Origin of the sequence: Pseudomonas sp. GW456-12-10-14-LB2 (assembly GCF_002884345.1) — a bacterium.
GTDB classification, from domain to species: domain Bacteria; phylum Pseudomonadota; class Gammaproteobacteria; order Pseudomonadales; family Pseudomonadaceae; genus Aquipseudomonas; species Aquipseudomonas paraglycinae.
Map to the genome: position 1 here is coordinate 57,672 of NZ_POHV01000013.1, position 57,671 is coordinate 115,342.

52 protein-coding genes (2 of these 52 cut by a window edge) are annotated in these 57,671 nt (G+C 61.2%); 51 read left to right on the forward strand and 1 reads right to left on the reverse strand.

Annotated elements, in window-relative coordinates; translation table 11 throughout:
- The 49 genes from C1X29_RS11130 to flhB all read left to right on the forward strand — a co-directional run.
- Positions 1–546, forward strand: the 3' portion of a protein-coding gene (locus C1X29_RS11130; RefSeq protein ID WP_039765528.1) for a flagellar basal body P-ring protein FlgI. Its footprint begins 543 nt before the window's first position; the window shows 546 of its 1,089 coding nt (coding positions 544–1,089); its start codon lies beyond the left edge, outside the window; it ends in the stop codon at positions 544–546.
- An 11-nt stretch (positions 547–557) separates the two neighbouring features.
- Complete coding sequence (gene flgJ / locus C1X29_RS11135; RefSeq protein WP_102686027.1) at positions 558–1,850, forward strand: flagellar assembly peptidoglycan hydrolase FlgJ; 1,293 nt, start codon at positions 558–560, stop codon at positions 1,848–1,850.
- Positions 1,851–1,871: 21 nt separating this feature from the next.
- Complete coding sequence (gene flgK / locus C1X29_RS11140) at positions 1,872–3,917, forward strand: flagellar hook-associated protein FlgK (RefSeq protein WP_102717453.1); 2,046 nt, start codon at positions 1,872–1,874, stop codon at positions 3,915–3,917.
- A gap of 13 nt (positions 3,918–3,930) precedes the next feature.
- Positions 3,931–5,502, forward strand: a complete 1,572-nt coding sequence (locus tag C1X29_RS11145; protein ID WP_102717454.1) for a flagellar hook-associated protein 3 — start codon at positions 3,931–3,933, stop codon at positions 5,500–5,502.
- A gap of 117 nt (positions 5,503–5,619) precedes the next feature.
- Positions 5,620–9,213, forward strand: a complete 3,594-nt coding sequence (locus C1X29_RS11150) for a glycosyltransferase (protein ID WP_102717455.1) — start codon at positions 5,620–5,622, stop codon at positions 9,211–9,213.
- Positions 9,214–9,431: 218 nt separating this feature from the next.
- Complete coding sequence (locus C1X29_RS11155) at positions 9,432–11,189, forward strand: calcium-binding protein (protein WP_102717456.1); 1,758 nt, start codon at positions 9,432–9,434, stop codon at positions 11,187–11,189.
- 244 nt (positions 11,190–11,433) lie between these two features.
- Entirely contained in the window at positions 11,434–12,207 is a 774-nt protein-coding gene (rfbF, locus tag C1X29_RS11160; protein ID WP_085605742.1) for a glucose-1-phosphate cytidylyltransferase, read from the forward strand.
- Positions 12,189–13,271, forward strand: coding sequence for a CDP-glucose 4,6-dehydratase (rfbG, locus tag C1X29_RS11165; RefSeq protein ID WP_102717457.1), 1,083 nt, complete (start codon positions 12,189–12,191; stop codon positions 13,269–13,271). The genes rfbF and rfbG overlap by 19 nt, the downstream gene beginning before the upstream one ends.
- Positions 13,268–13,828 carry a dTDP-4-dehydrorhamnose 3,5-epimerase gene (gene rfbC / locus C1X29_RS11170; RefSeq protein WP_007958330.1) on the forward strand — a complete coding sequence of 187 codons (561 nt, stop codon included), beginning with the start codon at positions 13,268–13,270 and terminating at the stop codon, positions 13,826–13,828. The genes rfbG and rfbC overlap by 4 nt, the downstream gene beginning before the upstream one ends.
- Positions 13,825–15,051 carry a class I SAM-dependent methyltransferase gene (locus C1X29_RS11175; protein ID WP_102717458.1) on the forward strand — a complete coding sequence of 409 codons (1,227 nt, stop codon included), beginning with the start codon at positions 13,825–13,827 and terminating at the stop codon, positions 15,049–15,051. Before rfbC ends, C1X29_RS11175 begins: the two co-directional genes overlap by 4 nt.
- Positions 15,048–15,899 (forward strand): NAD(P)-dependent oxidoreductase, encoded by an 852-nt coding sequence (locus C1X29_RS11180; RefSeq protein ID WP_102717459.1) that lies wholly within the window; start codon positions 15,048–15,050, stop codon positions 15,897–15,899. Before C1X29_RS11175 ends, C1X29_RS11180 begins: the two co-directional genes overlap by 4 nt.
- Entirely contained in the window at positions 15,896–16,969 is a 1,074-nt protein-coding gene (locus C1X29_RS11185) for a class I SAM-dependent methyltransferase (RefSeq protein WP_102717460.1), read from the forward strand. The genes C1X29_RS11180 and C1X29_RS11185 overlap by 4 nt, the downstream gene beginning before the upstream one ends.
- 17 nt (positions 16,970–16,986) lie before the next feature.
- Positions 16,987–17,724 carry a cephalosporin hydroxylase family protein gene (locus C1X29_RS11190; protein WP_065260791.1) on the forward strand — a complete coding sequence of 246 codons (738 nt, stop codon included), beginning with the start codon at positions 16,987–16,989 and terminating at the stop codon, positions 17,722–17,724.
- A 55-nt stretch (positions 17,725–17,779) separates the two neighbouring features.
- Complete coding sequence (locus tag C1X29_RS11195; RefSeq protein ID WP_102717461.1) at positions 17,780–20,695, forward strand: TIGR00180 family glycosyltransferase; 2,916 nt, start codon at positions 17,780–17,782, stop codon at positions 20,693–20,695.
- Between the two features lie 30 nt (positions 20,696–20,725).
- Positions 20,726–21,727: a UDP-N-acetylglucosamine 4,6-dehydratase (inverting) gene (gene pseB / locus C1X29_RS11200; protein ID WP_007958320.1), complete on the forward strand. Its 1,002-nt coding sequence runs from the start codon at positions 20,726–20,728 to the stop codon at positions 21,725–21,727.
- On the forward strand, positions 21,724–22,881 hold the full coding sequence (gene pseC, locus C1X29_RS11205) for a UDP-4-amino-4,6-dideoxy-N-acetyl-beta-L-altrosamine transaminase (RefSeq protein WP_102717462.1): 1,158 nt from the start codon (positions 21,724–21,726) through the stop codon (positions 22,879–22,881). The genes pseB and pseC overlap by 4 nt, the downstream gene beginning before the upstream one ends.
- A gap of 30 nt (positions 22,882–22,911) precedes the next feature.
- Complete coding sequence (locus tag C1X29_RS11210; protein WP_102717463.1) at positions 22,912–23,532, forward strand: pseudaminic acid biosynthesis-associated methylase; 621 nt, start codon at positions 22,912–22,914, stop codon at positions 23,530–23,532.
- Positions 23,529–24,224 (forward strand): pseudaminic acid cytidylyltransferase, encoded by a 696-nt coding sequence (gene pseF / locus C1X29_RS11215; RefSeq protein ID WP_102717464.1) that lies wholly within the window; start codon positions 23,529–23,531, stop codon positions 24,222–24,224. The genes C1X29_RS11210 and pseF overlap by 4 nt, the downstream gene beginning before the upstream one ends.
- Entirely contained in the window at positions 24,221–25,723 is a 1,503-nt protein-coding gene (gene pseG / locus C1X29_RS11220; RefSeq protein WP_102717465.1) for a UDP-2,4-diacetamido-2,4,6-trideoxy-beta-L-altropyranose hydrolase, read from the forward strand. Before pseF ends, pseG begins: the two co-directional genes overlap by 4 nt.
- Positions 25,720–26,772 carry a pseudaminic acid synthase gene (pseI, locus tag C1X29_RS11225; RefSeq protein ID WP_102717466.1) on the forward strand — a complete coding sequence of 351 codons (1,053 nt, stop codon included), beginning with the start codon at positions 25,720–25,722 and terminating at the stop codon, positions 26,770–26,772. Before pseG ends, pseI begins: the two co-directional genes overlap by 4 nt.
- A 226-nt stretch (positions 26,773–26,998) precedes the next feature.
- Positions 26,999–27,925 (forward strand): ketoacyl-ACP synthase III, encoded by a 927-nt coding sequence (locus C1X29_RS11230; RefSeq protein WP_085611535.1) that lies wholly within the window; start codon positions 26,999–27,001, stop codon positions 27,923–27,925.
- An 86-nt stretch (positions 27,926–28,011) separates the two neighbouring features.
- Complete coding sequence (locus tag C1X29_RS11235) at positions 28,012–29,304, forward strand: motility associated factor glycosyltransferase family protein (protein WP_102717467.1); 1,293 nt, start codon at positions 28,012–28,014, stop codon at positions 29,302–29,304.
- Positions 29,301–29,567 carry a hypothetical protein gene (locus C1X29_RS11240; protein WP_085747116.1) on the forward strand — a complete coding sequence of 89 codons (267 nt, stop codon included), beginning with the start codon at positions 29,301–29,303 and terminating at the stop codon, positions 29,565–29,567. Before C1X29_RS11235 ends, C1X29_RS11240 begins: the two co-directional genes overlap by 4 nt.
- A 243-nt stretch (positions 29,568–29,810) precedes the next feature.
- Entirely contained in the window at positions 29,811–30,662 is an 852-nt protein-coding gene (locus C1X29_RS11245) for a flagellin domain-containing protein (RefSeq protein WP_007920059.1), read from the forward strand.
- Positions 30,663–30,733: 71 nt separating this feature from the next.
- Positions 30,734–31,090, forward strand: a complete 357-nt coding sequence (locus tag C1X29_RS11250; RefSeq protein WP_085605774.1) for a flagellar protein FlaG — start codon at positions 30,734–30,736, stop codon at positions 31,088–31,090.
- Between the two features lie 80 nt (positions 31,091–31,170).
- On the forward strand, positions 31,171–32,613 hold the full coding sequence (gene fliD, locus C1X29_RS11255) for a flagellar filament capping protein FliD (RefSeq protein WP_102686042.1): 1,443 nt from the start codon (positions 31,171–31,173) through the stop codon (positions 32,611–32,613).
- A gap of 129 nt (positions 32,614–32,742) precedes the next feature.
- Complete coding sequence (fliS, locus tag C1X29_RS11260) at positions 32,743–33,141, forward strand: flagellar export chaperone FliS (RefSeq protein WP_007958302.1); 399 nt, start codon at positions 32,743–32,745, stop codon at positions 33,139–33,141.
- Between the two features lie 10 nt (positions 33,142–33,151).
- Positions 33,152–33,448 (forward strand): hypothetical protein, encoded by a 297-nt coding sequence (locus tag C1X29_RS11265; protein WP_007958300.1) that lies wholly within the window; start codon positions 33,152–33,154, stop codon positions 33,446–33,448.
- Positions 33,449–33,620: 172 nt separating this feature from the next.
- The gene (locus tag C1X29_RS11270) at positions 33,621–35,096 is read left to right on the forward strand and encodes a sigma-54 dependent transcriptional regulator (RefSeq protein ID WP_003222863.1); all 1,476 of its coding nucleotides are present in this window, start codon (positions 33,621–33,623) and stop codon (positions 35,094–35,096) included.
- Between the two features lie 128 nt (positions 35,097–35,224).
- Complete coding sequence (locus tag C1X29_RS11275; protein WP_173892720.1) at positions 35,225–36,418, forward strand: PAS domain-containing sensor histidine kinase; 1,194 nt, start codon at positions 35,225–35,227, stop codon at positions 36,416–36,418.
- A gap of 5 nt (positions 36,419–36,423) precedes the next feature.
- Positions 36,424–37,815, forward strand: a complete 1,392-nt coding sequence (locus C1X29_RS11280; protein WP_102717486.1) for a sigma-54 dependent transcriptional regulator — start codon at positions 36,424–36,426, stop codon at positions 37,813–37,815.
- Positions 37,816–37,943: 128 nt separating this feature from the next.
- Entirely contained in the window at positions 37,944–38,273 is a 330-nt protein-coding gene (gene fliE / locus C1X29_RS11285; RefSeq protein ID WP_007958292.1) for a flagellar hook-basal body complex protein FliE, read from the forward strand.
- A gap of 15 nt (positions 38,274–38,288) precedes the next feature.
- The gene (gene fliF, locus C1X29_RS11290) at positions 38,289–40,076 is read left to right on the forward strand and encodes a flagellar basal-body MS-ring/collar protein FliF (protein ID WP_007958290.1); all 1,788 of its coding nucleotides are present in this window, start codon (positions 38,289–38,291) and stop codon (positions 40,074–40,076) included.
- Positions 40,069–41,088, forward strand: coding sequence for a flagellar motor switch protein FliG (gene fliG / locus C1X29_RS11295; RefSeq protein ID WP_007958288.1), 1,020 nt, complete (start codon positions 40,069–40,071; stop codon positions 41,086–41,088). Before fliF ends, fliG begins: the two co-directional genes overlap by 8 nt.
- Positions 41,089–41,092: 4 nt before the next feature.
- The gene (fliH, locus tag C1X29_RS11300; protein ID WP_102717468.1) at positions 41,093–41,899 is read left to right on the forward strand and encodes a flagellar assembly protein FliH; all 807 of its coding nucleotides are present in this window, start codon (positions 41,093–41,095) and stop codon (positions 41,897–41,899) included.
- Complete coding sequence (gene fliI, locus C1X29_RS11305) at positions 41,889–43,247, forward strand: flagellar protein export ATPase FliI (protein WP_085605786.1); 1,359 nt, start codon at positions 41,889–41,891, stop codon at positions 43,245–43,247. Before fliH ends, fliI begins: the two co-directional genes overlap by 11 nt.
- Before the next feature lie 6 nt (positions 43,248–43,253).
- Positions 43,254–43,703, forward strand: coding sequence for a flagellar export protein FliJ (fliJ, locus tag C1X29_RS11310; RefSeq protein WP_007951935.1), 450 nt, complete (start codon positions 43,254–43,256; stop codon positions 43,701–43,703).
- 102 nt (positions 43,704–43,805) lie between these two features.
- On the forward strand, positions 43,806–44,105 hold the full coding sequence (locus C1X29_RS11315; RefSeq protein WP_011333053.1) for an STAS domain-containing protein: 300 nt from the start codon (positions 43,806–43,808) through the stop codon (positions 44,103–44,105).
- A gap of 5 nt (positions 44,106–44,110) precedes the next feature.
- The gene (locus tag C1X29_RS11320; protein WP_102717469.1) at positions 44,111–45,814 is read left to right on the forward strand and encodes a fused response regulator/phosphatase; all 1,704 of its coding nucleotides are present in this window, start codon (positions 44,111–44,113) and stop codon (positions 45,812–45,814) included.
- 30 nt (positions 45,815–45,844) lie between these two features.
- Positions 45,845–46,192, forward strand: coding sequence for an Hpt domain-containing protein (locus C1X29_RS11325; protein ID WP_085747108.1), 348 nt, complete (start codon positions 45,845–45,847; stop codon positions 46,190–46,192).
- A gap of 105 nt (positions 46,193–46,297) precedes the next feature.
- Positions 46,298–47,659, forward strand: coding sequence for a flagellar hook-length control protein FliK (locus C1X29_RS11330; protein WP_102717470.1), 1,362 nt, complete (start codon positions 46,298–46,300; stop codon positions 47,657–47,659).
- Between the two features lie 296 nt (positions 47,660–47,955).
- Positions 47,956–48,459, forward strand: a complete 504-nt coding sequence (gene fliL, locus C1X29_RS11335) for a flagellar basal body-associated protein FliL (protein ID WP_007951946.1) — start codon at positions 47,956–47,958, stop codon at positions 48,457–48,459.
- A 9-nt stretch (positions 48,460–48,468) separates the two neighbouring features.
- A complete protein-coding gene (fliM, locus tag C1X29_RS11340; RefSeq protein ID WP_003222890.1) occupies positions 48,469–49,437 on the forward strand; it encodes a flagellar motor switch protein FliM in 969 nt (322 codons plus the stop codon).
- Positions 49,438–49,491: 54 nt separating this feature from the next.
- Complete coding sequence (gene fliN, locus C1X29_RS11345) at positions 49,492–49,953, forward strand: flagellar motor switch protein FliN (protein ID WP_162831786.1); 462 nt, start codon at positions 49,492–49,494, stop codon at positions 49,951–49,953.
- Positions 49,954–50,412 carry a flagellar biosynthetic protein FliO gene (gene fliO / locus C1X29_RS11350; RefSeq protein ID WP_085747106.1) on the forward strand — a complete coding sequence of 153 codons (459 nt, stop codon included), beginning with the start codon at positions 49,954–49,956 and terminating at the stop codon, positions 50,410–50,412.
- On the forward strand, positions 50,412–51,170 hold the full coding sequence (fliP, locus tag C1X29_RS11355; protein ID WP_007951950.1) for a flagellar type III secretion system pore protein FliP: 759 nt from the start codon (positions 50,412–50,414) through the stop codon (positions 51,168–51,170). Before fliO ends, fliP begins: the two co-directional genes overlap by 1 nt.
- Positions 51,167–51,436, forward strand: a complete 270-nt coding sequence (gene fliQ / locus C1X29_RS11360) for a flagellar biosynthesis protein FliQ (RefSeq protein ID WP_007951951.1) — start codon at positions 51,167–51,169, stop codon at positions 51,434–51,436. The genes fliP and fliQ overlap by 4 nt, the downstream gene beginning before the upstream one ends.
- 3 nt (positions 51,437–51,439) lie before the next feature.
- Positions 51,440–52,225 (forward strand): flagellar biosynthetic protein FliR, encoded by a 786-nt coding sequence (gene fliR / locus C1X29_RS11365; RefSeq protein WP_102717471.1) that lies wholly within the window; start codon positions 51,440–51,442, stop codon positions 52,223–52,225.
- A 3-nt stretch (positions 52,226–52,228) separates the two neighbouring features.
- Positions 52,229–53,368, forward strand: coding sequence for a flagellar biosynthesis protein FlhB (gene flhB / locus C1X29_RS11370; RefSeq protein ID WP_102717472.1), 1,140 nt, complete (start codon positions 52,229–52,231; stop codon positions 53,366–53,368).
- Positions 53,369–53,482: 114 nt separating this feature from the next.
- Here flhB and C1X29_RS11375 read toward each other — a convergent pair whose 3' ends face one another.
- Positions 53,483–53,857: a hypothetical protein gene (locus C1X29_RS11375; RefSeq protein WP_102717473.1), complete on the reverse strand. Its 375-nt coding sequence runs from the start codon at positions 53,855–53,857 to the stop codon at positions 53,483–53,485.
- Between the two features lie 595 nt (positions 53,858–54,452).
- Here C1X29_RS11375 and flhA point away from each other — a divergent pair.
- Both flhA and flhF read left to right on the forward strand, forming a co-directional pair.
- Positions 54,453–56,582, forward strand: coding sequence for a flagellar biosynthesis protein FlhA (gene flhA / locus C1X29_RS11380; protein WP_102717474.1), 2,130 nt, complete (start codon positions 54,453–54,455; stop codon positions 56,580–56,582).
- 11 nt (positions 56,583–56,593) lie between these two features.
- A protein-coding gene (gene flhF / locus C1X29_RS11385; RefSeq protein WP_085747102.1) for a flagellar biosynthesis protein FlhF crosses the window boundary here: on the forward strand, positions 56,594–57,671 show its 5' portion. The gene runs 263 nt beyond the window's last position; only the first 1,078 of its 1,341 coding nucleotides appear in the window; it begins with the start codon at positions 56,594–56,596; its stop codon lies off the right edge, out of view.

Genomic DNA, 57,671 nt, shown 5'->3' on the forward strand with positions numbered 1-57,671 from the left:
AGCCTGACGCTGAACCTCAACCGTTCCGACTTCACCACCGCCAAGCGCATCGTCGACAAGATCAACGACATGCTCGGCCCTGGCGTGGCCCAGGCCATCGACGGCGGTTCGATCCGTGTGACCGCACCGCTCGATCCGAGCCAGCGCGTCGACTACCTGTCGATCCTGGAAAACCTCGAAGTCGATCCGGGTCAGGCGGTGGCGAAGGTCATCATCAACTCGCGTACCGGCACCATCGTCATTGGCCAGAACGTGAAGGTGTCGCCGGCCGCCGTGACTCACGGCAGCCTGACTGTGACCATCACCGAAGACCCGATCGTCAGCCAGCCGGGCCCGCTGTCCAACGGCCAGACCGCCGTGGTACCGCGCTCGCGGGTGAATGCCGAACAGGAAGCCAAGCCGATGTTCAAGTTCGGCCCGGGCACCACTCTCGACGAGATCGTCCGGGCGGTGAACCAGGTCGGCGCAGCGCCGGGTGACCTGATGGCCATCCTCGAAGCACTGAAGCAGGCCGGCGCGTTGCAAGCCGACCTGATCGTGATCTGAGGACGGCGACCATGGATATGCGCAAAAGCGGTCTGGTCAGCAGCAGCGATTCGGGTTCGTACTCCGACCTCAATCGTCTGAACCAGCTGAAGGTCGGCGACAAGAACAGCGACGGCAACATGCGCAAGGTTGCGCAGGAGTTCGAATCGCTGTTCCTCGGTGAAATGCTCAAGTCGATGCGTTCGGCCACCGAAGCGCTGGGCCAGGACAACCCGCTCAACACGCCGGCCGCCAAGCAGTATCAGGAAATGTACGACCAGCAACTGGCGGTTTCCATGTCCCGCGAGGGCGGTGGTATCGGTCTGGCCGACGTGCTGATCAAGCAGATGTCGAAGAACAAACCGATGGCGCCGGGCGAGGCTGCGGCCGCATCCGCCGCCAAGCAGGAAGAAGCCAAAGCCAAGGCCGCTGCCGTAGCCACGCCGATTGCCGCCGGCACCGTGGCCACCAATGGCCCGTTGTCGCGACTCAACGGCGAGCGTCCACTGTGGGCGTCGCGTTCGGTGCATGCGCCGAACACCGAACTGACCCATCGCAATGACATGGAAATGATCAACCAGCGTCGTCTGGCGTTGCCGCCGAAACTGGCGGATCGCTTGCTCGCAGGTCTGGTGCCGTCGGCCACGCCGGCAGCGGCCACTCAACTGCCGCAACGCGCCACGACCGCCGCTGTCACCGGTTCCGGCCCGCTGTACAACGGCGACTGGCTGGACCGTGCCGAGGCAGACAAGGCTTCCGGCGGGCAGATGCAGATTTACGGCCGAGCCATGGCGCAGATCCCGCTGGCACCCGCCAAGCGCGCGTTCAGCAATGCCGACCAGTTCGTCAACACCATGCTGCCGATGGCCGAGGAAGCCGCCGCCCGCATTGGCGTCGATCCGCGTTATCTGGTGGCTCAGGCTGCACTGGAAACCGGCTGGGGCAAATCGGTCATGCGCGCCCAGGACGGCAGCAGCAGTCACAACCTGTTCGGTATCAAGGCGAGCAGCAACTGGAAGGGCGATTCGGCCCGGGCGATCACTAGCGAGTTCCGCAACGGGCAGATGGTCAAGGAGACGGCCGAGTTCCGTTCCTATGCCTCGTACAAGGACAGCTTCCACGATCTGGTGACTTTGCTGCAGAGCAATAATCGCTATCAAGATGTGCTGAAGTCGGCCGATAACCCAGAACAGTTTGTACGCGAATTGCAGAAGGCCGGTTACGCGACCGACCCGAACTACGCGACGAAGATTTCGCAGATTGCCAGGCAGATGACGGTCAATCAGAACTACGCTGCGGCCGGCGTTCCAACAACGCCCTTATAAACACAAGGTAAGGTTTGAATCATGAGTTTGCTCAATATCGGGATGTCGGGGTTGAACGCGAGTTCTTCCTCTCTGGCTGTGACAGGTAACAACATTGCCAACGTCGACACCGCCGGTTATTCACGCCAGCAAACTGTGCAGGGCACCAAGTCCTCGATTCAGTACGGTAACGTGTTCATCGGTACCGGTACGACCCTCGCCGACGTGCGTCGGGTGTACAACTCCTACCTCGAATCGCAGCTGCACACCGCCACCTCGCTGAGCAGCGAAGCGGCCGCCTATGGCGCGCAGGCGACAGCGCTGGACGGTTCGCTGTCCGACACCAACACCGGCCTGACCGGCGTGTTGCAGAAGTTCTTCACCTCGATGCAAGGCGTATCGACCTCTGCCACCGACGACACTTCCCGTCAGTCGGTGCTGACCGGCGCGCAAGCCCTGACCAGCCGCTTCAACGCACTGGCCAAGCAGCTCAACGACCAGAACACCACGCTCAACGGCAACCTTGGCGACATGGCGGCCCAGGTCAACAAACTGGCCACCTCGATTGCCAATCTCAACCAGAAAATCGGCGAGATTTCCACCAGCGGCGGCCAGCCGAACGATCTGCTCGACACCCGTAACGAAGCCGTACGCCAGCTCTCCCAGCTGGTCGGCGCGCAGGTCGTCGAGCGCGGCACCAGCTTCGACGTCTACGTCGGCAGCGGGCAGCCGCTGGTTGTCGGTAACACCACCAATACCCTGAGCACCGTGCCGAGCAAGGATGACCCGTCGCGCATGGGCATCCAGATGGATCGCGGTTCGAGCACCATCGACATCACTTCGGTGATCAGTGGCGGCGAAATCGGCGGTCTGCTGAACTATCGCAAGGAAGTGCTCGACCCGTCGCTCAATGAGCTGGGTCGTGTGGCGCTGGTGATCGCCGATCAGGTCAACCGCCAGCAAGCCCAGGGTATCGACAAGAACGGTGACTTCGGCGCCGCGATTTTCAACAACATCAACAGTGCCGCGCTGATCAGTCAGCGCAGCATTGCCCAGGCGGGCAACAGTGCAGGTTCGGGCAACCTTGACGTGACCATCAAGGACACCGGCAAGCTGACCACCAACGATTACCAGGTCACCTTCACCAGCGCGACCAACTACACGGTCAAGCGCTCGGACGGCACCGACATGGGTTCGTTCAGCACCACGACCACGCCGCCTCCGGTGATCGACGGTTTCACCCTGGCCCTTAATGGCGGTGCTCTGAGCGCCGGTGACACCTTCAAGGTGACTCCGACCCGTGGCGCGGCCTCGAGCATCCAGACCGTGCTCACCGACCCGAAGAAAATTGCGGCGGCGGCACCGTTGACCGGCGTGGCCAGCACCAATAATTCCGGCACCTACACCCAGCCGACGCTGACCGACACCATCGATATCTACAACCCGACCTCCCAGGCCGAGTTGCAGAACGCGCTCAAGTATTCGACCCCGGTCAAACTGGTGTTCGGTGCGGTCGCCAGCGGCAGCCAGTCGTACAACATGGTCGATGCCAAGGGCAACACCATCGGCACCGGGACCATCGTGCCGGGGCAGGCTAACACCCTGAACCTGAAGATCGGCATGGTCGACTCCACCGGCGCACCGGTGATGGATACCAGCGTCACGCCGAACGTGCAGAAAACCTTCACCGTGCAGACCACCGTGGGCGCGACGCCGAAAGCCGGCGAAACCTTCACCATGAGCCTCACCGGCGCGGCGTCTTCGGACAACCGCAACGCCCAGGCACTGGTTGGTCTGCAGACCAAGCAGACCGTGGACACCGGCTCGGGCAGCAAGGGCATCAGCCTGACCGACGCCTACAACAAGCTGGTGACCAACGTCGGTACCAAGGCCGCTCAAGGCAAGTCCGACATCGAGGCCACCACCGCCATTCTGGATCAGGCGCAGGGCGCGCGTGATTCGCTGTCTCAGGTCAACCTGGACGAAGAGACCGGCAACCTGGTCAAGTATCAGCAGTACTACACAGCGTCTTCGCAGATCATCAAAGCTGCGCAGGAAACCTTCGCCACGCTGATCAACAGTCTTTAAGGAGCCGTAATTCATGCGCATTTCCACCGCTCAGTATTACGCGACGCAAGCTGCTCAATATCAGCGCAACTACAGCAAGGCTGTCGCGACCGCGAACGAAGCCAGCAGCCTGCAGCGCATCAACACCGCCGCCGACGATCCGATCGGCGCCGGTCGCTTGCTGAAACTCGGTCAGCAGGCCGCGATGCTTGATCAGTACAAAGGCAACATCGACACCACCAAGAGCGCGCTGACCGTTCAGGAATCCACACTGAACTCCATCACCACTGCTTTGCAGCGCGCGAAGGAAATCGGTCTGGCCGCCAACAACGGCATCGCCACCGATAAGGACCGCCAGGCTTACGCCGCCGAACTGAGCCAGATCCAGCAACAAGTGCTGGGCCTGATGAACTCCAAGGATGCCAACGGCAACTACCTGTTCTCCGGCTCGAAGACCGATACCGCGCCGTACTCGCAGAACGCCGATGGCACCTACACCTACAACGGTGACCAGACCCAGATCAACCTGGGCATTGGTGACGGCCTGTCGGTAGCCACCAACACCACCGGTTGGGATGCGTTCCAGCAGACCATCAACACCAGCCGCACCCAGACCACAATGACGGCTCCGGCCGTCGATGACGGTCGCGTGGTGCTGACCAACGGTACGGTCGGCACCGCCGCCACCTACAACGCCAAGTTTACGGCCGGTCAGCCTTACACCGTGGACTTCATCAGCAGCACTCAGCTGAAGATCACCGATGCCCTGGGCAACGACGTGACTTCCGAGGCCAGCCAGAACGGTCTGATCAGCAACAGCAACGGCGCCAACCAGACGGTCAGCTTCCGTGGCGTCGACATGAAGTTGAACATCAACCTCAAGGCTGGCGATACCAACCCGGACGCGGTCATTGCCGGTCATAGCTTCCAGCTGTCGGCTTCGCCGGACTCGTTCACCGCTTCGCGCAGCCCGGGCAACCCGTCGACCGCGGTCATCACCGGTTCCAGCGTGACCAACCAGGCAGCCTACGACGCGGCTTTCCCGTCGGGTGGCGGCGCAGTCCTGAAGTTCACCAGCGCCACCGCGTTCGACCTGTACGCGGCGCCTGTCACTGCCGACAGCAAGCCGATCTCGTCGGGTACCGTGGCTGGCGGCAACGCCACGGCAGCGGGCGTGACCTTCGCCCTCGGTGGTACGCCGGCGGCCGGTGACCAGTTCTCGATCCAGTCCAACAATCACCAGACCCAGAACGTGCTCGACACCCTGGGCCAGATGGTCACGGCGCTGAACACCCCGATCGACGGTGATCCGGTGGCCAAGCAGAAATTCCAGGGTGCCATGGAAGCCGGCCTCGGCAACATCGACAGCGCCGCCAATCAGATCGGCAGCGCGGTGACGTCCATCGGTGCCCGTGGGTTGTCGCTGGATGACCAGAACACCACTAACGAGAGCCTGCAGCTGGCAAACTCCACCACTCAGGGCACGATCCGTGATTCGGATCCGGCCGAAGTGATGACCCGCCTGACCTTGCAGCAGACCATGCTGCAGGCCTCGCAACTGGCGTTCAGCAAAATCTCTCAGTTGGGCCTGTTCAACAAGATCTGAAGCCTGAGCGGGCGCGCAAGCGCCCGCTTGCTCTGACCGCTCTGTATCAATCGTCTTTTTTTGCGGTTTCAAAGGGCTCGCTGTTCCGGGCGGGTTCCCGCCGCTTGCGAGTCCGCCGTGAATTCACTCCCCCTTGTCAGCCTCGTCATCCCCGCCTTCAATCCGCGTTTTTTCGAACGGGCCTTGAACAGTGCCGTGAGCCAGAATTACGGCAATCTCGAAATCATTGTGTGCGATGACAATCGCGGCAACGAGATCCAGGACATCACAGCGTCAGTGAGCGAGCAGACAGGCGTGGCCGTACGCTACGTGCGCAATCCACGGACGCTGGGGCTGGTCGACAACCTCAAGGTCTGTCTTGAGCAGGCGCAGGGCGAATTCATCAAGTTCCTGTGCGATGACGATCTGCTCTATTCGGCTTGCATCGAGCAGCAGGTCCACGAAATGCGGCATGACGAAGTCAGCCTGGTGGTGGCTCAGCGTCTGCTCTGGGATGCCAACGACATCATTCTGCCGGCGCGTATTGAAAACACCCCGTTGTCGCCAGTCAGTGCACTGCTCAAGGGCGACGATGTCCTGGGCATCTTTGAAAAATTCCCGGTCAACGTTCTCGGTGGATTCAGCAGTGCGCTGATGCGCCGCGCCGACGTTGTCGAGCTTTTGCCGGCGTTGACCGAGGAGGGTGCCTGCTTCGTCGCGACGCTGGATTTTGCCCTGTATGTCTGTCTGCTGCGGCGTGGCAATCTGGCGGTTTCCAATAACGTACTCAGCGCCGAACGTCTTTACCCGGAGCGTTTGAGTGCGCAACAACCGATGAAGGATGCGGCAGAAGTCGAGCGCGAATGGATTTCGCAAATGCTCAAGGCGCGCAGTGGTGAGTCGGCGCCTGCGCCGGGGTGGGTGCGCTATGTTCCGTTGGCCCGTGTCGAAGAGTCGCCCCGGGTGTGGCAAGAGCTGCCCCTGAGCCGAACCCTTGGCTCCAAACAGAGCCGTCAGGAATGGGGCGTAGGCGTCAACAGCTTCAGCTTCGGCGAACTCTACGCGCAGTGGCTGGCATGCCGGGTGCTCACCGAACAGCAGCGCCACTGGTTGCCGGAAACGCTTGCCAGCTGGCCGCAGCAGCCGCGGATTGTGCCGATCATCATTGACCGGCAGGGCAGTCGCGATGGTCTGGAGCGCACACTGGAGGCGCTCGCTGCCCAGGATTACCCGCCGGAACTGATCCTGGTGCTGTCCGTTTCGTGTCACGAGGCGACCCTCGACGGGCGCGTGTTTCACATGCCGTTGCAGGATGACGGACTGGAACAGATCAACACACTGCTGCCGCAGCTCGAAGGCGCCGACTGGTTCTATCTATTGCAGCCAGGTGATTGCCTCGTTGCGCCGGCGTTGTTGGTCATGGCCGACCGGATCGCGCACAGCCAGACCCTGACCTGTCTTTACAGCGACGAGGGTAGCCTGCGCACCGGCGAATCGGCGGAGCCTGCGTTCAAGCCGGACTTCAATCTGGATCTCATGCGCAGTTATCCCTACGTCGGGCGCGCCCTGGCGTTCAAGCGCGAGCGCTTTCTGGCGCTCGGCGGCTTTGCACCGGCGTTTGCCGAGCTGGCACCCCATGATGTGCTGTGGCGGATGGTCGAGAGCGACGGCCTGAACGTTGTGGGACACATTGCTGAAGTGCTGCTGGAGTCCAAATTCGATCTTTCCCAATGGCTGACCGAATCGGGTGTCGTTGCGCAAAGTCCACGAATTCTCGAAGCGCATCTGCAACGGCTGGGGATTGTCCATGAAATCCGTCGTGGTGGCAGCGAGCTGCTGAATCGCGTGGATTATCACCATGCCCGACGCCCGCTGGTGTCGGTGGTCATTGTCACTCAGGACCAGACTGCTGCCGTGCAGCGCTGTGTGGAAACGCTGCTGGAAAAGACCGCTTATACCGAGTACGAATTGCTGCTGGTCGACAACGGCAGCGAAAGCGCTGAAGCGCGGGTATGGCTGGACGGCATGGCGCAACTGGGCAGCGACCGGATCCGCGTGCTGAGCTATCCGCAACAGGGCAATGCCGCCGCTGTGCACAACTTTGTGATCAGCCAGGCGCGTGGCGAGTATGTGTTGCTGCTCAACGCCTTTGCGGTGATTACCCAGGCCGACTGGCTCGATGAACTGCTCAACCATGCGCAGCGCCCGGAAGTCGGGGTGGTCGGTGCCAAGCTGTTCAATCCCGACGGCGGGGTGCTGCATGCTGGCCTGATTCTCGGTTTGAACGGGCCGGTCGGGCTGCCGTTCTATGGCCAGCCCATGCAGTCGGACGGGTACATGTTCCGCCTGCAGGCGGTCCATAACCTGAGTGCTGTCGGCGGCGATTGCCTGATGATTCGCAAGTCGGTTTTCGACGCTGCGGGCGGGCTCGACGAGCAGGACCTGAAGCAGTCGCTGAATGTCGTGGATCTGTGCTTGCGGGTTGGCCGCGAAGGCTACCTGGTGGTGATGAGTCCCCATGCCGTGCTGGCGGTGGGCGCGCGCCCAAGCGCTGCGGCGACGGCGGAAGACGAAGCGCTGCTCGCCGAGGAAAGGGACACGTTCTACCAGCGCTGGTTGCCGACCATTGCACGCGACCCGGCCTACAACACCAACCTGACGCTGCAGGGTGTGGGTGCCACCAACTTCAGTCTGGAACCTGGCTTGCGTACTGGGTGGAGTGCCTTTTCCAGGGCGCAGTTGCCGAATGTGCTGGTGGTGCCGATCAACGCCTCTGCCATCGGGCACTACCGCATGAGTCAGCCGATGATCGAGCTGCAGGCGGCCAACCGGGTCGAGGGGCGCATTTGCTACGGCTTGCCGTCGATCATCGATATCGAGCGTCAGTCGCCCGATGTGATCGTGTTGCAAGGGCGCTATTCGGAACACGCCATCGATGAAATCCCGCCGCTGAAAAAGTATTTCAATGCGCGGCGCATCTTCGAGCTCGATGACTATGTCATCGACGTTCCCCATCGCAATGCGCATATCCGCAACATGCCGAGCAAGCAGGACATGGAGCGTATGGTGCGACGCGCCATTGGTCTGTGTGATCGAGTGGTCGTGTCGACCCAGCCATTGGCTAACGTGCTGTCGGACATGCATCACGACATTCGTGTCGTACCGAACATGCTGTCCAAGGACTTGTGGAGTCACTTGCGCAGTCAGCGCCGCACCTCGAAAAAACCGCGGGTCGGTTGGGGTGGCGGTACCAGTCACCACGGTGACCTGGCCGTCATCGCCGATGTGGTGCGCGAGCTGGCCGACGAAGTCGACTGGGTTTTCTTCGGCATGTGCCCGGACGATCTGCTTCCGTACATGCATGAATTCCACGGCGTGATCGATCTGGAGATCTACCCGGCGAAACTGGCCAGCCTGAACCTTGACCTGGCCCTGGCGCCGCTGGAGTTCCACGTATTCAACGACTGCAAAAGCAACCTGCGGCTGTTGGAATACGGTGCCTGCGGTTATCCGGTGATTTGCACGGACACCGAAGCGTATCGCGGTTATCTGCCGTGCACCCGGATCAAGACCAACAGCACGGACGAGTGGCTGCAGGCGATCCGCATGCACCTGGCCGACCCGGATGCCAGCTACCGAATGGGTGACGAGTTGCGCGAGGTAGTCCTGCGTGACTACGTGCTGCGCGGCGATAACCTGCGGTATTGGGAATATGGCTGGCTGGCGGACTGAGCCGCGCTCGACAACCGAAAAAAGGCGACCTGAAGGTCGCTTTTTTTTCGGCCGTGAAATGCGTATTTACATTAAATGCCGACGAATGTGTGCGCGGATTAAAGCTTTGGTTTTTCCCTGTCGATATCAACGTATTCCGCGATTTATCAGTGGGCCGTGGCGGGGTGTGATCGCCACGCACGCAGGGACAGATTCATAACAAGGCAAGGAAGAAGCAAATGGCTATCGTAAATGGAACGAGTGAAGCGGATGTCCTGATTGGCACCCAGGACAATGACGAACTCTATGGAATGGAGTCGGATGATCAGCTGTTGGCCAGCGGGGGATCGGACGTGCTGGACGGCGGTGAAGGGTTTGATACGGCGACCTATTACGGCATGAGTTCGGGAGTCGGTGTCGAGGTTGGTGCTGGCGCCGTTACGGTCACAGGGCCCGATGGCAAGGTCGACACGCTGGTGTCGGTGGAGAAGGTGGTCGGCAGTTTCTACAACGACACCTTTACCGCTTCCGTGGGTGGCGTGACGCTGGACGGCAGTGTGGGTGATGACGTTTACAACGTCACCGCCGAAGGCGTGACCCTGATTGAAGAAAACAACGGTGGCTACGACGAACTGCGCACCAGCCTGAACACCGTCAAGATGGACCCGTTCATCGAGAAGCTCACTTTCACCGGTACCGGCGATTTCAAGGGTTACGGCAATGCCAGTGACAACGAGATCATCGGCGGCGCAGGTAACGACTGGCTGTGGGGTGGCGCCGGCGCTGATCACTTCGTGGGTGGCGAAGGCTTCGATACTGTCAGCTATTCCGACAGCCTCGAGGGTGTGAGAGTCCAGGATTTCGAGAACTACGATGCATTGACCATCGCTGCTGGCGACACCTTCACCGGCATCGAGGCGATTCAGGGATCGAATTTCGATGACGTGGTGTATCTGCTCGATAACGCCATGATCGTGGATGGCGCCGATGGCTACGACACCGTGAGCTACCGCCACTCCTTTGATGGCGTCAGTATCGGCATTGGTCAGCAAGCAGGTCCGGATGTCACGTTGCTGAACGTCGAGAAAGTCATCGGTACTTCGTTCGATGACCGATTCACCGCCAACGTCGCGGGCGTGACGCTGGAAGGCGGAAGAGGCGACGATGTGTACATCATCAACAGCGCCGGTGTGAGCATCGTCGAGACGGACCTCTTTGGTGGTACCGACCACGTGTACACCAGCCTGTCGTCGATGCACATGGATCCGTTCATTGAAAAAATGACGTATACCGGCACCGTAGACTTCACGGGCTACGGTAATGACGGGGACAACGTCATCGTGTCGGGCGCCGGCAATGACGTCCTGTACGGCGGCGCGGGTGCCGATCGCTTCGAAGGCGGAGCCGGTGTCGACACCGTCAGCTACGAAGACAGCAATGAGGGTTTGAGCGCCTCCCTCGGCTGGGGCCCGCAGAGTGGTATCGCCCTCTACGACACGTACATCGACATCGAAAACCTGCGTGGCAGCCATTTCAATGACGTGCTGCAAGGTGATTGGGGCGACAACATTCTGGAAGGCGGAGCTGGCGACGATTTCATTCAGGGTGGCGGGGGTGCGGACATTCTTTATGGTGGCCTGGCATCCGGTCTGGATGGCGAGACGCCGCAGAACGATACGCTGATTGGTGGCGATGGCGATGACACCTATGTGGTGAATGCCCCCGGCCTGGTATCCATTCAGGATATGGCCAGCAGCTACAACGACACCCTGATCATGAACACCATTGCCAACCTCAGCCAGTTGAGCGTTACGCGTGTCGGCGACGATGCCTACCTGCACGGTGCCAATGACGGCAGCAGCGGTGTGCCGGCCAATGGCGTGAAGCTGGTGGACTGGTATGTGGGTGGGTACAACAACATCGAGCATCTGCAGACCGCTGACGGCCAGGTCTATGACCTGCCGGCCATGATCGATGGGTTCGCGATGTTTGGCTGATCCGCCCGATTGATTGAAGTAGCTTGATGAAGGGATGATTCCGGCAACGGACTCATCCCTTTTTCATGTCCGGATGTCCCGCCGACGCAGGGCTGGCGGAGCTGGCGCGTTTCCTGCAAGTCCCCCTCAAATCGCCATAAAACGAGCGCTCGCGGTCATTCACCTGCGCCCGGACTGGCAAAGGTTCAGCCGCAAAGGCCTGCAACAGCGAGGCCAAGCCCTGTGACGTAGAAGAGGGGAGACGATGAAGGCAGTTATTTTGGCGGGTGGCCTCGGCACGCGCATCAGTGAAGAGTCGCACCTCAAGCCCAAGCCAATGATCGAGATCGGCGGCAAGCCAATTCTCTGGCACATCATGAAGCAGTATTCCGCCCACGGAATCCACGACTTCGTGATCTGCCTCGGCTACAAGGGCTACGCGATCAAGGACTTCTTCGCCAACTACTTCCTGCACACCTCCGACGTCACGTTCGACATGCGCAACAACCGCATGGACGTTCACCAGAACTACAGCGAGCCGTGGAGCGTCACCCTGATCGACACAGGCGAGGAAACCATGACCGGTGGCCGTCTGCTGCGTGCCGGCCGTTACCTCAAGGATGAAGAGGCGTTCTGCTTTACCTACGGCGACGGTGTCTCCGACATCAACATTGCTCAACTCGTTGACTACCACAAGGGTCACGGCCGTCTGGCGACCGTCACCGCCGTGCAGCCGCCGGGCCGCTACGGCGCCCTCGAACGGCATGGCGATCAGGTCCTCGGCTTCACCGAAAAACCGCGCGGCGACGGCGGCTGGATCAATGGCGGCTTTTTCGTGCTGTCGCCAAAAGTGCTGTCGTACATCGCTGGCGACGAGACCACCTGGGAAGCCGAACCGCTGGCTCAGTTGGCCCAGGACGAACAACTGAAAGCCTTCGAGCACGAAGGCTTCTGGCATCCGATGGACACCCTGCGCGACAAAAACCACCTCGAAGCGCTGTGGCAGAGCGGGGAGGCCCCATGGAAACAATGGGCCTGAGTCCTGAGTTCTGGCGTGGCAAGCGGGTTCTGATTACCGGTCACACCGGTTTCAAGGGTAGCTGGCTGACCCTGTGGCTGCAAAGCCTTGGCGCGCAGGTCAGCGGTTTTTCCCTCGATCCGTCGACCGAGCCGAGCCTGTTCGAACTGGCGCGCGTGCACGAAGGCATCAACGATCAGCGCGGCGACCTGCGTGATCTGGGCGCCTTGCTCGAGATCATCGCCGACACCGAGCCGGAGATCGTCCTGCATCTGGCGGCCCAGCCGCTGGTGCGTGAGGGTTATCGTGATCCGCTCGGCACTTATTCGAGCAACGTCATGGGCACCCTCAACCTGCTCGAAGCGATTCGCCAGGTCGGTTGCGTGCGGGCCTGCGTGCTGGTGACCACCGACAAGGTCTACGCCAACAAGGAATGGCTGTGGCCGTACCGCGAAGACGAAGCTCTCGGTGGCCATGACCCTTACAGCAGCAGCAAGGCCTGCTGCGAGTTGCTGGCGCAGTCTTACGCGGCATCGTTCTTCCCGGCCGACAAGTACGCCGAGCACGGTCTGGCCCTGGCCACCGCGCGCGCCGGCAACGTGTTGGGCGGCGGTGATTTCGCCCCTGAACGGCTGATACCCGATGTACTGAAAGCCTGGTCGGCCGACGAGCCGGTGACCCTGCGTTACCCGCAAGCCGTGCGCCCGTGGCAGCACGCGCTGGAGCCGCTGGCCGGCTACCTGCAACTGGCCGCCGGCCTTTATGAAGAAGGCCCGGAATACGCCGGAGCGTGGAACTTCGGCCCGGGTGAAGCGGACATGTGCAGCGTCGGCGAAGTGGTCGAACTGCTCGCCAACCGCTGGCCTCAGGCCCGTGGACTGCGCCTCGAAAAGAGTGACCTGCACGAAGCCGGTCTGCTGCGCCTGGACAGTAGCCGCGCCCGTCAGGTGCTGGGCTGGCAACCGCGCTGGACGTTGCAGCAATGCCTGACCCAGACCCTCGACTGGCATCTGGCGTGGCAGAACGGCGACGACATGCGCACCGTGACCCTCGGCCAACTGAACCTGTACCGGGGCGCGCTGTGAGCGAGTTTTCCTTGAAACCGTTGCCGCTGGCCGGATTGTTCAGCGTCCAGCACAAACGCTTCGAAGATCAGCGCGGGCACTTCGCGCGGTTGTTCTGCGAGGGCAGTTTGAAGGCGTTCGGCAGTGAATTTCACATCCGCCAGATCAACCATTCCTGCACCCGCGAGAAGGGCAGCGTGCGCGGTCTGCATTACCAGAACGCCAATGCGCCGGAAGCCAAACTGATCACCTGCCTGCGCGGTGAAGTGTGGGACGTGGCGGTGGACCTGCGCCCGGACTCGGAAACCTTCCTGCACTGGCACGCCGAGCACCTGAAGGCCGGTGACGGACGCAGCCTGCTGATTCCGGCCGGTTTCGCTCACGGTTTCCAGACCCTCACCGAAGACGCCGAACTGCTTTACCTGCACAGCGCCGATTACGCGCCGGAGCACGAGGGCGGCCTGTCGGTGAACGATCCACGGCTGGCGATTGCCTGGCCGTTGCCTGTCAATAATTTGTCAGCGCGTGATTCCAGCCATCCCGCGCTCGATCAACACTTTGCTGGAGTGCGTCTATGAACTGCCGTGGGTGCGCTGCACCGCTGAGCCTGCCGCTGATCGACCTCGGCACCTCGCCACCGTCCAACGCCTACGTGCATGCCGATCGGCTGGAGCAGGCCGAACAATGGGTGCCGCTGAAGGTCGCCGTGTGCCAGCAATGCTGGCTGGTGCAGACCGAGGATTACACCTCTGCCGACAGCCTGTTCGATGCCGAGTACGCCTACTTCAGTTCGTTCTCCAGCACCTGGCTGGCCCATGCCGAGCGTTATGTCGCCGAGATGGTCGAGCGCTTCGGCCTGACCGCCGACAGTCGCGTGGTGGAAGTCGCGGCCAACGACGGCTACCTGCTGCAATACGTGGCCGGTCGCGGCATCCAGTGCCTGGGCGTGGAGCCGACCCGCAGCACCGCGCAGGCAGCACGGGAAAAAGGCCTGGAGATTCGTGAACTGTTCTTCGGTCGCGACACCGCCGCACAGCTGAAAAGCGAAGGCTGGGCCGCCGACCTGATGGCCGCCAACAACGTGCTCGCTCACGTGCCGGACATCAATGATTTCCTCGGCGGTTTCGCCACGCTGCTCAAGCCGACCGGCGTCGCCACCTTCGAATTCCCGCAACTGCTGACGCTGATGGCCGGCGCGCAGTTCGACACGCTCTATCACGAACACTATTCCTACCTGTCCCTGACTGCCGTGCAGACGCTGTGTGAACGCAATGGCCTGGAAGTGTTCGACGTCAGCCAGCTGACCACCCATGGCGGATCGCTGCGGGTGTTCGTCCAGCGCAAGGACGGCGAACGCCGCGCCGTGCAGCCGGCCGTGCAACAGCAGTTGCAGGCCGAACTCGACGCCGGGGTGAAAACCACCGGGTACTACGCGACGCTGGCGCCGGCTGCCGAACGTATCAAGCATGATCTGCTGCGTTTTCTGTTGCAGGCCAAGGCCGACGGCAAGCGTGTGGTCGGTTACGGCGCTGCTGCCAAGGGCAACACCTTGCTCAACTACGCCGGGGTCAAACCGGATCTGCTGGCCTGGGTCGCCGATGCCAACCCGCACAAGCAGGGCAAGTTTCTGCCGGGTAGCCGCATCCCGATTGTCGCGCCGGCGCAGATCGATATCGAGAAGCCGGATTACGTGCTGGTGCTGCCGTGGAACCTGCTGCACGAAGTCAGTCAGCAACTGGCCCAGGTGCGTCAGTGGGACGGTCGCTTCGTGATCGCTGTGCCTGAGTTGAGCGTGCTGTGAAGGTTTTGGTCACTGGCGCTACCGGCTTCGTCGGTCGCCATCTGGTCGCAGCGTTGCTGGCCCGTGGCTGCACGGTGCGGGCGGTTGCGCGCGACGCGCAGAAAGCCGCGGACATGCCGTGGATCAATGACGTCGAGTTCGTGAGCGCGGATATTCACGCGGCGGATCTGAACGTCGCGGCGCTGACCAAGGGCGTCGATGCGCTCGCGCACCTGGCCTGGCCGGGGTTGCCGAACTATCGGGCGTTGTTCCATTTCGAGCACAACCTGATGGCCGACTATCGCTTCATCAAAGGCGCGGTAGAGGCGGGCGTGAAGCTGGTGCTGGTGACCGGCACCTGTTTCGAGTACGGCATGCAGAGCGGCCCGTTGAGCGAACAGAACGACGCGCAGCCGGCCAATCCTTACGGTCTGGCCAAACACACGCTGCACCTGTTTTTGCAACATCTGCAGCAGGAGCATCCGTTCACCCTGCAATGGGCACGGCTGTTCTACCTGCACGGCGCCGGGCAGAACCCCAACAGTCTGTTGGCGGCGCTGGACCGGGCGATCGATGCCGGCGATGCGACGTTCAACATGTCGGCGGGTGAGCAGCTGCGCGATTTTCTGCCGATTGAAACCGCTGCCGCTCATCTCGCCGCGATCCTGCACAAGCGCGATTTCGACGGCACGATCAACTGCGCCAGCGGCCAGCCGGTTTCGGTGCGGGCGCTGGTCGAACAGCGCGTGCAAGAGCGCGGCGCGACCATTGGCCTGAACCTCGGCCACTATCCGTATCCGACCCACGAGCCGCTGGCGTTCTGGGCGGTGACCGAGCGCTTGCAACAGTTATTGGGAGAGCCGCAATGAGGCACGAGTTGTATCGGGTCACCGACCTGCCGGTGCTGCAGAACCGCACCTTTGCCGATCCCGAATCGGCGAAGGCATCGGCCCGCGCCGACATGTTGCTGGTGCAGGATGAGCGCAGCGGTCTGATCTTCAATGCGGCGTTCGACGCCGACAAGCTCAGCTACGACGCCGACTACCAGAACGAGCAGGCGCATTCCGGCCAGTTCCTGAAGCACCTGAGCGATGTCGAAGGCATCATTGCCCGGCACTTCAAGGGTCAGGAACTGATCGAAGTCGGCTGCGGCAAAGGCTATTTCCTGGAGCTGCTCAAGGGCTTGGGTTATCGCATCACCGGCATCGATCCGGCCTACGAGGGCGAGAACGCCGACGTGATCAAGGCCCCGTTCACCCAAGGTCTGGGCCTGGAGGCGGACGCCATCGTGCTGCGTCATGTGCTGGAGCACATTCAAGATCCGCTGGGTTTTCTGGCGGTGATCGCCGAAGCCAATCAGGGTGGCGGGCAGATCTACATCGAAGTGCCGTGCTTCGACTGGATCCTCGAACACCGCGCCTGGTTCGATTTGTTCTACGAGCACGTCAATTACTTCCGTCTCGATGACCTGCGCCGGATGTTCGGCACCGTGCACGAGGCCGGTCACCTGTTCGGTGGCCAATACCTGTACATCGTCGCTGACCTTGCCACGTTGCGCCTGACCCCGGAACAACCGGTGCCACGCCTGGCCTTGCCGGACGATTTCACCGCCAGCCTCGAGCGCGCGGTGCAGATCATCCAGGGTGCACCCGAGCAGGGTTCGGCGATCTGGGGCGCCTCGTCCAAAGGCGTGATCTATTCGCTGTTCCTGCAACGCGCCGGCGTGGCGGTGGATCGCGTGGTGGATATCAACCCGGCCAAGCAGGGGCGTTACCTGCCCCTGAGTGGCGCCCGGGTGTCCTCGCCGCAAGAGGCGATGGACGCCTTGCCCGAGGGCGCCAACCTGTTTGTGATGAATTCCAATTACCTCGAAGAGATCAAGCGGATGACCGGTGGACGTTACGTCTATCACGCCGTCGACAGCGCTTCGTTCCAGTGACCCTTGAGATTTTGAAAATGACCGACAACAGCATCAACAAAGCCTTCGAAGCCGAGTGCCGCGAGCAGATCGCCCAGCAGGGTGACGACCAGAAACTGACGGGCCTGGCCCGCGATTTCTTCAACGAATCGGCCAAACACAAGTACAGCTACCACTTCTCGTGGATGGGCCGTCCGATCATCCAGCTGCCGCAAGACATGATGGCCATGCAGGAAATCATCTGGCAGGTGAAGCCGGATCTGGTCATCGAGTGCGGCATCGCCCACGGCGGTTCGATCATCTACTACGCCTCCCTGCTGGAACTGCAAGGTCACGGCGAAGTGCTGGGCGTCGATCTGGACATCCGTCCGCACAACCGTGAAGCCATCGAAAGCCACCCGATGAGCAAACGCATCAAGATGATCGAAGGTTCGAGCATCGACCCGGCCATCGCCGCCCAGGTTCGCGCGGCGGCTGAAGGCAAGAAAGTCATTCTGGTGCTCGATTCCAACCACACCCACGACCACGTGCTCGAAGAGCTGCGCCTCTACGCGCCACTGGTTTCGGTCGACAGCTACTGCGTGGTGATGGACACCGTGGTTGAAGACATGCCGGCCGATTTCTTCCCGGATCGTCCATGGGGCCCGGGCGACAACCCGAAGACCGCCGTGTGGAAATACCTGGAAGAGAACAAGGATTTCGAGATCGATGTTCAGTTGCAGAACAAGCTGCTGATCACCGTGGCGCCGGACGGTTATCTGCGTCGCGTTCGTTAATTCGCAACATCACCAAAGCGTTGTCTCGGCGAGTCGCCGGTTGTGGAGAGAAGTTATGCAAGGCAAGTACAGTTCTGAACTGACACTACCGCTCAACGAGCTGTTGACCGTGGTGCTGATTACGCACAATCGTCCGGCGTTCCTGCGTCGGGCGGTGAAGTATTACAGCAGCTTGCCCTGCAAAATCATGGTGCTGGACTCCACGATCGAGCGGCCCGAGGGGGATTTTTCCGCCGTTGATTATCACCACGTGCCGCAGTTTGCCTACTGGGGCATGCAGGCCAAGCTGGCTTACGGTGTCGAGCGACTGACCACGCCGTACATGGTGCTGGCAGCCGATGACGACTTCATCCTGCACGATTCGCTGGCCGAGTCCGTGAGCTTCCTGCACGCGAACCAGGACTATGGCATGTGCCACGGCTATTGCCTGATGTACCTGACGCTGACCAACGGCGTGAACTACTACCGTCGGGACAAGAAGGTTCAGGAAGACTACGCGTCGGAGCGGGCTCAGGATCGGGTTATCGATTACATGAGTCAGTACATCCCGCCGTTCTATGCGGTGACGCGTACCGACCTGATGAAAACCTGGCACTCGGCATTGCCGGCCGGCACCAATTTTCAATGGCAGGAAATCGGCCACGTGTATTTCCTGCTGGCCAGTGCCAAGGCACGGATTCTGCCGATTCCCTATGTGGTCCGCGAGATCAACTACGGCGTCTCCGAGCACAACACCGATGTGTTCCATTCGCTGACCTACGTCGATAGCAAATCGGTCGCCGAGCGAGAGGCCTTTGCCGAGTTCCTCACCTCGTTGCCTTGCGCTATCGAAGGGCTGGACGCCATGCAGGCCAAAGCGTTTGCGCTGGAAAGTTTCGACGCGATGGCCGAGAGCCTGCGCAGCGGTCGTGCACTGACCGCGGAACTGATTTTCGAATCGGTCTGGAGTCAGGAAAAGAAGGTGCCGGATCGTCGTTTCGGGCCGCTGCAGTACGTCGAAATGCCCTTCTACAACCAGGCGTTTTTCGACCGTCTGGAACAGTTCGAATTCATGCTTCACGCCATGCCGGCCGGTCGCATTCAGCTGGAAGGGCTGGAGGGCGTATGGACGCGTCAGGCGCACTTGCTGCAGGCGCGCAATAACGACACGGCAGAAAGCGTGACTGACCGGTTGTGGCAGGCGCACGACCTCAATGCTTTCAACCAGACGGTCGTCAAACGCCTGTCGACGCAACTGCAGGCGTCGGATGAGGACGAAGCGGCGCATGCCATGAACGACTGGATCGCTCGCCTCGAGGCGTTTGCGGACGATGACCAGCAGGCCATGTTCGACAAAACGAAGTCCGGTCGCCTGCTCAAGTGGCTGGCTGCCCGCGAGCCGTCCGCCGAACAATCGCAGGCGATTGCCCGTCAGCTGGCGGTCAACGGCGGCGGCCCGCAGTTCGGTATTTTCCTGCTGGACCTGGATAACGACATCGACAAGTTGCAGGTCTCGCTCGACAGCCTGCTTGAGGGCCACTGCAAAGCGTTCAGGATTGTCGTGTTCACCACCGGTGAAGCGCCGAGCGCGACCACCGCGCAGAACACCCTGCACTTTGTCCGCGTGACCCAGAGCAACTTTGTCGACAAGCTCAATCAGAGTGCCCAGCAGTCGCCTTGCGACTGGCTGCTGCTGGCACAGGCCGGCGATCAGTTCACCGCCAGCGGCTTGTTGCGCGCCAGCCTGGAACTGATGGACGCGGCCCCGATACGTGCAGTCGCCACCGACGAGATCCAGCGCCAGGAGAGCGGCGCGCTGGTTGACGTGTTCCGCCCGGGTATCAATCTTGATCTGCTGCAAAGCGTGCCGTCGCTGATGGCGCGTCACTGGCTGGTCCGTCGCGACGTCCTGCTGGATGCGGGTGGCTATCAGGCCGACTTCAACAAGGCGCTGGAACTGGACTTGCTGCTGCGCATCATCGAGCAGGGTGGTCTGGACGGTCTGGCACACCTTGACGAACCCTTGCTGATCACTCAGGCAGTGGCCCCGGAAGAGAATGCCCACGAGCGTCAGGCCTTGCTGCGCCATCTGGGTAATCGTGGCTACAAGGCCAAGGTCAACTCGACCCTGCCGGGTACCTGGCAGATTGATTATCGTCATGCCGAGCAGCCGCTGGTGTCGATCATTGTGCCGGTCATCGATGATGTGCGTGCGTTGCAGCGCTGCCTGGAAAGCGTGGTGCTCAAGACCCGCTACAGCCGCTTTGAGGTCCTGGTGGCGGCCAATCCGAATACGTCCGCCGAGGTCAACGATTGGCTGGGCTCCCTGCAGCACGCCAAGGTGCGCGTGCTGCGTGCCGATCAGCCGTTGTGTGACTCAGCGCTGTGCAACGCCGCCAGCGAGCAGGCGCAAGGCGATTATCTGGTGCTGTTGGCGGCGGACAGTGAGGTGGTCAACCCGAACTGGATCGACTTGTTGCTCAACCACGCACTGCGGCCGGAGGTGGGCATCGTCGGTGGCAAACTGGTGAGCCGCGACGGCAAGGTTGCTCAGGCCGGCTTGATCCTCGGTCTCAACGATGGCGTCGGTTCGCCGTTCATCGGCGAGAAGCACAGCGCCGAGGGTTACATGCAGCGCCTGGCCGTCGAGCAGAATTACTCGGCCGTGTCCAAGGTCTGCCTGATGATCGGCAAAGAGCTGTTCAATGCGCTGGGCGGTCTCGATGAAGTGACGTTCGCTGATGGCTTCAGCGATGTCGACCTGTGCCTGAAGGCGGGTCAGGCCGGCTATCTCAATGTGTGGACGCCACTGGTGCAGGTGCTGCACACCGGCGAGCTGCCGCAGGCACCGCAAGCCCTGGCGGCCTTGCGTGAAAAATGGAGCACGGCCTTTGCGCAGGATCCGGCCTACAACGCCAACCTGGCGCTGAACGGCAAAGGCTTTACCCTGGGCGAAAATACCTCGATCAATTGGGCACAGTTGCTCGCTTGAGCCTGCCGGGCAGGGAACAGGAATCAGAACATGTTCAACGGTAAGTCGATTTTCATCTCCGGCGGCACCGGCTCGTTCGGGCGCAAGTTTATCGCGCGCCTGCTCGAGCAATACCAGCCCAAGCGCGTGGTGGTGTTCTCCCGGGATGAGCTCAAGCAATACGAAATGCAGCAGACGTTCAACGCGCCGTGCATGCGTTACTTCCTCGGTGACGTGCGCGACGCCGATCGTCTGCGCCAGGCCATGCGCGGCATCGATTACGTGGTGCATGCCGCGGCGTTGAAGCAGGTGCCGGCGGCGGAATACAACCCGACCGAATGCATCCGCACCAACGTCAACGGCGCGGAAAACATCATCGCCGCTGCCATCGACAACGGCGTGAAGAAAGTCGTCGCGCTGTCCACCGACAAGGCCGCGAGCCCGATCAACCTGTACGGCGCCACCAAGTTGCTGTCGGACAAGTTGTTCGTCGCGGCCAACAACATCGCCGGTGAACAGCAGACGCGTTTCGCCGTGGTGCGCTACGGCAACGTGGCTGGTTCGCGCGGGTCAGTGGTGCCGTTCTTCAGCAAGCTCATCGCCGACGGCGCGACAGAGCTGCCGATCACCGATGAGCGCATGACCCGGTTCTGGATCACCCTCGATCACGGCGTGCAATTCGTGCTCGACAGCTTTGCGCGGATGCACGGCGGTGAAGTGTTCGTGCCGAAGATTCCGTCGATTCGCGTGGTCGATCTGGCGCGTGGCATGGCCGAGCATCTGCCGCACAAGAACGTCGGCATTCGTCCGGGCGAGAAGCTGCACGAGTTGATGGTGCCGCTGGACGATGCGCGGATGACCCTGGAGTTCGCCGATCACTACACCATCCAGCCGTCGATTCGCTTCACCAGCGTCGATGTGGATTTTGCCGAGGACAAACTCGGTGAGCGTGGCGTACCGGTTGGCGAAGACTTCGAGTACCGCTCCGACACCAACCCGCACTTCCTCTCGGTGGGGCAGATCGCCGAGCTGCACGCGAAGCTCTCGGTATGATTCCCTACGGTCGGCAAAGCCTCGACCAGGCGGACATCGACGCGGTCGTCGAGGTGTTGCAGTCCGACTGGTTGACCCAGGGCCCGACTATCGAGCGCTTCGAGCAGGCGATGGCCGAGCGTTGTCAGGCCGACTTCGCCGTGGCGGTGTGCAACGCCACGGCGGCGCTGCACATTGCCTGTCTCGCGGCGGGGCTCGGCGCGGGCGACCGCTTGTGGACCACGCCGAACACCTTTCTCGCGTCGGCCAATTGCGGCCGTTACTGCGGCGCCGACGTTGATTTCGTGGACATCGATCCGCTGACCTGGAACCTCGATGCTGAAGTTCTGGCGAGCAAACTCGATGCCGCCGAGCGCGACGGCAGCTTGCCCAAAGTGCTGGTGGCGGTGGCGTTCTCCGGGCAGAGCTGCGACATGCGGCGAATTGCCGAACTGGCCGAGCGCTACAACTTCACGGTGATCGAAGACGCCTCTCACGCGGTCGGTGCGTCCTATGCGGGACGCCCTGTGGGTTGCGGTGAATTTGCCGCGATGACCGTGTTCAGCTTCCACCCGGTGAAGATCATCACCAGCGGCGAAGGCGGCATGGTGCTGACCAATCGCCCGGAACTGGCCGAGCGGTTGCAACGCTTGCGCAGCCACGGCATGACTCGCGATCCGCAACAGATGACCGAACCCAGCCACGGCCCGTGGTACTACCAGCAGGTCGAGCTGGGGTTCAATTACCGGATCACCGATCTGCAAGCCGCGCTGGGCCTGTCGCAGCTGAGCAAGCTGGACGAGTTCATCGCCCGGCGTCGGGAACTGGCCGAGCGTTACGACCGCTTGCTGGCGTACTTGCCGGTGACTGTGCCGAGCCTCCAGCCGGAGGCCGAATCGGCCTGGCATCTTTATGTGGTGCGTTTGCAGACCGAGCGCATCAGCCTCAGTCACCGTCAGGTGTTCGAAGGCTTGCGTGCCGCCGGCATCGGCGTGAACCTGCACTACATTCCGGTGCATCTGCAGCCGTACTATCGTGACCTGGGTTTTGCCGAAGGTGACTTCCCCGAAGCCGAGCGTTATTACGCCGAAGCGATCAGCCTGCCGCTGTTTCCGTTGCTGAGCGATCAGCAGCAGGACTATGTGGTCGAGCAATTGCGTCGGTTGACTGAATGATTGCCGCTGCGGCGGTGGATGGAAACGGTAATGCGTGATCTGAGCGAGCAGGAACAATTCTGGCAAGGCGAATTCGGCAACCAGTACGTCGATCGCAACGTCGGCCAGCCACTGGTGGCGGCCAATCTGGCGTTGTTCGCCAAGGCGCTGACCCGGGCCGGACGGATCGACAGTTTGCTGGAACTGGGCACCAACGCCGGCAACAACTTGCAGGCGTTGCGTCAGCTATTACCGCGCTGCGAGCTGTTCGGCGTCGAAATCAATGCCAGTGCCTGCGCTCAGGCGCGTGCGCTGGAGATTGCGAACATCTGGCACGGTTCGCTGTTCGACTTTCCCCGCGAGCGCCAATACGACCTGACCCTGAGCAAAGGCGTGCTGATTCATCTGGCGCCGGAGCTGTTGCCGACGGCGTATGCGCAGTTGTATGAATTGAGTTCGCGCTACATTCTGATCGCCGAGTACTACAATCCGTCGCCGGTGGAAGTGTCCTATCGCGGCAACAGTGGAAAACTGTTCAAACGCGATTTTGCCGGGGAAATGCTTGACCGTTATCCTGATCTGCAACTGCTGGATTACGGCTTCGGTTATCGCCGCGACCCGCAATTCCCGGTCGACGACATCACTTGGTTCCTGCTGGAAAAACGTCCTTGAACAACGTCGCAATCATCCCGGCCCGTGGGGGCAGCAAGCGCATCCCGCGCAAGAATCTCAAGCCGTTCGACGGTGTGCCGATGATTGTCCGTTCGATACGCACGGCCCTCGATTCAGGGTTGTTCGAGCAGGTGGTGGTCAGCACCGACGACGCAGAGATCGCGGACGTGGCGCGTGCCAACGGTGCTCAGGTGCCGTTCATGCGTCCGGCGGAGCTGGCCGATGATTTCACCGGCACCGCGGCGGTGATCGCGCATGCCTTGCAGCAACTGCCGGCCTTCGATTATGCCTGCTGTGTGTACGCCACGGCGCCGCTGTTGCAGGCGCGATTTCTGCGTCAGGGCCTGGAGTTGCTGGTGCAGCATCCGGACAAGTCCTTTGCTTTTTCAGTCACCGATTTCGGCTTTCCGATACAGCGCGCCCTGACCCTGGACGGGAAGGGCGCGCTGACGGCGTTGTACCCCGAGTTTCGCAATACCCGTTCGCAGGATCTGCCGGCTGCCTTTCAGGATGCCGGCCAGTTCTATTGGGGCCGCAGCGAGGCGTGGCTGGGTGGGGAGGTGCTGTATTCGCCGGCCAGTCTGCCGGTGATCCTGCCCCGGCATCTGGTGCAGGACATCGATACCGCCGAAGACTGGAAGCGCGCCGAGTACCTCTACGCCGCCCTCAAGGCTGGCGGAGAGTTGCAATGAGAGTGCTGATCCGCGCCGACGCCTCGCCGACCATCGGCAGCGGCCACATCGCCCGGTGCCTGACACTGGCGCGAGTACTGCGCACGCAAGGTAGTCATGTCGCGTTCGCCTGTCGTCGTTTGCCGGGGCATCGGCTCGATGCGTTGCAGAGCGAAGGTTTCGAGACCTTCGCGTTGCCGGAGCGCTACGCCGGTGAAGACCCGGAGCAGGCCATCGAATCGATGCTGCCGTGGCAGGCGGATATCGATGCACTGGCGACGCAACTGGAAGGGCAGCCTGAGTTTGACTGGGTCATCGCCGACCATTACGGCCTCGACCATCACTGGCAGACCGCGGCCCGTCGCTTCGCGCCACGGATCGCCGCCGTCGATGATCTGGCGACTCGCCGCTACAGCGTGGATCTGCTGCTCAATCAGAACCTCTCGGGGCTCAGCGAAAACTATCAGCCGCTGCTGCCGACCGGTTGTCGAACGCTGCTCGGTCCACGCTTCGCCATGCTGCGCGAAGAGTTCAGTGGCCCGGCCATCGAGATCAAACCGGTGGCGCGCCGGGTGCTGGTGAATTTCGGCGGCTTCGATGCGGCGCGCCAGACCCATCACGCGATGCTGGCGCTGACGGATTTTTCGGCGCTTGAAGTGGATTTCGTCGCCGGTGCCGACAACCCGGCCTGGGCAGAGATGCAGGCGTTGGCCGAAACGCGGCCGCGCTGGCGGCTGCACAGTTTTGTCAGCGATTTTCATCGGCGCATGACCGAGGCCGACCTGTTTATCGGTGCCGGCGGCGGCACCAGTTGGGAACGCGCGGCCCTGGGCCTGCCGACGATTTGCATTGCGGTGTCGAACAACCAGCAGGCCAACGGCGAGGTGATGGCGGCGGCCGGCGCGCATGTGTTCATGGGCGCGCGGGAGCAGGTCGGCGTCGAGCAACTGCGCGATGCCATCGGCTTTGTCGTGGGCAATTTTTATCTGCGCCAGAGCCTGGCCGAGCGTTCGCGGCATCTGGTCGACGGGCGCGGCGCGTTGCGGGTCGCAGCGGCACTGGCCGGTGCGGTGCTCAAGTTGCGTCTGGCGACGCCGGATGACGCGCAGTTGCTGTTCGAGGGGCGCAATGCAGAGGCGGTGCGCCGCTGGTCACTGGACAGCGGGGCGATTGACTGGACGCAACATGTGAACTGGCTGGGCGCGAGCCTGCGCAATCCTCAGCGGTTGCTGCTGGTGGCCGAGGCGGATGATGGCCCGGTCGGTGTCCTGCGCTACGATCTGCGCGGCTTTGAGGCAGAGGTCTCGCTGTATCTGTTCGAAGGGCGTCTGGGGCTCGGCTGGGGCAGGGCGCTGCTGGCGCAGGGGGAGACTTTTGTGGCTGCGCACTGGCCGCAGATGACCGCCATCACCGCCCAGGTATTGCCGGCCAATCAGCCCTCGATGAATGTTTTTCGTGACGCCGGGTTTACCCAGAGTGCCTGCGCGTTCACCAAGGTTTTGAAGGAATTCCGTCAATGAGCAGTTTCAAGATCGGCAACCGCCGGATCGGTGCCGATGCGCCGCCGTTCATCATCGCGGAAATGAGCGGCAACCATAACCAGTCGCTGGACGTAGCCCTGCAGATTGTCGAAGCGGCGGCAAAGGCCGGTGCCCATGCCTTGAAGCTGCAAACCTACACCGCCGAAACCATGACTCTGGATCTGGCGCAAGGCGAGTTCTTCATCAAGGATCCGAACAGTCTGTGGGCCGGTACTTCGCTCTACGACCTGTATGAAAAGGCCCACACACCCTGGGAATGGCATGCGCCGATCTTCGCCCGGGCCAAAGAGCTGGGCATGCTCGCGTTTTCGACGCCGTTCGATGACAGCGCCGTGGACTTTCTCGAAAGCCTCGATGTGCCGGCCTACAAGATCGCCAGTTTCGAGAACACCGACCTGCCGCTGATCCGTCGTGTCGCGGCGACCGGCAAACCGCTGATCATTTCCACCGGCATGGCCAGCATCGCCGAACTCGATGAAACCGTGCGCGCTGCCCGTGAGGCGGGGTGTAAGGATCTGGTGCTGCTCAAGTGCACCAGCACCTACCCGGCGACGCCGATCAACAGCAATGTGCGCACCATCCCGCATCTGCGTGAGTTGTTTGGCTGCGAGGTCGGGCTGTCCGATCATTCGATGGGCGTTGGTGTGTCGGTGGCAGCGGTGGCGCTGGGCGCGACGGTAGTGGAAAAACACTTTACCCTCGACCGTGCGGCCGGTGGCGTGGACGCCAGTTTCTCGCTGGAGCCGGCGGAACTGGCCAGCCTGGTGGTCGAGACCGAGCGCGCCTGGCAGGCCATGGGCCAGGTCCATTACGGCGTGACCGAGGCCGAGAAAAAGTCGCTGGTCTACCGCCGGTCGCTGTACGTCACGGCCGATATGGCGGCCGGTGAACCCTTCACGGCGGCCAATGTGCGCGCGATTCGTCCCGGTCTCGGTCTGCCGCCCAAGCACACCGATGCCGTCCTCGGGCGCCATGCGCGCCAGCCGATCAAACGCGGTACGCCGCTGGACTGGTCATTGGTCGAATGACCCGATCTGTCACCGATTCGGCAAAATAGCGTGACCTGCGAGTCATAACGCGCATCTTCACTGTATTGTAATGACCGGGGAGATGGCGCCTGGCCCGATTTCGGTTCCAGTGATAGCCCTTTGCGCTTCCCGTGGCTGCCCGTTGTGGCGGCCGTTTTCTGTTTGTCGGCGCCCCTCGAATCCTTGCGAGCGGTGGTATTGGGCTGTTTATTATTGGGAAGCCGTAATGATTGGCATAAAAAGCATTGCGAGCTACGTTCCTGTAGCCGGCGTGGACAATTACGCACAAGGTGCAAAATTCGAGAAGGATGAGGAATTCATCCTCGGCAAGATCGGTTCGGCCTTCCTCCCACGCAAAGACGCGGAACAGGAAACCTCCGATCTGTGCGTTGAAGCGGCCAATGCGCTGTTTGCCAACAACCCTGAACTGAAACGTGAATCCATCGATGCGCTGATCGTCGTCACCCAGAACGGTGACGAAGAAGGCCTGCCGCACACCGCGGCCATCGTCCAGGACAAACTCGGCCTGCCGACCAATGTCGCGGCGTTCGATATTTCCCTGGGCTGCTCCGGTTACGTCTACGGCATCTACGCGATCAAAGGCTTCATGGAAGCCGCCGGCCTGAAGAATGGTCTGTTGATCACCGCCGACCCGTATTCGAAGATCGTTGATCCGGAAGATCGCAACACCACCATGTTGTTCGGCGACGCCGCCACCGCCACCTGGATGGGCGAAGACCCGGTCTGGGCGCTGGGCAAGGCCAAGTTCGGTACTGACGGTTCCGGCGCACCGCACCTGAAAGTCACCGATGGCGTGTTCTTCATGAATGGTCGTCAGGTGTTCAACTTCGCGCTGCTCAAAGTGCCGGCGCACTTGCACGAACTGCTCGACGATTCCGGTCTGAAAGCCGATGACATCGATGCCTTCTGCATTCACCAGGGCAGTGCGGCGATTGTCGATGCCGTGGCGCGACGCTTCGAAGGCGAGCCGGAGAAGTTCATCAAGGACATGGTCGAGACCGGCAACACCGTGTCGTCAAGTGTGCCGCTGCTGCTGGAAAAACACGTGATGGATTCCGACTGGAACCGCATCGCGATCAGTGGTTTCGGTGTCGGTCTGTCGTGGGGTTCGGCGATTATTTATCGTCCTTGAATCCGCTAAGAACGACGGATACAAAAATAGCGTTCAAGGGTTAACCTTGAACGCTATTTTTTTGCCTGAAGGGAGCGCGAGGCGCCATGAGTGAGTTTTTCCAGGCCAATGCTGAAGTCGTCGAGCGACGCTGGCCGGCGCTGTTCGCACGATTGCTGAACGAAGACAGTTCGGCGATTGAGGCCGAACTGACGCAAGGGCTGGGCTCGACGCTGAGCATTGGCGGCATTCAGCTCACCAGCCGGCATGATCGTGTCCGCGAGGCGCAGATTCAGGCCGCCAGCCTACCGGCGGACAAGCCGCAACTGCATGTCTACGGCACCGGCCTCGGGGATTTGCCCGCGGTGCTGCTGGAGCGCGCCGGGCTTGAGCGCTTGTATGTGCACATCCTCAATGGCGCGCTGTTTGCCCTGGTGCTGCAACTGCTCGATCAGCGTGAGTGGCTGCAGGAGCCGCGAGTTGAATTGCTCTACGCCGGCGACCTGCCCGACATCTGCACGCCATTCTTTGCATTGCCTGCCGAAATGCTGCTGGCCGATGACTTCAACGCGAAGATTCGTGATCGACTGGTCAGCGAAGTGCACTTGAGCTTCAACAACCGTGAGTTCGATCCGCAGTCACCGTTCATTCAACAGCGTCTGCAGGACTGCTTGCCGGTATTGCTTGCCGACGATGATGTGGCGACGCTGTTCGGCACCTGCACCGGTCGGGAGATCTATGTGATCGGCACCGGGCCGACGCTGGAACAGCATTTCGAACGTCTGGCCGCGATCCGCGAGCGGGCCGAGCGTCCGTTGTTCATTTGCGTCGATACCGCCTACCGGCCGCTGCGCGAGCACGGGATCGTGCCCGACTATGTGGTGAGCATCGATCAGCGCATCAGCTTCCGGCATTTGCCTTTCGAGGACTCCGACGGCATCCCGCTGGTGTACCTGCCCATGAGTGATCCCGAGGTGCTGAGGGCCTGGAAGGGCAAGCGTTACGGCGGCTACTCGGCCAGTCCGGTCTATGCGGCATTGCGTGAACAGCACCCGAGGGCGCTGCTGCATGTGGGTGGCAGTGTGATTCACCCGGCCGTGGACCTGGCGGTGAAGATGGGCGCTGCACGCATCACGCTGTTCGGTGCCGATTTTGCTTTCCCGATGAACAAGACCCATGCCGGCTGGAATGACGGTGACCTGGGGCCGTCGGTGAATCAGGCGCGGCACTGGGTGCGTGACGGGTATGGCGAGCGCGTCAGTACCCAGCTCAATTTTCGCGGTTATCTGTGCGTGCTGGAGCGATACATCGCCAGTCAGCCGCAGGTGGCATTTTTCAACAGCAGCCGGGCGGGTGCGCAGATTGCCGGAACAGCGTTCAATCAGGAGTTTGTGCAATGACTGCACTGCAAAGCTGGGTAGACGAATGCCATCAGTGCGCCGGGTTGTTCCGCCTGGGACGTGATGTCGAGGCGGCGTTGACCATGGTCGATGTGTTCGAGGGCGCGCAGCAGTCATTGCTGTCGGCCGGCACGCAGACGCAGCAAGTCTGGGCGCAATTGCTCGCACAAATGCTCGAGTGCCAGGAGCGTCAGGACTGGCTGGGACTTGCCGATTTCATGGAGTACGAGTTGATTCAATTGCTGGAAGAATCGTCCGCCTGAAGAGGAGCGAAGGCGCTGGCCCGCCGGTTTGCGCCACGGACGGTTTTATGACGTCATTTTTTCGAAGGTGAAGTGCTGCTAAGTCTTTGTTTTCTAGGGGGTGGCAGGGTGATGGCAAATTTTTTCAAAAAAGCCCTCAAGCAACCTGCAAACCCGACGATAACTATTACGAAGGTTCTCTAGGCCATACCCGGCGGTTGCCAGGGCCGGAAGCCGCAGTACCCAACCAACGAGGAATTCGTCATGGCTTTAACAGTAAACACCAACACCACGTCGTTGAACGTTCAGAAAAACCTGAACCGCGCTTCCGACGCTCTGTCGACTTCGATGCAGCGCCTGTCTTCCGGCCTGAAAATCAACAGCGCTAAAGACGACGCCGCTGGCCTGCAGATCTCCAACCGTATGTCTTCCCAGATCCGCGGTAACACCCAGGCAATCCAGAACGCCAACGACGGTATCTCCGTTGCCCAGACCGCTGAAGGCGCTCTGCAAGCTACTACCGACATTCTGCAGCGTATGCGTGAACTGGCTGTTAAAGCACGTAACGGTACCAACGGCACTGCTGACCAGACCGCTACCAACGCTGAATTCGCTCAGATGTCCGACGAGATCACCCGTATCTCGGCTTCGACCAACCTGAACGGCAAAAACCTGCTGGACGGTTCGGCTGGTACTGTAACCCTGCAAGTGGGTGCAAACACCGGTTCGGCTAACCACATCGACCTGGTACTGAGCTCCAAGTTCGACGCCGTCAGCCTGTCGGTTGGTAGCGGTACTCTGTCCCTGACCGGTGCTACCGTAACTGGCGCTTCGCAGAACATCGACAACGCGATCACTGCAATCGACGCCGCTATCGCTGCAATCGGTGCAACTCGTGCCAGCCTGGGTGCTTCGCAAAACCGTCTGACCAGCACCATTCAGAACTTGCAGAACATCACCGAGAACACCACTGCTGCACAAGGTCGCGTACAAGATACCGACTTCGCCGCAGAGACTGCTAACCTGACCAAGCAGCAAACCCTGCAACAGGCTTCGACCTCTGTTCTGGCTCAAGCCAACCAACTGCCTTCCGCTGTACTGAAGCTGCTTCAGTAATTTCGGAATGAGTTTTAGCGGGGGAGTGCGCTTGCGTGCTCTCTCGCTTTTTACGTTATGAGGTGATGAGCATGGACATGAGCGTCAAGCTTAACGTGTCTTATCCGGCTCCCAAACCAGCCAATACCGTTACCGACAAGCCGTCGGAAACCAAGCCTCAGACCGTTGATGCTGTTCCTGCCTCGAAAAAGAGCCAGGAAGCAGATGAAACCAAGCTGAAGCTGGCGGTGCAGGAGATCGAGAAGTTCGTTCAGTCGATCAAGCGCAATCTGGAATTTTCGATCGACGAGCATTCCGGCAAGGTCATCGTCAAGGTGATCGCAAGCGAGACGGGCGAGGTCGTACGACAGATCCCCTCCGCAGAAGCCCTGAAGCTGGCAGACAGCCTCGCCAACGCAAGTCACGTGTTGTTCGACGCCAAAGTCTGATAGCTGGCATGAATAGTGTTTGAAGTTCTTTAGGCGCAGGTATTGGTCAAAAGACTGGCAACAACCCAAGGGAGATGCACATGGCAAGTCCAATTTTACCGGGTTCGGGCCTGGGTTCCGGCCTGGACATCGGTGCGATCGTTACTGCGCTGGTCAACGCTGACAAATCGCCGAAGCAGACGCAGATCGATAACCAGACCAAAACCAACACGCTGAAAATTTCCGGTGTGGGTGCTCTGAAGAGCGCGCTGACCACCTTTCAGGCGGCATTGGCCACTCTGGGCAGCAAGACCAATCCCGCATTCGCCGGCTACACGGCGACATCGAGCGTGCCTGGAACGCTGACTGTAACTTCCGATAACACTGCGGTTTCGGGCTCTTACAGCGTTGTCGTGAAAGAACTGGCTACCGGTTCGAAGGTCGCCTCTGCAGCCTTTGCCGGCGGTGCATCCAGTGCCATTCCGAGTGGTACCCTGAAAATCAGTCAGAATGGCACTGATTACAATGTCACCATCCCGGCCAATGCGACCTTGCAGAGCACGCGTGATGCGATCAACAAGGCTCAGGGCAGTAATGGTATTTCCGCCAACATCGTGACCGACGCCACTGGCGCCTCTCGTCTGGTGATCGGTTCGAACAAGACCGGTGCGGGTTCCGATCTCACTGTCAGCGGTATTGCCGGTCTGGAAATCGATGGCACCAAAGTCATGTCGGCTACGCCGGCGGCAGGTGATTCCGGTTCCGTGGGCGCGCTCGCCAAGGATGCGTCCCTGACCATCGATGGCCTGGCAGTCACCAGCAAGAGCAATACGGTTACCGGTGCGATCAGCGGCATGACCCTGAATCTGGTCGCTGCCAGCGCGACGCCGTCCACGGTTACCGTTGATACCAATACCAAAGGGCTGCAGACGTCGCTTCAGCAGTTCGTCGATGCCTACAATTCGCTCAAGACCACCGTTGACAGCCTGTCCAAGGCCACGCCGGATGAAGACGGCAAGCTGACCGTGCAGGCGGCGTTCACTGGCGATTCCTTGCCGCGTTCGTTGATTGCGAGCATTCGCGCCGAGTTTACCGGCGCGGGCGCGGGTGGCTCGATGGCCTATCTGTCGGAAGTGGGCATCATGACCGACTCCATTACCGGTAACCTGAAGCTCGACACCACTGCCTTCAACAAGGCCATGGCGGCTCCGGGGGCAACGGGTCAGGTACAGCAGTTGTTCAGTGGTACCAATGACACCAACGGTCTGCTGGCGCGCATGAGCAAGGCGGTTGACCCGTATCTCAAGACATCGGCCGACGGCAAGACTCAAGGTCTGCTGGATCAGCGACTGACGATCCTGAATGCCAATAGCCGGACGATTACCGATCAGCAAAAAGCCCTGGATGTCCGTGTGGCCAACCTGACCAAGACGTTGACTGCCAAGTACAACGCCATGGACTTGCTGGTAGGGCAGATGAAGGCGACGGCGAGCAACATTACGTCGTTCTTCAGCTCGCTGAACGCTCAGCAATCCGCGAAGTAACATGCAAAAACGACAAAAACCCGGCTACGCTTTCGAGCGTGCGCCGGGTTTTTGTCTTATGGTCTAAAGTTTTTCGACTCGCTGGCGATACACTGTTCATACGAGTCATTGTGGCAAATGAGGTAGAACATGAATCCGATGTTAGCCCTTCGGCAATACCAGAAAGTAGGTGCGCACGCTCAGACCTCTGAAGCGAGCCCTCATCGCCTGGTGCAAATGCTGATGGAAGGCGGTCTGGACCGTATCGCCCAGGCCAAAGGTGCGATCGAGCGCAAGGACATTCCTGCCAAGTGCACGTCGATCAGCAAGGCCATCGGCATCGTCAGCGGGCTGCGTGAAGGACTGGATCTGGAAAATTCCGCGGATACGCTGGCTGATCTGGACGGTCTTTACATCTACATGATGAAGCGTCTCGCCGAGGCGAACATCAGTAGCGATCCGCGTATTCTTGATGAGGTTGCCGGCTTGCTGAGCACCGTCAAAGAAGGCTGGGATGCGATCGCGCCTGCGCCCGCTCCGCAGTTCTGAGGAGATCACCATGAGTCTTGTATTGCAGCGAATCGAAGAAACCCGGGCAGCGTTGGTCGGAGCACTGGCCGAGCGCAACTGGGAGGCCATCGGTCAACTGGATCTCGATTGCCGTTCCTGCATGGAAGATGTCTTGAGTGAGGCTTCGGTGGACGAGGTCGCATTGCGCGACAACCTCGAGGAGTTGCTGCATGTCTACAAGCAGCTGCTTGAAGTCGCCATGGGTGAGCGTCAGGCGATAGTCGACGAGATGTCGCAGATCACCCAAGCGCAGAACGCGGCAAAGGTTTACCATCTGTTTGGTTAATTAACCCCCAGTTAATCCAGACATGTGCGCCATAAATTTGACTGTGCACGGTTTTTTGACTTAACTAGTGGCTGTTTTCAGATTTCAGGCGTCTACAGGCACAAGGTGTCCTGCAAGCGTCTCGCTTGCCCCTCATTTTGGGCATTGAGTTGACTAGGGAAGTTGCTATTGCATGTGGCGTGAAACCAAAATTCTGCTGATCGATGACGATAGCGTCCGCCGCCGCGACCTGGCGGTGATCTTAAATTTTCTTGGCGAAGAAAATTTACCCTGCGGAAGCCATGACTGGCAGCAGGCAGTCGGCTCTTTGTCGTCTAGTCGTGAGGTCATTTGCGTACTGATCGGGACGGTCAATGCTCCTGGTGCGCTTTTGGGCCTGTTAAAGACACTCTCAACCTGGGATGAGTTCCTTCCGGTTTTGCTGATGGGCGATAATTCTTCGGTGGACCTGCCCGAAGACCAACGCCGCCGGGTACTTTCAACCCTCGAAATGCCGCCGAGCTACAGCAAGCTGCTGGACTCCCTGCACCGTGCCCAGGTCTATCGCGAGATGTACGACCAGGCCCGAGAGCGCGGCCGCCATCGCGAACCCAACCTGTTCCGCAGCCTCGTCGGCACCAGCCGCGCGATCCAGCACGTGCGTCAGATGATGCAGCAAGTGGCCGACACCGACGCCAGCGTGTTGATCCTCGGCGAGTCCGGGACCGGCAAGGAAGTGGTTGCGCGCAACCTGCATTACCATTCCAAGCGTCGTGACGCGCCATTCGTACCGGTCAACTGCGGGGCGATCCCGGCCGAGTTGCTGGAAAGCGAACTGTTCGGCCACGAGAAGGGCGCCTTCACCGGCGCGATCACCAGCCGTGCCGGCCGCTTCGAGCTGGCCAACGGCGGTACGCTGTTCCTCGACGAAATCGGCGACATGCCGCTGCCGATGCAGGTCAAGCTGCTGCGCGTGCTGCAGGAACGTACCTTCGAGCGCGTGGGCAGCAACAAGACCCAAAGCGTCGACGTGCGCATCATCGCCGCGACTCACAAGAATCTCGAAAGCATGATCGAGATCGGCACCTTCCGCGAAGACCTCTACTATCGCCTGAACGTGTTCCCGATCGAGATGGCGCCGCTGCGTGAGCGCGTCGAAGACATTCCGTTGCTGATGAACGAGCTGATCTCGCGCATGGAGCACGAGAAGCGCGGTTCGATCCGCTTCAACTCCGCCGCCATCATGTCCCTTTGCCGCCACGGCTGGCCGGGCAACGTCCGCGAGCTGGCCAACCTGGTGGAGCGCATGGCGATCATGCATCCGTACGGGGTGATCGGCGTGGTCGAGTTGCCGAAGAAATTCCGCTACGTCGACGACGAAGACGAGCAAATGGTCGACAGCCTGCGCAGCGACCTGGAAGAGCGCGTGGCGATCAACGGCCACACGCCGGACTTCACCGCCAACGCCATGCTGCCGCCGGAAGGTCTCGACCTGAAGGACTACCTCGGTGGTCTGGAGCAGGGCTTGATCCAGCAGGCGCTGGACGACGCCAACGGCATCGTTGCCCGCGCCGCCGAACGCCTGCGCATTCGCCGCACCACGCTGGTGGAGAAGATGCGCAAGTACGGCATGAGCCGTCGTGAAGGTGATGAACAGGCGGATGATTGACGCCTGTTTTTCAACTGCTTCATTTATAAGCGGTTTTTTTTAGGCACGGGTATTGCTACGTCCCTCGCAACGTTCCGTTTAACTGACGGTCAGCCAAGCGAGAGAGCACAATGCCCCAAGCCTCCCAGATGTCTTCTGTTCCCGAGTCCTCGGGGCAACTGCCGTCCGTAGAGCAGGCGAGCCGCCAGGGGCTTGAGCAGGCATTCGCCCTGTTCAACCAGATGTCGAGCCAGTTGACCGACTCCTATAGCATGCTCGAAGCCCGGGTCACCGAGCTCAAGGGCGAGCTGGCCGTGGTCAGTGCTCAGCGCATGCAGGAACTGGCGGAAAAAGAACGCCTGGCCAACCGTCTGCAAAACCTCCTCGATCTGTTGCCCGGCGGCGTCATCGTCATCGACGGTCACGGCATCGTGTGCGAGGCCAATCCGGCCGCCATCGATCTGCTGGGCCTGCCTCTGGAAGGCGAGCTGTGGCGCCATGTCATCGCCCGTTGCTTCGCGCCTCGTGAAGATGACGGCCACGAAATTTCCTTGAAGAACGGTCGACGCCTGTCGATTGCCACCCGCTCGCTGGATGCCGAGCCGGGGCAGTTGGTACTCCTCAACGACCTGACTGAAACCCGTCACTTGCAGGATCAGCTTGCGCGCCACGAGCGACTGTCTTCCCTGGGTCGGATGGTCGCTTCGCTGGCTCATCAAATTCGTACGCCGTTGTCCGCCGCCTTGCTGTACGCCAGTCATTTGACCGAGCAGGAACTGCCGGTCGCCACCCAGCAGCGCTTCGCCGGTCGCCTCAAAGAGCGTCTGCACGAGCTCGAGCATCAGGTGCGCGACATGCTGGTGTTCGCTCGCGGAGAATTGCCGCTGACTGATCGCATCACGCCCAATACCTTGATGCAATCGTTGCAGGCCGCGGCGCTGACCCATGTGCAGGATCTGCCGATCCGCTGGCAATGCGACAGCCATGCCGGCGAGTTGCTGTGCAATCGCGACACGCTGGTCGGGGCGCTGCTCAATCTGATTGAAAACGCGATTCAGGCGAGTGCCGGTGAGGTGCGTCTGAAGGTGCATTGCTATACCCGCGACAACACTCTGCGTTTGTGTGTCAGTGACAGCGGCAGCGGTATCGATGCGACAGTGCTGGCGCGGCTGGGCGAGCCGTTTTTCACCACCAAAGTCACCGGGACCGGCCTGGGCCTGACCGTGGTCAAGGCCGTGGCGCGTGCGCATCAGGGAGAATTGCAGCTGCGTTCGCGGGTCGGGCGCGGTACGTGCGCGCAGGTCATCCTGCCGTTGTTTTCTGCTGTACAGGGAGCTGAGTGAAGGTCATGGGCATCAAGGTTCTGCTGGTCGAGGATGACCGCTCGTTGCGCGAAGCGCTGGCCGATACGCTGTTGCTGGCCGGTCACGACTATCACGCGGTGGGTTCGGCCGAAGAGGCGCTGAACGCCGTCGAGCGCGAAGCGTTCAGTCTGGTGGTCAGCGACGTCAACATGCCGGGCATGGATGGTCATCAATTGCTCGGCCTGCTGCGCGCGCGACAACCGCAATTGCCGGTGCTGCTGATGACCGCCCATGGCGCGGTCGAGCGCGCGGTCGATGCGATGCGCCAGGGCGCGGCGGATTATCTGGTCAAGCCGTTCGAGCCCAAGGCTCTGCTGGATCTGGTGGCGCGCCACGCCTTGGGCAGCCTTGGCGCCAGTGACGCCGAAGGGCCGGTCGCGGTCGAGCCGGCCAGTGCTCAATTGCTGGATCTGGCGGCGCGGGTTGCGCGCAGCGATTCTACCGTGCTGATTTCCGGCGAGTCCGGCACCGGCAAGGAAGTGCTGGCGCGCTACATCCACCAGCAATCCCATCGCGCCAGTCAGCCGTTCATTGCGATCAACTGTGCGGCGATCCCGGACAACATGCTCGAAGCCACCCTGTTCGGTCACGAAAAAGGCTCGTTCACCGGCGCCATCGCGGCCCAGGCCGGCAAGTTCGAACAGGCGGACGGCGGCACCATTCTGCTCGATGAAATTTCCGAAATGCCTCTGGGCCTGCAAGCCAAGCTGCTGCGGGTGTTGCAGGAGCGGGAAGTGGAGCGGGTCGGCGCCCGCAAGCCGATCACTCTCGATATTCGCGTGGTGGCCACCACCAACCGCGATCTGGCCGGTGAAGTGGCGGCGGGGCGATTCCGTGAAGACCTCTATTATCGTCTGTCGGTATTTCCGCTGGCCTGGCGTCCGTTGCGCGAGCGCACCGCCGATATCCTGCCGCTGGCCGAGCGTCTGTTGGCCAAACACGTCAATAAAATGAAGCACGCGATGGCGAAGTTCTCGCCCGAGGCGCAAGCGTGCCTGATCGGTTATCCGTGGCCGGGCAACGTGCGCGAGCTGGATAATGCGGTCCAGCGGGCCTTGATTCTGCAGCAGGGCGGGTTGATCCAGCCGCAGGATTTCTGTCTCTCCGGGCCTGCGCTGTTCGCCCCGTTGCCGTCGGTTGTGCCGGTTGCGCCGGTCATTCGTGAAGTCGAAATCGAGGCGGATTCGGCCGGTGCGCTGGGCGATGACCTGCGTCGCCGCGAGTTCCAGATGATCATCGACACCCTGCGTACCGAACGCGGTCGACGCAAGGAAGCCGCCGAAAAACTCGGCATCAGCCCGCGCACCCTGCGTTACAAACTGGCGCAAATGCGCGATGCGGGCATGGATGTCGAAGGCTACCTGTTCGCCACCTGACGGGTGGCGCAAACGTTTGAAACGGCTTTTCTGAAAGCGGTGCCCATGAGCTGGCACCGTTGTTGCTAACACCTGAGTACCCGCCGAGTGAGTGTCAAAAAATTGCGGGCCGCCCAAGAGAGTAGACCATGAGCCAAGGTATTGAATTTAATCGGTTGATGATGGACATGAAGGCCATGCAAATGGACGCCATGTCGAAGCCGAAATCGATTGCCGCTGCCCCTGAAGTGGCAGGCAGCAGCTTTTCCGACATGCTCGGTCAGGCCATCAACAAAGTCAGTGATACCCAGCAGGCGTCGACTCAGTTGGCCAACGCATTTGAAATCGGCAAGAGCGGCGTCGATCTGACGGACGTGATGATTGCCTCGCAAAAAGCCAGCGTGTCGTTCCAGGCTCTGACCCAGGTGCGCAACAAGTTGGTTCAGGCTTATCAAGACATCATGCAGATGCCGGTTTAAGGACGAGATTGAGTCATGGCAGAAGCAGTCGCCGATAACGTTCCGGCCAAGGCCACCCCGATAGACGGCAAACCGCCGCTGTTCGGCCTGTCCTTCCTGGAAAACCTCTCCGAGATGACCGTGCTGCGTCAGGTGGGCCTGTTGGTCGGCCTGGCCGCGAGCGTGGCGATTGGCTTTGCCGTGGTGCTGTGGTCGCAGCAACCGGACTACCGGCCTCTGTACGGCAGCCTTGCCGGCATGGACGCCAAGCAGGTCATGGACACCCTGGCCTCCGCCGACATTCCCTACACCGTCGAACCGAATTCCGGCGCCTTGCTGGTCAAGGCCGATGACCTGTCCCGTGCGCGGCTCAAGCTCGCGGCCGCTGGTGTCACTCCCAGCGACGGCAACATCGGTTTTGAAATCCTCGACAAGGAACAGGGTCTGGGCACCAGCCAGTTCATGGAAGCGACCCGTTATCGTCGCGGCCTCGAAGGCGAACTGGCCCGCACCATTTCCAGCCTGAACAACGTCAAGGGCGCGCGCGTTCACCTGGCGATCCCGAAAAGCTCGGTGTTCGTGCGTGACGAACGCAAGCCAAGCGCTTCGGTACTGGTGGAGCTGTATTCCGGTCGTTCGCTGGAGCCAGGCCAGGTCGTTGCCATTATCAACCTGGTGGCAACCTCTGTTCCCGAGCTGAGCAAATCGCAGATCACCGTCGTCGACCAGAAGGGCAACCTGCTGTCGGATCAGGCGGAAAATTCCGAAATGACCATGGCCGGCAAGCAGTTCGACTACAGCCGCCGCATGGAAAGCATGCTCACCCAGCGCGTGCACAACATTCTGCAACCGGTACTGGGCAACGATCGCTACAAGGCTGAAGTCTCGGCCGACGTCGATTTCAGTGCCGTCGAATCGACCGCCGAGCAGTTCAACCCGGATCAACCGGCGCTGCGCAGCGAGCAGTCGGTCAACGAACAACGCACCGCCAGCAATGGCCCGCAAGGTGTGCCGGGTGCCCTGAGCAACCAGCCACCGTCGCCGGCTTCGGCGCCGCAGACCACCGGTGGCGCAGCCGCCCCGGCGAGCATGGTGCAACCTGGCCAGCCACTGGTTGATGCCAACGGTCAGCAGATCATGGACCCGGCTACCGGCCAGCCGATGCTCGCGCCGTACCCGGCGGACAAGCGTCAACAATCCACCAAGAACTTCGAACTCGACCGCTCCATCAGCCACACCAAACAGCAGCAAGGTCGCCTGAATCGCCTGTCGGTGTCGGTGGTGGTGGACGATCAGGTCAAGATCAACCCGGCCAACGGTGAAACCACCCGTGCGCCGTGGAGCGCGGACGAATTGGCGCGCTTCACTCGTCTGGTACAGGACGCCGTCGGCTTCGACGCCAGCCGTGGCGACAGCGTCAGCGTGATCAACATGCCGTTCTCCGCCGAGCGCGGCGAAGTGATCGCCGACATTCCGTTCTACTCCCAGCCATGGTTCTGGGACATCGTCAAACAAGTGCTGGGTGTGTTGTTCATCCTGGTGCTGGTGTTCGGCGTGCTGCGTCCGGTGCTCAACAACATCACCGGTGGCGGCAAAAGCAAGGAGCTGGCCGGTCTGGGCGGCGACATGGAACTCGGTGGCATGGGCGGTCTGGATGGTGAACTGTCCAACGATCGCGTCAGCCTCGGCGGCCCGACCAGCATTCTGCTGCCGAGCCCGAGCGAGGGTTATGACGCTCAGTTGAACGCAATCAAGAGTCTGGTGGCAGAAGACCCGGGTCGTGTGGCCCAGGTCGTGAAAGAGTGGATTAACGCAGATGAGTGATAACCGAGCCGCCGTCGCCAAACTGTCCCGGGTCGATAAAGCCGCGATTCTGCTGCTGTCCCTGGGTTCGACCGATGCCGCACAAGTGCTGCGCCACATGGGCCCCAAAGAGGTCCAGCGAGTCGGCGTGGCCATGGCCCAGATGGGCAACGTCCACCGTGAGCAGGTCGAGCAGGTCATGAGCGAGTTCGTCGACATCGTCGGCGATCAGACCAGCCTGGGCGTCGGCTCCGACGACTACGTGCGCAAAATGCTCACCCAGGCCCTGGGTGAAGACAAGGCCAACGGCCTGATCGACCGCATTCTGCTGGGTGGCAACACCAGTGGCCTCGACAGCCTGAAATGGATGGAGCCGCGCGCCGTTGCCGACGTGATCCGTTACGAGCACCCGCAGATCCAGGCGATCGTGGTCGCGTACCTCGATCCGGATCAGGCCGGTGAAGTGCTGGGCAACTTCGACCACAAGGTGCGTCTGGACATCATCCTGCGCGTCTCGTCGTTGAACACCGTGCAGCCGGCCGCGCTGAAAGAATTGAACCAGATCCTCGAGAAGCAGTTCTCCGGCAACTCGAACGCCTCGCGCACCACCCTGGGTGGCATCAAGCGGGCGGCGGACATCATGAACTTCCTCGACAGCTCGATCGAAGGCCAGCTCATGGACTCGATCCGTGAAGTCGACGAAGACCTGTCCGGTCAGATCGAAGACCTCATGTTCGTGTTCAACAACCTGGCCGATGTCGACGACCGCGGTATCCAGGCGCTGTTGCGCGAAGTCTCTTCCGACGTACTGGTACTGGCCCTCAAGGGTTCGGACGAAGGCGTCAAGGAGAAGATCTTCAAGAACATGTCCAAGCGTGCCGCCGAACTGCTGCGCGACGACCTCGAGGCCAAGGGCCCGGTGCGCGTCAGCGACGTGGAGACCGCGCAGAAGGAAATCCTCACCATCGCCCGCCGTATGGCCGAAGCCGGAGAAATCGTGCTCGGTGGCAAGGGCGGCGAGGAAATGATCTAAGCCCATGGACAAGCATGACGACGATGTGACGGACCTGATCCGTGCCCGGGACGTCCGTGGTTTCGAATCTTGGGCGTTGCCCAGCTTCGACCCGCCGAAACCTGAGCCCGAGCCGGAACCGGAGCCTGAACCGCCGGAAATGGAAGAGGTGCCGCTGGAGGAAGTCCAGCCACTGACTCTGGAAGAGCTCGAAAGCATCCGTCAGGAGGCCTACAACGAAGGCTTCGCCATCGGCGAAAAGGAAGGCTTTCACAGCGCCACCCTCAAGGTGCGCCAGGAAGCCGAAGTGGTCCTGACGGCCAAGGTCAACAGCCTTGAGCAGCTGATGGGCCACCTGTTCGAGCCCATCGCCGAGCAAGACACCCAGATCGAAAAGTCACTGGTCGACCTCGTGCAGCACATCGCCAAGCAGGTGATTCAGCGCGAACTGGCCATCGACTCGACGCAGATCGAACACGTCATGCGCGACGCCCTCAAGCTGCTGCCGCTGGGCGTGGGCAATGTGCGGCTGTACGTCAATCCACAGGATTTCGAACAGGTCAAAGCCCTGCGCGAACGTCATGAAGAAACCTGGCGTATCGTCGAAGACGAAACCCTGCTGCCGGGCGGTTGCCGGGTCGAGACCGACCACAGCCGGATCGACGCCAGCATCGAAACCCGCGTCAGCCAGGTCATGGCCAAGCTGTTCGACCAGTTGCACGAACAGGCCCTGCACCCGGCCGCGCCGGACCTGAGTCTGGATCTGCCGGAGTCGCCAAAACCGGCACCGGTCGCAGATGAGCCGCTCGCGGACGCCCCCGATGCGCCTTGAACGCACCAGTTTCGCCAAGCGCCTGAGCACCTACGCTGAGGCCACCGAAATCGCCGGTGCGCCGATTCTCGAAGGGCGCCTGCTGCGCATGGTCGGCCTGACGCTTGAAGCCGAAGGCCTGCGCGCCGCCATGGGCACCCGCTGCATGGTGATCAACGACGACACCTATCATCCGTCCCAGGTCGAAGCCGAAGTCATGGGCTTCTCCGGCAGCAAGGTGTTCCTGATGCCGGTCGGCAGTGTGGCTGGCATTGCCCCGGGTGCCCGCGTGGTGCCGCTGGCCGACACGGGTCGCCTGCCGATGGGCATGAGCATGCTCGGTCGCGTGCTGGACGGCGCCGGACGTGCGCTGGACGGCAAGGGCGGTATGAAGGCCGAAGACTGGGTGCCGATGGACGGCCCGACAATCAACCCGCTCAACCGTGACCCGATCAGCGTGCCGCTGGACGTCGGTATCCGTTGCATCAACGGTTTGTTGACGGTCGGTCGCGGCCAGCGTCTGGGTCTGTTCGCCGGTACCGGTGTCGGTAAATCGGTGCTGCTCGGCATGATGACCCGCTTCACCGAGGCCGACATCATCGTCGTCGGCCTGATCGGTGAGCGGGGTCGTGAGGTTAAGGAGTTCATCGAGCACATCCTCGGTGAAGAAGGCCTCAAGCGTTCCGTTGTAGTGGCGTCGCCTGCGGACGATGCGCCGCTGATGCGTCTGCGCGCGGCGATGTACTGCACGCGGATCGCCGAGTATTTCCGCGACAAGGGCAAGAATGTCCTGTTGCTGATGGATTCCCTGACCCGTTTCGCCCAGGCCCAGCGGGAAATCGCCCTGGCCATCGGCGAGCCGCCGGCGACCAAGGGGTATCCGCCGTCGGTTTTTGCCAAATTGCCGAAACTGGTGGAGCGCGCCGGTAATGCGGAGAAGGGCGGGGGTTCGATCACCGCGTTCTACACCGTATTGTCCGAAGGAGATGACCAGCAGGACCCGATCGCCGACTCGGCGCGTGGTGTGCTCGACGGCCACATCGTGCTGTCGCGACGCCTGGCCGAAGAGGGTCATTACCCGGCCATCGATATCGAAGCCTCGATCAGCCGGGTGATGCCGGCGGTGGTGTCGCCGGAGCACATGCAGCGTGCGCAATACTTCAAGCAGCTGTGGTCGCGCTATCAACAGAGTCGCGATCTGATCAGCGTCGGCGCCTATGTCGCGGGCGGTGACCGCGAGACTGACCTTGCCATCAATCTGCAGCCGCAACTGGTCAGATACCTGCGTCAGGGTCTCAACGACAACATCAGCCTGGGTGAAAGCGAAGCGTATCTCGGCACGATTTTCGCCCCGGCGGCCGGCGGGTAACCGGTCATGGCCCTGAGTCGAGCCGCGCGTCTGGCGCCGGTGGTGGACATGGCCGAGAAGGCCGAGAAAACCGCCGTGCAACGCCTGGGTTACTTTCAGGGGCAGGTGAAGGTGGCCGAGAGCAAACTCGCCGACTTGCATGCCTTTCGTCTGGATTACTCCGAGCAGTGGATCGTACGCGGCAGCACGGGCGTGTCCGGGCAGTGGCTGCTGGGTTTTCAGGGCTTTCTGGCGCAGCTCGACACCGCCGTCGATCAGCAGCGTCAAAGCCTGCAATGGCACCAGAACAATCTGGACAAGGCCCGCGATGCCTGGCAGCAGGCATTCGCCCGGGTCGAAGGTCTGCGCAAGCTTGTACAACGTTATCTGGATGAAGCGCAGCGCGCCGAAGACAAGCGCGAACAGAAGCTGCTGGACGAGTTGTCCCAGCGTTTGCCGCGCCACGAGGCGTTTTGACGGGCAGATCTCGCACAGATCCCGACGCCATCGCGCCTTGCCCATGGCCCCTTCAGGTGCTAAACCTTGTACAGGTTCGTCAAATGACAAGGAAGCCAGTACATGTCAGTCGTTACAGAAGTGTCTGCGGACAAGAAAAAACTGACGATTTCGGTCAAGGGGCGATTCGATTTCGCCAAGCATCAGGAATTTCGCCAATCCTACGAAAAAGAGCAGCCCGAATCGGTGATTGTCGACCTCAAAGAGGCGACCTATCTCGACAGTTCGGCGCTCGGCATGCTGCTTCTGCTGCGTGATCATGTCGGCGGTGACGACTCGGAAATCCGCGTGGTCAACAGCAGTTCCGACGTGAAGAAAATCCTCGCCATCTCCAACTTCGACAAGCTGTTCGACATCAGTTGACGGCCATGCAGCCGCAAGAGCCGCTGACGATCCTGATCGCCGAAGACAGCGCTGCTGACCGGCTGTTGTTGTCGACCATCGTCCGTCGTCAGGGGCATGAAGTGCTGACGGCCACCCACGGTGCGGAGGCGGTCGAGGCATTTATCCGACAAAAGCCGCATCTGGTGCTGATGGACGCCATGATGCCGGTCATGGACGGCTTCGAAGCCGCACGCCAGATCAAGAACCTGGCGGGTGAAAATCTGGTGCCGATCATCTTCCTCACGTCGCTGACGGAAAGTGAAGCGCTGGCTCGCTGTCTTGAGGCTGGCGGTGACGACTTTCTGGCGAAGCCCTACAACCAGGTAATTCTCGCCGCCAAAATCAAGGCGATGGATCGCTTGCGGCGTTTGCAGGCCACGGTTCTTCAGCAACGCGACCTGATCGCCAAGCATCACGACTATCTGCTCAACGAGCAGCGGGTCGCCAAGGCTGTATTCGACAAGGTCGCGCATTCCGGTTGCCTGAGCGCGCCAAACATCCGTTACCTGCAATCACCCTATGCGCTGTTCAATGGCGACCTGCTGTTGGCAGCGTACACCCCGGCCGGCGACATGCATGTGTTGCTCGGTGACTTCACCGGTCACGGCTTGCCGGCGGCGGTCGGCGCCATGCCGCTGGCCGAGGTGTTCTATGGCATGACTGCCAAGGGTTACGGCCTGGCCGAGACCCTTCGGGAAATGAACGCCAAGCTCAAGCGCATCCTGCCGGTGGACATGTTCTGCTGTGCGACGTTGTTGTGCCTGAGCTTTCAGCGGCGCTCGGTGGAAGTCTGGAACGGCGGCATGCCCGACGGTTATCTGCATTGCCTGGCTACCGGGGAGCGCAAGCCGCTGGCGGCTCGGCATCTGCCGCTGGGTGTGCTCAGCCCGCAGACCTTCGATGACCGCACCGAGGTTCACTCGATGGCGGTGGGTGATCGGGTGTTTCTGCTCTCCGACGGGGTCATCGACACCTGCGATGCCAACGATCAGTTGTTTGGTGTCGAGCGCTTGCACCAGGTGTTCGCCGCCAATCGCCAGCCGGATCGGCTGTTCGAGGACATCGAGCAGGCGTTGCAGGACTTTCGCGGTGAGGCCCGGGACGATGTGAGCATGGTCGAGGTCAGCCTGCTGGAGATGGCGCAGGTTAATCCGTCGGCGCCGGTGTATTCCGACAGTGGCCAGTCCTGTCCGCTGGACTGGTCGGTGAGCTTCGAATTTCGCGGTGCCACGCTGAAACGCTTCAATCCGCTGCCTTATCTGTTGCAGTTGCTACTGGAAGTGCATGGCTTGCGGGCGCAGAGTGGCGCACTGTACAGCGTGCTGGCCGAGCTTTATTCCAACGCGCTGGAGCATGGCGTGCTGGGCCTGGACTCGAGCCTCAAGCGCGATGCATCGGGTTTCGCCCGTTATTATGAGCAGCGCAATGCGCGCCTCGAGGCCTTGCAGGACGGTTACGTGCGCGTGCATTTGCAGGTGCGGCCGGAAGGTGAGGGCGGTTGTCTGGTGGTGCGGGTCGAAGACAGCGGCCAGGGATTCGATGTCTCGCGCGTGATGGAGCGGCCGCTCGACGGTGTCCGTCTGTCGGGGCGCGGAGTCAGTCTGATCCGGCAATTGGCGCGTAATGCCAGCTGGTCAGACGATGGTCGCAGTGCTCGCGTGGAGTTTTTCTGGGAGGCTCTGGCATAATCCGCGCATTCTTGATCAAGGAGTGAACAAGTGGCTGATACACATGTGGACCACGAGGCGCTAAGCGTGCTGCGGGAAGTGATGGAAGACAGCTATCCGGAACTGCTGGATACCTTTCTCGCCGATTCCGAAAATCGCCTGCGGGAGTTGCAGCAGACTGCCGATGCCGACGCATTGTCTTCCGTTGCGCACAGCTTCAAGGGCAGCAGCAGCAACATGGGTGCGACCCGTCTTGCGGTGCTGTGCCAGGAGCTGGAACAGCATGCCAAAGACAAAAGCCCTTCTGAAATCATCAAACTGGTCGCCGACATCCATAGCGAATTCGCCGATGTGCGGCCCGTTTATGTCGCCGAGCGGCAGCGCTCGCTGACGCACTGATCCTGCCGTCGGGCGGTTTTGCCGGAATTCTGACGAAACTGGCCCGGCACTTGCAGTCATCTATCCCAACTGTACCTACGATCCCAGTGCAGCGGAGACCGTGCCATGCCTGCAAGCCCCAACATTCTTCTTCAGACCGCCGCCCAGGCCAAGGCGCAAGCTGCCTCGTCCAAATCATCGGCAGTGGCCGCAGAGCCCGGGGACAAGGCCTCCAGCTTCGCTCAGGTGTTCGCCGATCAAGGCCCGAACAAGCCCTCGGTGAGCGTCGACAATTCGGCAAAGCCTGCCCGTGACAAGGTGGCTGACAACAGCGGCAAGAAAGACCTCGGCAAGGATCAGTCTGCCGCCCCGGAGCCGGCGGTTGCCGATAGCGGCAAAGCCTTGCCCGCCGACAAATCGGCGACGGCGGCAACGGACGACAAGACCGCTACTGATGATGAGACTGCCGATACCGCAACGACTCCTGTTGTCGACACAGCACCGGTGGATCCGGCACTGGTGGCGGCGGTAGAACCTGTCGTTACCGCACCGGTAGCCGCCACCCCTGTCGTCGATACCGCTGCGAAACCGGAAACCGATCAACCTGCCGTGGCGGCATTGCCGGGTATGGTCAAGGATCCGGCGCCGGCCACTGATCCTGCTTTCGACCCCGAGGCGGATCCGCTGGATTCGCTGCCTGCCGTGCGCATGGCCATGGAGCAGAGTGGTCACATTTCCGCTTCCAGTCAGTCCCAGCCCAAGGCCACCCCGGCCCAGACTCAGGCTGACGGTGAATTGACCTCGGCGCAGACCTTCGCTGCCGGCATGGCCAGCATGCTCGATGTGCAGGCTGACAAGGACAGCACCAGTCAGGGCGGTGAGAAGGCGTTCAGCGGCCTGATCGATGACGGCCTGAAAGACCTGAAGACCGCCACAAGCGACACTCGTGTCGATGATTTCGCCAACCGTCTGGCGGCGCTGACCCAGGCTGCCACGCCGAAAACCGCCAACGCGGTGCCGGTGAACCAGCCGATTGCCATGCACCAGAACGGCTGGACCGAGGAAGTGGTCAACCGGGTCATGTACCTGTCGAGCAACAACCTGAAGGCGGCTGACATCCAGTTGCAACCGGCCGAGCTCGGACGTCTGGATATCCGGGTGAACATGGTCCCGGACCAGCAAACCCAGGTGACCTTCATGAGCGCGCATCCGAGCGTGCGTGAAGCCCTCGACGGTCAGATGCACCGCCTGCGGGACATGTTCAATCAGCAAGGCATGGGGCAGGTCGACGTCAACGTGTCCGACCAGAACCGTGGCTGGCAGGGTCAAGGCCAGGAACAGGCGCAGCAGGGGCAGGGCGGTCGCACCAGCGCAGCCGGCGGTCGCCTGGATTCGGCTGAAGAAGAGTTGACCCCGACGGCTGTCGCTGAAGCGGCGGCCACCGCCACTCACGTGATCGGCTCCAGCGCCGTCGACTACTACGCCTGATCAAATCAAAAGCCCCTCACCCTAGCCCTCTCCCGGAGGGAGAGGGAACTGATTGGGGATGCTTGAGATGCTCGCTAACCTGATTGTTTGGGCTGAATCCAAGTCGACTCGGTGCCTCAGGTCGATATATCACAACAAGACAACTCGATCGGCTCCCTCTCCCTCCGGGAGAGGGCTGGGGTGAGGGTTGCTTTTGACTTCAGCGTTGTCTCCGCTACTACCTACACTTCTGGCATAACACTTGCTCTTGCCTTGCCGTGCGACTGTGAAAACCCGATTAGTGACGGATTATTGGCATGGCGAAGAGCGAAGCTGCAGCAGTAAAAGACCCCGCAACCAAAGGCAAACTCAAGATGATCATTGCGATCGTGCTCGGGTTGCTGCTGGCCATCGGCGCATCTGTGGGGGCGACCTGGTTCTTCATGCACAGTGCCCAGAGCAAGCCCGAGGCGGCGGCCGAAGCGGCCCCGGTCGGCAAGCAACCGGCGATTTTCGAGCCGATGGCGCCGGCCTTCGTGGCCAACTACAACCAGAACGGCCGTCAGCGCTACATGCAGGTGAGCATCACCATGCTGGCGCGCAATCAGGCCGATCTGGAAGCGCTCAAAGTGCACATGCCGGTGATCCGCAACAACCTGGTGATGCTCTTCTCCGGTCAGGATTTCGCCACGCTGGCGACCCCGGTCGGTCAAGAGATGTTGCGCCAGAAGGCCACAGCCAGCGTCCAGGAAGTGGCGCAGAAAGAGCTGGGCAAAGTGGTGATCGAACAGTTGCTTTTCACTAATTTCGTACTGCAGTAGGAACACGACATGGCCGTGCAGGATCTGCTGTCCCAGGATGAAATCGACGCGCTGTTGCATGGTGTCGACGATGGTCTGGTACAGACCGATAACGCTGCCGAACCCGGCAGTGTCAAAAGCTACGACCTGACCAGCCAGGATCGCATCGTCCGTGGACGCATGCCGACTCTGGAAATGATCAACGAGCGTTTTGCCCGCTACACCCGCATCAGCATGTTCAACATGCTGCGCCGCTCGGCGGACGTTGCCGTCGGTGGCGTACAGGTGATGAAGTTCGGCGAATACGTGCACTCGCTGTACGTGCCGACCAGCCTCAACCTGGTCAAGATCAAACCCCTGCGCGGCACCGCGCTGTTCATCCTCGACGCCAAACTGGTGTTCAAACTGGTGGACAACTTCTTCGGCGGCGATGGCCGTCACGCCAAGATCGAAGGGCGTGAATTCACCCCGACCGAACTGCGCGTGGTGCGCATGGTGCTGGAGCAGGCGTTCGTCGACTTGAAGGAAGCCTGGCAGGCGATCATGGAAGTCAACTTCGAGTACATCAACTCGGAAGTGAACCCGGCCATGGCCAACATCGTCGGCCCGAGCGAAGCGATCGTGGTCTCCACGTTCCACATCGAACTCGACGGCGGTGGCGGCGATCTGCACGTGACCATGCCGTACTCGATGATCGAACCGGTGCGCGAAATGCTCGACGCCGGTTTCCAGTCGGATCTCGACGACCAGGACGAACGCTGGGTCAATGCCCTGCGCCAGGACGTGCTGGATGTCGACGTGCCGATCGGTGCCACCGTGGCTCGCCGCCAGTTGAAGCTGCGCGACATCCTGCACATGCAGCCGGGTGACGTGATTCCGGTCGAGATGCCGGAAGACATGATCATGCGCGCCAACGGCGTGCCGGCCTTCAAGGTCAAGATGGGCTCGCACAAAGGCAACCTTGCGTTGCAGGTTATCGAGCCGATCGAGCGCCGCTGAAGCGGCGCCCTCACTCCCTGATTCTTTTACCGGTTTTTTGCCCGCCGAGGACAAATGATGAACGACGATATGAACACCCAGGACGATCAGGCACTGGCCGATGAATGGGCTGCCGCCCTGGAAGAAACCGGTGAAGCCGGGCAGGCCGACATCGACGCGCTGCTGGCCGCCGATGCAGGTGCTTCGAGCTCCAACCGTCTGCCGATGGAAGAGTTCGGCAGCGTGCCGAAGAACAACGATCCGGTGACCCTCGACGGTCCGAACCTGGACGTGATCCTCGACATTCCGGTGTCGATCTCGATGGAAGTGGGCAGCACCGACATCAACATCCGCAACCTGCTGCAACTCAACCAGGGTTCGGTGATCGAGCTCGATCGTCTGGCCGGCGAGCCGCTGGACGTGCTGGTCAACGGCACCCTGATCGCCCACGGTGAAGTGGTTGTGGTCAACGAAAAGTTCGGCATCCGTCTGACTGACGTGATCAGCCCGAGCGAACGCATCAAGAAGCTGCGCTGAGTGAAAAAGGTTCTGGGGGCTTTGTTCGGTCTGGCGCTGGCCTTGCCGTTCAGCGTGCTGGCGGCCGAGCCGGTGGCGGCAACTGCGGCCACTGCTGCGCCGGCCGTCAACAGCGGCGTGGCCGGACAGCTGACGCAACTGGTGCTGGGTCTGTTGCTGGTGCTGGGGTTGATCTTCTTCCTCGCCTGGCTGTTGCGCCGGGTGCAGCAGGCAGGTCCCGCCGGCAAGGGCCAGGTGATCGAGCTGATCGGTTCCCGCGCGCTCGGCCCGCGTGATCGTCTGATGCTGGTGCAGGTCGGCAACGAGCAGATTCTGCTCGGCCTCAGCCCCGGAACCATCACTGCGTTGCACGTGCTCAAAGAGCCGGTCGAGGTGCCGAGCACCGCCGACAAAGCGACTCCGGAATTTGCCCAGCATCTGTTGAAGATCCTCGGCAAGGATCAGAAGGATAAGAAGTAATGGGTGCGTTGCGCATCGTCTTGACCCTGGCCTTGATGTTGGCCGCGCCGCTGGCATTCGCCGCCGATCCGTTGTCGATCCCGGCGATCACCCTGGGCACCAACGCCGAGGGCGCGCAGGAGTATTCGGTCAGCCTGCAGATCCTGCTGATCATGACGGCGCTGAGCTTCATTCCGGCTGCCGTCATCCTGATGACCAGTTTCACCCGGATCATCATCGTCTTCTCGATCCTGCGTCAGGCCCTGGGCCTGCAGCAGACTCCGTCGAACCAGATTCTCACCGGCATGGCGCTGTTCCTGACGCTGTTCATCATGGCGCCGGTATTCGACCGCGTGAACAACGATGCCTTGCAGCCGTACCTCGCGGAAAAGCTGACGGCCCAGCAGGCGGTGGAAAAGGCTCAAGTGCCGATCAAGGACTTCATGCTTGCCCAGACCCGCTCCAGCGATCTTGAGCTGTTCATGCGCCTGTCCAAACGCACCGACATCGCGACGCCGGATCAGGCGCCGCTGACGATTCTGGTGCCGGCGTTCGTGACGTCTGAACTGAAGACCGCGTTCCAGATCGGCTTCATGATCTTCATCCCGTTCCTGATCATCGACCTGGTGGTGGCGAGCGTGCTGATGGCGATGGGTATGATGATGCTCTCGCCGCTGATCATTTCCCTGCCGTTCAAAATCATGCTGTTCGTGCTGGTGGATGGCTGGGCGCTGATCATCGGCACCCTGGCCAGCAGTTTCGGAGGTGTATCGCCATGACGCCAGAAGTAGCGGTCGACATCTTTCGCGAGGCTCTGTGGCTGACCACCATGATGGTGGCGATTCTGGTGGTGCCGAGTCTGTTGGTGGGCCTGCTGGTGTCGATGTTCCAGGCTGCCACCCAGATCAACGAACAGACCCTGAGCTTCCTGCCGCGTCTGCTGGTGATGCTGGTCACGCTGATCGTCGCCGGCCCGTGGCTGGTGCAGACGTTCATGGAATACATCACTCAGCTATACAAAAACATTCCGATGGTCATCGGCTAAGCCATGCAATCGCTGCTTCAGTTGACCGATACCCAGATCAGTACCTGGGTGGCGTCGTTCATGCTGCCGATGTTTCGCGTCGCCTCGATGTTGATGGTGATGCCGGTCTTCGGAACCACGCTGGTGCCCCGGCGGATCCGTCTGTACTTCGCCTTCGCGATCACCGTGGTGATCACGCCCAACCTGCCGCCGATGCCAGCGGTCAGCCCGCTGGACCTCAGCGGTCTGCTGCTGATCGCCGAACAGATTCTCGTTGGCGCGGTGCTGGGTTTCTCGCTGCAATTGTTCTTTCAAGCTTTCGTGGTGGCCGGGCAGATCGTCGCGATCCAGATGGGCATGGGCTTCGCATCGATGATCGACCCTACCAACGGCGTGTCGGTGGCGGTGATCGGGCAGTTCTTCACGATGCTGGTGACCTTGCTGTTCCTGTCGATGAACGGGCACCTGGTGGTCTTCGAAGTGCTCACCGAGAGCTTCACCACGCTGCCGGTCGGCGGCGGGCTGATGACCACGCATTACTGGGAGCTGGCCGGCAAGCTCGGCTGGGTGCTGGGCGCCGCGTTGTTGCTGGTGCTGCCGGCAGTCACCGCGCTGCTGGTGGTCAACATCGCCTTTGGCGTGATGACCCGGGCCGCGCCACAGCTGAACATTTTCTCCATCGGCTTTCCGCTGACCCTGGTGCTCGGCCTGTTCATCGTCTGGGTCGGGTTGGCGGACATTCTCAATCAGTATCAACCGCTGGCCACCGAGGCTTTGCAGTTTTTACGAGAACTGGCAAAGGCGCGCTGAGTCATGGCTGAGAGCGAAAGCGGTCAGGACAAAACAGAAGACCCCACGGAGAAGCGCAAGAAGGACTCCCGGGAAAAGGGTGAGATTGCGCGCTCCAAGGAGCTCAACACGCTGGCGATCATGCTCGCGGGCTCTGCAGCGCTGCTGATCTTTGGCGGGATGCTGGCGCAGGATTTGATGGATCTGATGCGCCAGAACTTCACGCTGTCGCGGGAAGTGATCATGGACGAGCGCTCCATGGCGACGTTCCTGATGAACTCCGGTTTGCAGGCTTTGCTGGCGATTCAGCCGATCATGATCACCCTGTTGCTGGCGGCATTTCTCGGGCCGATCGCGCTGGGCGGCTGGCTGTTTGCCGCCGGTTCGCTGGCGCCCAAGTTCAGCCGGATGAACCCGGCGGCGGGCCTCAAGCGGATGTTCTCGATGAAGGCCGTGGTCGAGCTGCTCAAGGCGCTGGCCAAGTTTCTCATCACGTTGGGCGTGGCGCTGGTGGTGCTCAATGCGGACATCGACGATCTGCTGCGCATCGCCCACGAGCCGCTGGACCGGGCGATCATTCACAGCTTGCAACTGGTGGGCTGGAGTTCCCTGTGGCTGGCCTGCGGGTTGATCATCATCGCCGCCGTCGACGTGCCCGTGCAGATCTGGGAGAGCATCAAAAAGCTCAAGATGACCAAGCAGGAAGTGCGCGACGAGCACAAGGACCAGGAAGGTCGGCCAGAGGTCAAACAACGGATTCGCCAGCTCCAGCGCGAGATGTCGCAGCGCCGGATGATGGCGGCGATCCCGGATGCCGACGTGGTCATCACCAACCCGACCCACTACGCCGTGGCGCTCAAGTACGACGCCGAGAAGGGCGGGGCGCCGATGCTGCTGGCCAAGGGCAGCGACTTCCTGGCGCTGAAGATCCGCGAAATCGCCGTGGCCAACAACGTCATGCTCCTCGAATCGCCAGCGCTGGCGCGTTCGATCTATTACTCCACGGAGCTGGAAGAAGAAATCCCCGGCGGCCTGTACCTGGCGGTCGCTCAGGTTTTGGCGTACGTCTACCAGATCCGCCAGCACCGCGCGGGCAAGGGCAAGTTCCCGGAACCGCTCAAGGACGACCTGCCGATCCCGCCGGATTTGCGGCGCGATTCCTGATGGTGATGAAGCAAAAAAACCGCCATCCGGTTGAATCCGGTGGCGGTTTTTTCATTCCCGATGACCTGTGTTGCCCGCGAAGGCGTCAGCAATCACGACATATCACTCAAGCCTTTACACAGGGTTCGGCGACTGCGGTATTTCCAGATTATTCAGCACCCGATTCGCTGTTAGCTCCCCGAGCATGATCAGTTGCCCGATGCCCGTCAGCGTCCTGCGCTGCGAGGCGGGCATGAGGTGGGCGAAGTCATTGGCGATGGTTCTGGCGGACGCGAGGGTTTCGCAGAGCTCGGCCAGCAGCTCTTCGTTTTTGAAGTCCGCGGTGACGGCATACATTCTGCGGGTCTTGCGCGGAGGTGGCGTGGAGCCGGGCGGGCAGAGGTAGTGATCGAGGGCGCGGTCGGCGGCTTCGTGAAGCTTTCTGGAATCGGCGGACTCGTAGGGCGAGGCGGGGTCGGTTTCGGGCGGGTTGGGTGTTGGTTTGATCATGGTGAAGCTCCTGAGGTTATGGAGCCACTTTCCCCCTGTCGCTAAACAAGTGAAGGTGGCAGCTGTACGCAGGTTAGCGAACCGGTCTCAGGCACCCCGGTAGACCCAAAGGTCTCCCGCATACAGCCGCCATAACGTAATTGCGGACGAAGAGTCCCACAACGAAGCCATGAACGCTGATGCGCTGAGAAAGTTCGAGTCGCTAAACCCGATCGCTGATTCGTCAGCGACCGATCCACAATAGAACCCGACCCCACAGCGCACAAGCCGGCGGATTCTGGCGTAGCCGTAGGCAACGGCGCAAGGATTCGTAGCCTGTAAGGCGTGTCTGAAGGTGTCTTTTAAACACCTGAGTTTAAAAGGCATTTTGTGCTGAGTTCTCGGGCCCCTTCGCGAGCAGGCTCGCTCCCACATTTGGAATGCGTTCCCCTGTGGGAGCGAGCTTGCTCGCGAAAGCGACATCCCGCCCAGCAGAAAAACCACGCCCGAACCCCTCTGTTTCAATCATCGGCAAAAGTTGGAAGGCTTCTTGCAGTAGCCGCCCTGCGCCCGCTCTGGGCGTCAAAAGTTTGCTTTAAAGGAACGGGGAAAACCGGTGGATCGCTCTCAGTTATTCAACACTGCTCGCTCGAATGTTGCCGACCTCAGTCGAGGCAATCTGGGTGTGCCGCTGTTGCTGCTGGTCATGCTGGCGATGATGATGTTGCCGGTGCCGCCGTTCCTGCTCGACGTGTTCTTCACCTTCAACATTGCCCTGTCGATCGTCGTGCTGCTGGTCTGCGTATACGCCTTGCGGCCGCTGGATTTCGCGGTGTTCCCGACGATCCTGCTGGTGGCGACGCTGTTGCGACTGGCGCTGAACGTGGCGTCGACGCGGGTGGTGATGCTCCACGGTCAGGACGGCCACGCCGCCGCCGGTAAGGTGATCCAGGCCTTCGGTGAGGTGGTGATCGGCGGTAACTACGTGGTCGGTATCGTGGTTTTCGCGATCTTGATGATCATCAACTTCGTCGTGGTGACCAAGGGTGCCGGCCGGATCTCCGAGGTGAGCGCGCGCTTCACCCTCGATGCGATGCCCGGCAAGCAAATGGCGATCGACGCCGACCTCAACGCCGGTCTGATCGACCAGGCGCAGGCCAAGGCCCGTCGTCAGGAAGTGGCCCAAGAGGCCGAGTTCTACGGTTCGATGGACGGTGCCAGCAAATTCGTACGCGGTGACGCCATCGCCGGTCTGCTGATTCTGTTCATCAACCTGATCGGCGGTATGGCCGTCGGTATCTTCCAGCACAATATGACGTTCGCCGACGCCGGCAAGGTTTACGCCTTGCTGACCATCGGTGACGGTTTAGTGGCGCAATTGCCATCACTGTTGTTATCTACAGCTGCAGCGATCATGGTGACCCGTGCTTCCGGCTCGGAAGACATGGGCAAGCAGATCAATCGCCAGATGTTCGCCTCGCCCAAAGCGCTGGCGGTGGCGGCCGGTCTGATGGCGGTCATGGGCCTGGTGCCGGGCATGCCGCACTTCTCGTTCCTGACCATGGCTGCCCTCGCCGCCGGTGGTGCTTACCTGTTCTGGAAAAAGCAGAACGTTGCCAAGGTGCAGGCGCTGCAAGAGGTTCAGCGTCAGCAGGAATTGCTGCCGTCGCCGGCCCGCGCCATGGAAACCAAGGAGCTGGGCTGGGACGACGTGACCCCGATCGACATGATCGGCCTGGAAGTCGGCTACCGCCTGATTCCGCTGGTGGACCGCAACCAGGGCGGGCAATTGCTGGCGCGTATCAAGGGCGTGCGCAAGAAGCTCTCGCAGGATCTGGGCTTCCTGATGCCGACCGTGCACATCCGCGACAACCTCGATCTGGCACCGAGTGCCTACCGCCTGACCCTGATGGGCGTGATCCTGGCCGAGGCCGAGATCTACCCGGATCGCGAACTGGCGATCAACCCGGGACAGGTCTACGGCTCGCTCAACGGCATTACCGCCAAAGATCCGGCTTTCGGCCTGGAGGCGGTGTGGATCGAAGTCAGCCAGCGCGCCCAGGCACAATCGCTCGGTTACACCGTGGTCGATGCCAGCACCGTGGTTGCGACCCACTTGAACCAGATTCTGTACAAGCACTCCAGCGAGCTGATCGGCCACGAAGAAGTGCAGCAATTGATGCAATTGCTGGCCAAGAGCTCGCCGAAACTGGCTGAAGAGCTGGTGCCGGGCGTGGTCACGCTGTCGCAGCTGCTCAAGGTGTTGCAGGCGTTGCTGGCCGAACACGTGCCGGTGCGCGATATCCGCAGCATTGCTGAAGCCATCGCCAACAATGCCGCCAAGAGTCAAGATACCGCCGCTTTGGTGGCCGCTGTGCGGGTCGGCGTATCCCGCGCCATCGTCCAAAGCATTGTAGGGACTGAGTCGGAGCTGCCAGTTATCACGCTAGAGCCAAGGTTGGAACAAATATTGCTCAATAGTCTGCAGAAGGCAGGGCAAGGCTCGGAAGAGGGCGTTCTGCTGGAGCCGAGCATGGCCGAGAAGCTGCAGCGTTCGCTGATCGAAGCGGCGCAGCGCCAGGAAATGCAAGGTCAGCCGGTGATCCTGTTGGTAGCAGGCCCGGTTCGCGCGATGCTCTCGCGCTTTGGTCGCCTGGCAGTTCCCGGACTGCATGTGCTGGCCTACCAGGAAATTCCGGACAACAAGCAAGTGACCATCGTTGCGACAGTAGGGCCCAACGGCTGAGGTAGTGGTTTATGCAAGTTAAGCGTTTTTTCGCCGCCGATATGCGTCAGGCCATGAAGCTGGTTCGTGATGAGCTGGGCGCTGATGCCGCCATCATTGGCAACCGCCGCATTGCCGGCGGCGTCGAGCTGACGGCGGCGCTCGATTACAAACTGTCGGCGCTGGCCCCGCGTGTTCCGAACATGGAACTCGAGGATGAGCTGCGCAAGACCCAGTCGCGCATCGTCACCGCCCAGGCCGAGCTGAGCCTGCGTGGCGAAGCCGACGGCAACACCAATCGCCAGTTGTTCGCCGGGCTGCCGTTGACGGCCGGCCTGCCGCTGACCGCTGCCGAGCCGCTGACCGAACCGACCTACGAAGCTCCGGCCCGTCCTGCACCGGCGCCTGCAGCGGTTTCCGCTGGCGTCGACCCGCGTGCTCTGGACTCGATGCGTTTCGAGCTCAACAGCCTGCGCGAACTGATGGAAGTGCAACTCGGCACCCTGGCCTGGAACCAGCTGCAAGGCAGCCGTCCGGCCCAGGCCAATCTGTACCGTCGTCTGCAACGCATCGGTTTGTCCGGCCCGTTGTCCCGTGATCTGCTGTCGATGATCACCGAGATCGACGAACCGCGTCAGGCCTGGCGCATGCTGCTGGCGCACCTGGCACGAATGATTTCCGTACCGGAAGTCGAGCCGCTGGAAGAGGGTGGGGTGATTGCCATGGTCGGTCCTGCCGGCATGGGCAAGACCACCACGCTGGCCAAACTGGCCGCCCGCTACGTGCTCAAGTACGGCGCGCAGAACATCGCGCTGGTGAGCATGGACAGTTTCCGTATCGGCGCACAGGAGCAGCTCAAGACACTGGGCCGCATCCTTAACGTTTCGGTGACCCACGTCGATCCGGGCCAGTCCCTGGTGCAGGCGCTGGATCCACTGCTGCGCAAACGCGTGGTGCTGATCGATACCGCCGGCCTGCAAGCCAGCGATCCGGCACTGCGCATGCAGCTGGAAAGTCTGGCCGGTCGTGGCATTCGCTCAAAAAATTATCTGGTCCTGGCAACCACCAGCCAGAAACAGGTTCTAACCGCCGCTTATCACAGTTACAAGC

What these genes read in the sequence shown, in the direction of transcription:
- flgK (WP_102717453.1), top strand. Translation starts at nt 1,872, where the DNA reads ATGAGTTTGCTCAATATCGGGATGTCGGGGTTGAACGCGAGTTCTTCC.
- pseC (WP_102717462.1), top strand. Translation starts at nt 21,724, where the DNA reads ATGATTCCCTACGGTCGGCAAAGCCTCGACCAGGCGGACATCGACGCG.
- C1X29_RS11230 (WP_085611535.1), top strand. Translation starts at nt 26,999, where the DNA reads ATGATTGGCATAAAAAGCATTGCGAGCTACGTTCCTGTAGCCGGCGTG.
- pseI (WP_102717466.1), top strand. Translation starts at nt 25,720, where the DNA reads ATGAGCAGTTTCAAGATCGGCAACCGCCGGATCGGTGCCGATGCGCCG.
- C1X29_RS11280 (WP_102717486.1), top strand. Translation starts at nt 36,424, where the DNA reads ATGGGCATCAAGGTTCTGCTGGTCGAGGATGACCGCTCGTTGCGCGAA.
- C1X29_RS11245 (WP_007920059.1), top strand. Translation starts at nt 29,811, where the DNA reads ATGGCTTTAACAGTAAACACCAACACCACGTCGTTGAACGTTCAGAAA.
- fliI (WP_085605786.1), top strand. Translation starts at nt 41,889, where the DNA reads ATGCGCCTTGAACGCACCAGTTTCGCCAAGCGCCTGAGCACCTACGCT.
- flgJ (WP_102686027.1), top strand. Translation starts at nt 558, where the DNA reads ATGGATATGCGCAAAAGCGGTCTGGTCAGCAGCAGCGATTCGGGTTCG.
- C1X29_RS11175 (WP_102717458.1), top strand. Translation starts at nt 13,825, where the DNA reads ATGAACTGCCGTGGGTGCGCTGCACCGCTGAGCCTGCCGCTGATCGAC.
- C1X29_RS11235 (WP_102717467.1), top strand. Translation starts at nt 28,012, where the DNA reads ATGAGTGAGTTTTTCCAGGCCAATGCTGAAGTCGTCGAGCGACGCTGG.
- pseB (WP_007958320.1), top strand. Translation starts at nt 20,726, where the DNA reads ATGTTCAACGGTAAGTCGATTTTCATCTCCGGCGGCACCGGCTCGTTC.
- fliH (WP_102717468.1), top strand. Translation starts at nt 41,093, where the DNA reads ATGGACAAGCATGACGACGATGTGACGGACCTGATCCGTGCCCGGGAC.
- pseG (WP_102717465.1), top strand. Translation starts at nt 24,221, where the DNA reads ATGAGAGTGCTGATCCGCGCCGACGCCTCGCCGACCATCGGCAGCGGC.
- C1X29_RS11265 (WP_007958300.1), top strand. Translation starts at nt 33,152, where the DNA reads ATGAGTCTTGTATTGCAGCGAATCGAAGAAACCCGGGCAGCGTTGGTC.
- flhB (WP_102717472.1), top strand. Translation starts at nt 52,229, where the DNA reads ATGGCTGAGAGCGAAAGCGGTCAGGACAAAACAGAAGACCCCACGGAG.
- C1X29_RS11375 (WP_102717473.1), bottom strand. Translation starts at nt 53,857, where the DNA reads ATGATCAAACCAACACCCAACCCGCCCGAAACCGACCCCGCCTCGCCC.
- fliR (WP_102717471.1), top strand. Translation starts at nt 51,440, where the DNA reads ATGCAATCGCTGCTTCAGTTGACCGATACCCAGATCAGTACCTGGGTG.
- fliN (WP_162831786.1), top strand. Translation starts at nt 49,492, where the DNA reads ATGATGAACGACGATATGAACACCCAGGACGATCAGGCACTGGCCGAT.
- C1X29_RS11320 (WP_102717469.1), top strand. Translation starts at nt 44,111, where the DNA reads ATGCAGCCGCAAGAGCCGCTGACGATCCTGATCGCCGAAGACAGCGCT.
- C1X29_RS11190 (WP_065260791.1), top strand. Translation starts at nt 16,987, where the DNA reads ATGACCGACAACAGCATCAACAAAGCCTTCGAAGCCGAGTGCCGCGAG.
- fliD (WP_102686042.1), top strand. Translation starts at nt 31,171, where the DNA reads ATGGCAAGTCCAATTTTACCGGGTTCGGGCCTGGGTTCCGGCCTGGAC.
- C1X29_RS11330 (WP_102717470.1), top strand. Translation starts at nt 46,298, where the DNA reads ATGCCTGCAAGCCCCAACATTCTTCTTCAGACCGCCGCCCAGGCCAAG.
- fliJ (WP_007951935.1), top strand. Translation starts at nt 43,254, where the DNA reads ATGGCCCTGAGTCGAGCCGCGCGTCTGGCGCCGGTGGTGGACATGGCC.
- C1X29_RS11145 (WP_102717454.1), top strand. Translation starts at nt 3,931, where the DNA reads ATGCGCATTTCCACCGCTCAGTATTACGCGACGCAAGCTGCTCAATAT.
- C1X29_RS11240 (WP_085747116.1), top strand. Translation starts at nt 29,301, where the DNA reads ATGACTGCACTGCAAAGCTGGGTAGACGAATGCCATCAGTGCGCCGGG.
- rfbG (WP_102717457.1), top strand. Translation starts at nt 12,189, where the DNA reads ATGGAAACAATGGGCCTGAGTCCTGAGTTCTGGCGTGGCAAGCGGGTT.
- fliE (WP_007958292.1), top strand. Translation starts at nt 37,944, where the DNA reads ATGAGCCAAGGTATTGAATTTAATCGGTTGATGATGGACATGAAGGCC.
- C1X29_RS11275 (WP_173892720.1), top strand. Translation starts at nt 35,225, where the DNA reads ATGTCTTCTGTTCCCGAGTCCTCGGGGCAACTGCCGTCCGTAGAGCAG.
- C1X29_RS11210 (WP_102717463.1), top strand. Translation starts at nt 22,912, where the DNA reads ATGCGTGATCTGAGCGAGCAGGAACAATTCTGGCAAGGCGAATTCGGC.
- C1X29_RS11270 (WP_003222863.1), top strand. Translation starts at nt 33,621, where the DNA reads ATGTGGCGTGAAACCAAAATTCTGCTGATCGATGACGATAGCGTCCGC.
- fliG (WP_007958288.1), top strand. Translation starts at nt 40,069, where the DNA reads ATGAGTGATAACCGAGCCGCCGTCGCCAAACTGTCCCGGGTCGATAAA.
- C1X29_RS11195 (WP_102717461.1), top strand. Translation starts at nt 17,780, where the DNA reads ATGCAAGGCAAGTACAGTTCTGAACTGACACTACCGCTCAACGAGCTG.
- fliQ (WP_007951951.1), top strand. Translation starts at nt 51,167, where the DNA reads ATGACGCCAGAAGTAGCGGTCGACATCTTTCGCGAGGCTCTGTGGCTG.
- C1X29_RS11155 (WP_102717456.1), top strand. Translation starts at nt 9,432, where the DNA reads ATGGCTATCGTAAATGGAACGAGTGAAGCGGATGTCCTGATTGGCACC.
- C1X29_RS11250 (WP_085605774.1), top strand. Translation starts at nt 30,734, where the DNA reads ATGGACATGAGCGTCAAGCTTAACGTGTCTTATCCGGCTCCCAAACCA.
- fliS (WP_007958302.1), top strand. Translation starts at nt 32,743, where the DNA reads ATGAATCCGATGTTAGCCCTTCGGCAATACCAGAAAGTAGGTGCGCAC.
- fliP (WP_007951950.1), top strand. Translation starts at nt 50,412, where the DNA reads ATGGGTGCGTTGCGCATCGTCTTGACCCTGGCCTTGATGTTGGCCGCG.
- rfbF (WP_085605742.1), top strand. Translation starts at nt 11,434, where the DNA reads ATGAAGGCAGTTATTTTGGCGGGTGGCCTCGGCACGCGCATCAGTGAA.
- fliM (WP_003222890.1), top strand. Translation starts at nt 48,469, where the DNA reads ATGGCCGTGCAGGATCTGCTGTCCCAGGATGAAATCGACGCGCTGTTG.
- C1X29_RS11315 (WP_011333053.1), top strand. Translation starts at nt 43,806, where the DNA reads ATGTCAGTCGTTACAGAAGTGTCTGCGGACAAGAAAAAACTGACGATT.
- fliL (WP_007951946.1), top strand. Translation starts at nt 47,956, where the DNA reads ATGGCGAAGAGCGAAGCTGCAGCAGTAAAAGACCCCGCAACCAAAGGC.
- fliF (WP_007958290.1), top strand. Translation starts at nt 38,289, where the DNA reads ATGGCAGAAGCAGTCGCCGATAACGTTCCGGCCAAGGCCACCCCGATA.
- C1X29_RS11185 (WP_102717460.1), top strand. Translation starts at nt 15,896, where the DNA reads ATGAGGCACGAGTTGTATCGGGTCACCGACCTGCCGGTGCTGCAGAAC.